Origin of the sequence: Delftia sp. WSY_16, assembly GCF_043104415.1 — a bacterium.
Classification (GTDB): domain Bacteria; phylum Pseudomonadota; class Gammaproteobacteria; order Burkholderiales; family Burkholderiaceae_C; genus Comamonas; species Comamonas tsuruhatensis.
The window spans coordinates 1-56,636 of the sequence record NZ_JBICKS010000027.1; the positions used below are offsets into that span (position 1 = coordinate 1).

Below are 56,636 nucleotides of genomic sequence, written 5' to 3' on the forward strand. Positions count from 1 at the left end.
GGTGTTTGATGCACTCGAAGAAGAGCTTGAACTTACTCGTGACAGCTACCACAGCCCCATCCCCGAAGACATGCGCTGGCGCAACTGGGCGGCAGACCCCGAGGGCATGACCGGCGATGCGCTGCTCGACTTTGTGGACAACCAGCTCTTTGCCACCCTCAAGAGCCTGAGCGCCGACCCCGTGCGCAATCCGCGCGGCTACGTGGTGCGGGGCGTGTTCGAAGACGCTTACAACTACATGAAAAGTGGGCAGCTTCTGCGCCAGGTAGTCAACAAGCTCAATGGCATCGATTTCAACCGCCAAGCCGAGCGCCACCAGTTCAACGACCTGTACGAAAAGATTCTCAAAGACCTGCAAAGCGCCGGCAACGCGGGTGAGTTCTACACCCCGCGTGCAGTCACTCAGTTCATGGTGGACATGGTCAACCCGCAGCTGGGCGAAGTGGTGCTCGACCCCGCCACTGGTACCGGCGGTTTTCTGGTCTGCGCCATCGAGCACCTGCGTAAGCAGGTGCACAACGCCGCGCAGGAAGCGACGCTGCAAAACAGCATTCGCGGCGTTGAGAAAAAGCAGATGCCGCACATGCTCTGCGTCACTAATCTACTGCTGCATGGCATCGAAGTGCCCAGTCAAATCCGCCACGACAACACTCTGGTGCGCCCGCTGCGTGACTACACCCAGGCCGACCGTGTGGACGTGGTGCTCACCAATCCGCCGTTCGGCGGCATCGAGGAGCCCGGCATCGAGCAGGGCTACCCTGCCGACGTGCGCACCAAGGAAACCGCTGACCTGTTCCTAGTGCTGATCAAGCACATCCTTAAGGTGAACGGCCGTGCCGCCGTGGTGCTGCCCGATGGCACCTTGTTCGGTGAAGGTGTGAAGAGCCGCATCAAGGAACAGCTGCTGACCGAGTGCAACCTGCACACCATCGTGCGCCTGCCCAACGGAGTGTTTGCGCCTTACACCGGCATCAAGACCAACCTGCTGTTCTTCACGAAGGGCCAGCCTACGCAGCATGTCTGGTACTACGAGCATCCGTACCCATCGGGCGTGAAGAACTACAACAAAACCAAGCCCATCCGCATCGAAGAGTTCGACGCCGAGAAAACTTGGTGGGGTGCTGAAGCCGATGGCTTTGCCACCCGTGTGGAAAACGAGCGTGCCTGGAAGGTCAGCATCGACACACTTCGGGCCGCCAACTGGAACCTTGACCAGAAGAACCCGCATTTGAGAGAGCAAACTAGCCACGACCCCGAGGTGCTGCTGGCCGACTACGCACGCCTGCAGGCTGAGGCTCAGGCGCTGCGCGATGAACTCAAATGCATCCTGGCGCAGTCTTTCTCTGCCCAATCAACCGCCGACGCTTGAGGAATAGCACATGCTGCTATTAAATTTGGATTTACTGGCCACAGCCTCCGGCGGCGTGGCGCGCCTTCGTGAACTGATCCTGACCTTGGCCGTGCAAGGCAAGTTGGTGTCGCAAGACCCTGCCGAGGAATCGGCCAGCGCGCTGCTGCAGAAAATTCGGGCGAAGAAAGATCGGTTGATTGGGGAAGGCAAGATTAAGCGGGACAAGCCGGTTGCAGAGATCTCGGATGAGGAAAAGCCGTTTCGATTGCCTGCTGGCTGGGTATGGGTGCGGTTTGGCGATGCCTCGATCAATCGTGATGCCGAACGCATTCCGGTTTCGTCGAGCGACCGTGAAACTCGTGCGAAAACCTACGACTACTACGGTGCTTCCGGCGTTATCGATAAGATCGATGGATTCTTGTTCGATAAGACACTGCTGTTGATTGGCGAGGATGGCGCTAACCTAATTAATCGTTCGACCCCTATTGCGTTTCTTGCACACGGTAAGTACTGGGTTAACAATCATGCGCATGTCATCGACACGACGCATCCAGAGTTAATGACCTATCTGGCATTGTCTATTAACGCGATATCTTTGGAGCCGTATGTCACGGGTACAGCCCAGCCGAAAATGAATCAGGCGAAGCTCAACGGCATCGTGATTGCATTGCCACCTCTGGCCGAACAATGCCGCATCGTCGCCCGCGTCGAGGAACTCATGCGCCTGTGCGATGCGCTGGAGGCCAAGGTGCAGTTGGAGACCACGCAACACGCCCAACTGGTCAACACCCTGCTGGGTAGGCTCACTGTCAGCACCACGCCCGAGGAACTGGCCGACAACTGGCAGCGCGTATCCCAACACTTCGACCTGCTGCTCGACCGCCCCGAAGCCATCGACGCTCTAGAGCAAACCCTGTTGCAACTGGCCGTGCGCGGCCTGCTCGTACACCAAGACGCCAGCGACGAACCCGCCAGCACCCTACTGGCCCGCATTCGATTCGAAAAAGACCTTCTAATCGCCGAAGGCAAGATCAAGCGCGACAAACCCCTGCCGCCTATCACCGAACAGGAACAGCCGTTTGAGCTGCCGGTAGGGTGGGAGTGGGCACGACTGGGTGAAATCATGCTGATCTCCAGCGGTGTGACACTGGGTAGAAAGACTGCAATACCCTCGCCCGTTACATTGCCATATCTGCGCGTGGCCAACGTGCAGCGTTGGCACTTGAATCTGTCCTCCATGAAGGAAGTCGTCATTGACCAAAGCGAGTTAGAACGATTTCAGCTTCTCAGTGGTGATTTGCTTATTACGGAAGGCGGCGACTGGGACAAGGTGGGCCGTACCGCTATATGGCGCAATGAGTTGGAATTTTGCCTGCACCAGAACCACGTTTTCAAAGCGCGAGGGATTTCTCCTGACTGGAACTCGGTTTGGGCCGAGCTGTATTTGAATTCTGGGGATGCGCGCGTCTACTTTGCATCATCGGCTAAGCAAACCACAAATTTGGCTTCCATCAACATGACGCAATTGAAAAATTGCGCGTTTCCCGTGCCCCCCATCGCCGAGCAATCCCGCATAGTCACCCGCGTCACCGCCCTGCGCCGCCTGTGCGCCGACCTGCGCCAGCGTCTGAAGGCCGCGCAAGCCACTCAATCCCACCTGGCCCAGGCCCTGGTGGAGTCTTCCAACGCCCTGTGAAAGAGTCTGTCTGTGTCGAGCTTTGAAACCAACCCCAAGGACATGAAAGACCTGCTGGTCGATATCCAGGCAGGCAAGATCCAGTTGCCCGACTTCCAGCGCGGCTGGGTGTGGGAGGACATGCGCATTCGCGAGCTGCTGGTGAGTGTGGCGCAGTCCTTTCCGGTGGGCGCCGTGATGATGCTGGAGACGGGTGGCGAGGTGACGTTTGAGCAGCGCGGTGTGGAGGGCGTGGAGCCGCGCCCTAAGGCGGAGGACGCCAAATGGTTGATCCTCGATGGCCAGCAGCGCCTGACGACGCTGACCCAAGTGCTGCAGCTCAAGACGCCGGTGCAAACGCACAATGGGCGCGGCAAGAAGATGAAGCTCTTCTACTACTGGGACATTGAAAAGGCGCTGCAACCAGGCACCGATTTGCTGGATGCCATCGTAGCGGTAGACGAGTGCCGCCAGCAGTATGGCCAGTTCCACCGCGACGTAACGCTGGACCTGAGTACCCGGGAGCGTGAATGCGTGGCGATGCACTTTCCGTGCAATGCCATGTTTGACGCGATGGCCTGGATGGTGGACCTGAGCAAGCTCAACCCCATCAAGATTCAGCAGTTCCTCGAATTCCAGCAGGCGGTGATTGGCCGGTTCACCGGGTACAAGGTGCCGGTCATTCAACTGCTCAAAGACACCTCGAAGGAGGCAGTGTGCACGGTCTTTGAGAAGGTCAATACGGGCGGCGTGGCGCTGAATGTGTTTGAACTGATCACGGCCACCTTTGCGGCTGAAAAATTCAACCTGCGTGACGACTGGCTGGGTAGCGTGGAACGCAACATGCAAGGCCGGCAGACGCGTCTGTACGCTCACGACCTGCTGCGCAATGTGGAGGCCAGTGATTTCATTCAAAGTATTACTTTGCTGGTTACCCGTGCCAAGCGCCACGAGCGGCTGGCCGAGCTCACAAAAGCCAATGCCGGGGTAGTGCCCGATGAGGATAAGCAACAGCTGCCTCCAGTTAGCGCCAAGCGCAAGACCATGCTGACCCTGAGCCGCGCGGCTTATGAGGCCTGGGCCGGCAAGGTTGAGCAGGGGTATCTGCAGGTTCCTAGCTTCTTGCGTAAACAGTCCATCATGCGGCTGCGCGAGCTGCCCTACCAGACGCAACTGGTGCCCCTGGCCGCGATCCTCGCCGAGCTGGAAGACAGAGCATGGTTGACGCCAGTGGTGTTCGACAAGCTCTCACTCTGGTTCTGGTGTGGCGTTTTGGGCGAGCTGTATGGCGGCGCGGTGGAGACACGTATCGCCAAGGATGTGGAGGAAGTGCTGGACTGGGTGAAGAACGACGGGCCCGTGCCTGCCACGGTGTCAGACGCGAGCTTTGATGCGCAGCGCCTGGACCGGCTCTACACCCGCAACAGCGCGGCCTACAAGGGTGTGAACGTGTTGGTACTGCGCCAGGGTGCGCAAGACTGGTACTTCAAATCCACGGTGGACAAGCTCGACAACGACGACATGATGAGCCTGGATATCCACCACATCTTCCCGGAAGATTGGTGCAAGAAGCGAGGCATAAAGCCCGCTGTCTTCAATAGCATCGTCAACAAGACCCCCATTTCCTACAAGGCCAACCGCAAGATCGGGGGCACTGCGCCGTCTGCTTACCTGGCCAAATTACAGGCAGACAAGCTTGTGGCGTTGGACACGGCTGCAATGGATGCACTGCTGGAAACCCATCAGGTTCCAGCTCAGTTCCTGCGCGCGGATGACTTCGAAGGGTTTTACGCAGCCCGTAAGGCGAATCTGCTGGCGTTGATTGAGCAGGCCATGGGCAAGGCACCGTTGTCGCATGCCGAAGCTGCCGATCACGACGATGGCGCAGTCGAGGAGGCTTTGGCCGCTGCGCAAGAAGCCTAGGCCGAAGCAACAACAAGAGCGCTTTAAATTGGCCGTAGCAAGGAGCCTCTTCTTCAGTCAACCGGTCGATTCTCTGGGGAGAATTGACCGGTTGAACCCACTGTCCGGAGTTGTCGTTCGCGGCCCGTGACGTACTACTGCTTCCGGTCGGCTGCTGACTTTGAGTGCATGCCTGGGTGCTAGCGAACGTTCGACAATTTCAAGACTGGCTACCCAAGAGCACCCGTTCTACGCGCCCCGACCGATACGCCCGAGCAAAGTCAACCGCCGTTTCACCCCTCTCAGTCTTTGCGGACACGTCAGCCCCATGCGTGAGCAGCCAGAAGATGGCATCAAGCGGCTCATCCCCAGGAGCCCCTCCGCGCTGAATAGTCGAGTCGATTGAAAAATCGACGGCCATGTGAAGCGCAGTCCACCCGTCCGCATAGGCCCGCCTCACATCGGCGCCGTACTGCAGCAGCAAGTCCAGGACCTTCAAGCCGTTTGCACAAGCCGCTGCCATCAGAGGTGACTGGCCTTCCTCATCCATTGCGTTGGCATCGACGCCAGCCTCAAGCAGCCGTCGCACTTCGGTGATTTGCCCATCGTCAATGGCTTTCATGAGCGCACTGATGTCATCCATGCCCAACCTCCGGTTTCGGCCGTTCTTTTGGAAGTCTCGAAGCTCAGCGAGTCTCGGCTGCTAGTCCGCAGTCCCACCCCGCAGCTCCTCCTCAGCCCTCCCCATTACCTCCGCCGCGCCACACCCCAGCCCCCGCGCAATCTTGAACACGATGACCAGCGTGGGCATGTGCTCCCCACGCTCCACTTTGCCCATGTGAGAACGCTCGATATCGGCGAGGTTGGCCAGTGATTCCTGGGAGATGCCGCGCTCGTTGCGAAGGGAGCGCACCGCCGCGCCGAAAGCCCGGGCAATGTCTGCATCAAATGAAGTGGCGCCGACTGGACGGCCGCGTTTGACAGGACGCTTTTGCATGGGCAAGAGCGTCAGTTTTTGATGCAATTTAAACCACGTTATATTTAACTCTTTTGTTGATCTTGGGCTGCTGCTGCCTTGCATCCGGCACAGCTCGGTACGAGGCCGAGACGCAGGCTTCAATCATCAGAGGAGGCTTCGATGGATCAAGACATCTGCACCATTTCCCAACCCAACCTCGACGACCTGGCCATCGACGCCGTCCTGCACCTGGGCGCTGCCCTCGAAGTGCTGGAGCTGCACGCCAGCCACAAGGTCACGGCCATCAATTGCGTCTGCCGCGACCTGCTGCGCATCTACTACGCCAAGGCCGATCAGGCGCAGTCGCTGGAGCCGCAGGACAAGGAGCTGTTGGGCTTGCTGCACGACACGGCGGTGGATTTAGGCTATGCCGTCGAGGTGGTGGACCATCTGAATGGCGACGAGGCCGATGACCCCATCCTCTATGCCGTGAGCTATCTGCTCAAGGCGGCCAAGCGGTTTGCGGATGAGGGCGTGGCTGTGGCGCTTGCCGTGAAGGGGTAGGGCGCAGGCCTGCCGCCTGCGTTGCAGGGGTGGGGCTTCAAGGGCAGGGTTTGAGGTGGGCGGCCGTGGCCTGTTCGGTGAGCGGGTCTTCGGCCAGGGCCTGCAGCAGCGCGTCCAGCAGGCCGGGAAAGCGCGCATCCAGGTCTTCGCGGCGCAGGGAGAGCAGGTTTTCGCGGCCGTCGGGGCGCTGCCAGATCACGCCGCTGTCGCGCAGCACGCGCCAGTGATGGGTCATGGTGGATTTGGACTGGCCCTGCAAGAGCGAGCCGCAGGCGCGCTCATGGCCTGCGGCCAGCGCGCGCACCACGGCCAGGCGCAGGGGATTGCCCAGGGCGTTGAGCAGGTTTTCCAGGCGTATCTGTTCGCGGTCGGGGTGGTTGGCAAGCATGAATCGTCCAGTCGATGGGGCGCCACTGTGCCATGGAAGCAATGCCGCACGTCGCTGATGCGGCGTGGCGCGGGCAGTTATCTGGCAGACACGCCCCTTGCGTGGTGAAAACATGAATCGTTCTGCAAGAAGTTGCGGAAGATAGTACGATTGTCTTCGTACATTCCAATTGTCATCAACCCTCATTCAACCCCCGCGAGAATCCGACCCTTCGAACCGGCAGATCACGCACTTACGCTTTCGTAGCACCCAGGAGTCCTTTCATGGCCCGCCATACCCCCATAGAACGCTATCGCAACATTGGTATCTCCGCGCACATCGATGCCGGCAAGACGACCACGACCGAGCGCATCCTGTTCTACACCGGGGTGAGCCACAAGCTGGGCGAGGTGCACGAGGGCGCCGCCATCATGGACTGGATGGAGCAGGAGCAGGAGCGCGGCATCACCATCACCTCGGCGGCGACTACCTGCTTCTGGAAGGGCATGGACGGCCGCTTTGACCAGCACCGCATCAACATCATCGACACCCCGGGCCACGTGGACTTCACCATCGAGGTGGAGCGTTCCATGCGCGTGCTCGACGGCGCCGTCATGGTCTATGACGCCGTGGGCGGCGTGCAGCCGCAGTCCGAGACGGTCTGGCGCCAGGCCAACAAGTACAAGGTGCCGCGCCTGGCCTTCGTCAACAAGATGGACCGCACGGGCGCGGATTTTCTGCGCGTGCGGCAGATGATGGTGGACCGCCTCAAGGCCAACCCCGTGCCCATCGTGCTGCCCATTGGCGCAGAGCAGCAGTTCACCGGCGTGGTGGACCTGCTCAAGATGAAGGCCATCATCTGGGACGAGGCCACGCAGGGCATGAAATTCGAGTACCAGGACATTCCCGCAGCCATGGTGGCCGACGCCAGGAAGTGGCGCGAGTCCATGGTGGAGGCGGCTGCCGAGGCCAGCGAAGACCTGATGAACCGCTACCTGGAAGAGGGCGACCTGCCCGAGGCCGACATCCTGCGCGGCCTGCGCCTGCGCACCATTGCGGGCGAGATCCAGCCCATGCTGTGCGGCTCGGCCTTCAAGAACAAGGGTGTGCAGCGCCTGCTGGACGCCGTGGTCGAGCTCATGCCTTCCCCGCTGGAAGTGCCGCCCGTGGAGGGCCACGCCGAAGACGGCTCCATCATCGTGCGCCACGCCGATGACAGCGAGAAGTTCTCTGCCCTGGCCTTCAAGCTGATGACCGACCCCTTCGTGGGCCAGCTCACCTTTGTGCGCGTGTACTCGGGCGTGCTCAACAAGGGCGACAGCGTGCTCAACTCCGTCAAGGACAAGAAGGAGCGCATCGGTCGCATCGTGCAGATGCATGCCAATGAACGCCTGGAGGTCGATGAAATCCACGCCGGCGACATCGCTGCCTGCGTGGGCCTGAAGGACGTGACCACGGGCGAGACCCTGTGCGACCCGTCCGCGCCCATCGTGCTGGAGAAGATGGTCTTCCCCGAGCCCGTGATCGCCCAGGCCGTGGAACCCAAGTCCAAGGCCGACCAGGAAAAGATGGGCATTGCCCTGTCGCGCCTGGCGGCCGAAGACCCGTCCTTCCGCGTGCGCACGGATGAGGAATCGGGCCAGACCATCATCGCCGGCATGGGCGAGCTGCACCTGGAAATCATCGTGGACCGCATGAAGCGCGAGTTCAACGTGGAAGCCAACGTGGGCAAGCCCCAGGTGGCCTACCGCGAAACCATTCGCCAGAAGGTTACCGATGTGGACGGCAAGTTCGTTCGCCAGTCCGGCGGCAAGGGCCAGTACGGCCATGTGGTCTTCACGGTGGAGCCGCAGGAACCCGGCAAGGGCTTCGAGTTTGTCGACGCCATCAAGGGCGGCGTGGTGCCGCGCGAGTACATCCCTGCGGTGGAAAAGGGCGTGGTCGAGGCCCTGACCAGCGGCGTGCTGGCCGGCTACCCCGTGGTGGACGTCAAGGTCACGCTGACCTTCGGCTCTTACCACGACGTGGACTCCAACGAAATGGCGTTCAAGATGGCGGCCATCTTCGGCTTCAAGGAAGCTGCCAAGAAGGCCAGCCCCGTCATCCTGGAACCCATGATGGCCGTGGAAGTCGAGACGCCCGAAGACTACGCCGGCACCGTCATGGGCGACCTGTCCTCGCGTCGCGGCATGGTGCAGGGCATGGACGACATGGCCGGCGGCGGCAAGTCCATCAAGGCCGAAGTGCCCCTGTCCGAAATGTTCGGCTACGCCACCTCCCTGCGCTCGCAAACGCAAGGCCGTGCCACCTACTCCATGGAGTTCAAGCACTACGCCGAAGCACCGCGCAACGTGGCCGAGGCGGTGATCAACGCACGGGTCAAGTAAGAGGTGGGAGGGTTGCGGGCAGCTTGCTGCCCCTGACCCCCTCTCACCCCTCCCGTATGCCCACGCCTGCGCCGGGCCGCCTGCGGGGTTGCAGTCCTGCCGAAGGACAGGACTGCTTCGTCAACTGAATCGCCGTGATTGTCTGAACGTAGCGCGCAGCGCGAAGTGAGTTTCACGGCGAACCCCGCAGGCGGCCCGGCGCAGGTTGCCCGCAGCGAAGCGAAGGGACGTGGACATTCGGGTCGCCTTCTTTGATCTGACCTTTCTTGGCGAATCAAGAAAGGGCAGTCGGCCGCCGGGCCGAGACCCGGCCCCGAAAAGCAACCCCCCGGCAGGGGCAAAAAGCGCACCGAACCCACGCCCAACGAAAAACAGCTCCTTGAAGGAGCTGTTTTTCATAAGAGAGGAGAAGCCGGAATCAAGCCTCAGGCTGCTGCTCAGACTCAGCAGTTTCAGCATCAGCGACGGGAGCCGCCTCTCCAGAATCAGACAGCGCCTGCCGCACACCCGCCTTCTCACCAGCAGAAGCAAACTTGCTGTACTTGCCAACGATGCCGACCAGGGCGCCATAAATGCGCGGATTGCCCGCCAGGCATTCCTTCTGCTCCAGGAAATCGGCTTCGCCCGTGAAGTTGCCGACCAGGCCACCTGCCTCGGTCACCAGCAGGCTGCCGGCGGCCACGTCCCAGATCTGCAGGCCGCTTTCAAAGAAGCCATCGGCAAAGCCGGCTGCCACGTAGGCCAGGTCCAGCGCGGCGGCGCCGGGGCGGCGCACGCCTGCGGTTTCCTGCATCACGTCGCCCAGCATGTTCATGTACTGCTTGAAGTTGTCGCCACGGCGGAAGGGGAAGCCGGTGGAGATCAGGCTGTCCTTGAGCTGGATGCGCTTGGACACGCGGATGCGGCGGTCATTCAGGTAGGCGCCGCGGCCGCGCGTGGCCGTGAACAGGTCGTTGCGCGAGGGGTCGTACACCACGGCGTGCTCCACCTTGCCCTTGAAGGACAGGGCAATGCTCACGCAGTACACGGGGAAGCCGTGGATGAAGTTGGTGGTGCCGTCCAGCGGATCGATGATCCAGACGTAGTCGGAGTTCTTGGCGCCGAACTCGTTGCCCGATTCCTCGGCCAGGATGCCGTGGCCCGGGTAGGCGCCCAGCAAGGTTTCGATGATGGCCTGCTCGGCCGCCTTGTCCACCTCGGTCACAAAGTCGTTGACCTGCTTTTGTGCGACACGCACGGATTCCACGTCAAGAGCCGCGCGGTTGATGATGGCGCCGGCGGCGCGTGCGGCCTTGATGGCCACGTTGAGCATGGGATGCAGGTTGGTCGACATAGATTGTGAGGCGTTGGCGGAGCAGCGGCTGTGCAAGGAGAGGACGGTTCTCTCTGGCAAAAGCAGGCTGTTTGACGCGGGTAAGAACGGAAAAAGCCGCGTCCGGCGATGCGGGGCGGCGACAATAGCGCGCAATTTTACCCGCCTTGTCCGTTTTGTGCTGCGCAACCTGTCCCGTCTTGGGGGCTCTGCCGGCGCCGGCAGGCCAGCGACGCAATGAAAACCCGATTCGTACTGATAGAAACCAGCCACGCCGGCAATGTGGGTGCCGCCGCCCGCGCCTTGAAGACCATGGGCTTTGACGACCTGGTGCTGGTGCGCCCGCGCTGGCCCAACGTGCTGCGCAAGGAAGAGACCATCCAGCGGGCCAGCGGCGCGCTGGACGTGCTGGGCAATGCGCGCGTGGTCGAGACGCTGGAGGAGGCGCTGGACGGCATCAGCCACCTGTGCGCCACGGCCATGACGCCGCGCGACTTCGGCCCGCCCACGCGCACGCCGCGCCAGCATTTCGAGCTGCTGCTCAGCGGGGCGCTGGATGTGCTGGCTGCGCCCGATGAGGCCGATGCGCCCGATGAAGCGGCGGCGCCTGCCGATGCATCCGTGTCGGCACAGGCTCCCACGCCGCGCTGCAACCAGTCGGGCGTGGCCTTCCTGTTCGGCTGCGAGCGCTTCGGCATGAGCAACGACGATGTCTACCGCAGCGATGTGGCGCTGTCGATTCCGTCCAATCCGCAGTTCGGCTCGCTGAACCTGGGGGCGGCCATCCAGGTGGTGGCCTACGAGTGGCGCCAGGCGCTGGGCGGCTTTCCCGTGGTGGAGCACACGCCCGCGCCGCAGCGCGCCGACGCGGCCCAGGTGGCCGGCATGCTGGGCCATTGGGAGCAGGCGCTGGCGCATATCGGCTTTCTCGATCCGGCTGCGCCCAAGAAGCTCATGCCGCGCCTCAACCAGCTTTTCAACCGCTCGCAACTGACCGCCGAGGAAATCCACATCCTGCGCGGTGTTGCGAAGGCCATGCTGCAGAGCACCCCACCGAAACGCTAGACTGAGCGGTCTTGTCAACAATAACCAGCCCCTAGATGCTTGACCGCCTGCGCTCCGATATCCAGTGCATCCTCGACCGCGACCCTGCGGCACGCAGCACCTGGGAGGTCATCACCTGTTACCCGGGTCTTCATGCGATCTGGCTGCAGCGTCCGGCGCACTGGTGCTGGAACCATGGCCTCAAGTGGCTGGGGCGCTTCATCTCGCACATCGGCCGCTGGCTCACCGGCATCGAGATCCATCCGGGCGCCGTCATCGGCGAGCGCGTCTTCATCGACCACGGCATGGGCGTCGTCATCGGCGAGACGGCCGTGGTCGGCGACGGCTGCACCATCTACCACGGCGTGACCCTGGGCGGCACCTCTCTGTACAAGGGCGCCAAGCGTCATCCCACGCTGGGCCGCGACGTGGTGGTCAGCGCGGGCGCCAAGGTGCTGGGCGGCTTCGAGGTGGGCGACGGTGCCAAGATCGGCAGCAATGCCGTGGTCATCAAGCCCGTGCCCGCAGGCGCCACGGCCGTGGGCATTCCGGCGCGCATCATCGCCAGCAAGAACGGCCACAGCGCCGATGTGACCGAGCACGACCCGGCATCTGCCAAGGCCGAGTCCATCAAGGTCCCGGCCTCTGCCGCGCCCCAGCCGTTCACGGCCTACGGCATCACCCAGGAAATGGACCCCGTGGCCCAGGCCATGCGCGGCCTGAGCGATGGCGCGGCCGCGCACGAGCAGCAGATCGCGCTGCTTTGGGAGGCCATTGCCAAGCTCTCGGCCGGCAGCAAGGTGGGCGACTGCGTGCCCTGCGAATCCGAGCGCCCGCAGGCCTTCCAGAAGGACAAGATCGACCAGATCATGGGCAAGTAGGCCTGCACAAGATCACCAAAGATCCCCAAGATCCCCAAGATCCCCAAGATCCCCCAAGAAGACCGGAGACTCCGACCAGCATGAACGTTGAACAGGCCTTGCATGCGCGCCGCTCCGTGCGCGCCTTCCTGCCCCAGTCGCCCGATGCGGCGCTGGTGCGCACCCTGATGGAACAGTCGGCCAATGCGGCCTCGGGCGGCAACCTGCAGCCCTGGCGCGTGCTGGCGCTGACGGGCGATCCGCTGCAGCAGTTGCTCACCGCCGTTGCCGAAGCCGAGCCCCAGGACGCCCAGCCCGGCCTGTCCTACCCGCCCAATCTCTGGGAGCCCTACCGCAGTCGGCGCTTTGCCAATGGCGAAGAGCTGTACCAGTCGCTGGGCATTCCGCGCGACGACAAGCCCGCGCGGCTGGAGCAGCTGGCGCGCAACGGCCAGTTCTTCGGCGCGCCCGTGGGCCTGATCGTGGCGGTGGACGAGCGCATGGGCCTGCCGCAATGGGTGGACCTGGGCATCTACCTGCAGTCCTTCATGCTGCTGGCCTGCGCCAATGGCCTGGCCACCTGCGCCCAGGGCTTCTGGCGCCGCTACAACGACGCCGTGACCCAGGCGCTGGCGCTGCCCGAGGGCTACCACGTGGCCTTCGGCATTGCGCTGGGCTACGAGGACAAGAACGCCCCCATCAACGGCTGGCGCGCCACGCGCGCTCCGCTGGCCGAATGGGGTGCGCTGCGCGGCTTCGACTGACGGCGGCGCATGGCCCCTGGGCAAACCCGCAGGCGATGGGCCGCCAACCATCCCCTATACTTGCCGCTGCTCCGGGGTGTGCTGATGCACTGAGATGCCAACCGGTCCATGCGCTGCATGGGCCAGGCGGCGAACCCGACGAACTTGATCCGGTTGATACCGGCGGAAGAAGAGCGGGACCCTGAAGCGGGGCCGAAGTCAGAGGATGGAAGTCCGCCACGGCGGATACACGCAGGGCCGCAACGGCCAGGCAGGCCACCATCCGATGCGCATCGACCCTTGCCAACCAAGGCTGCTCGTGCGCCTTGGCGTGCGTGGCAACCAGGGGCCAAGGCCATACGGCCCTGGCAGGCCCACACTGGCATAGCCCGGTGCGCGGCCTTTGGCGCAGCCCAAGGAGTGTCCGGTTCCCGGAGCGTTGTTGATCGACGCTTTGAACGCAAGGAACCCGACATGAACGCTCCCGATTCCATCTTCACCCCCGCAGCCGGCGAAGCTCCCGACGCACAGCGTTTTTCCGACCTGCTGGCGCAGTCGCGCAAGCCGTTCCCGGCCTCCACCAAGAGCTATCTGCAAGGCAGCCTGCACAGCGGCCTCAACGTGCCCGTGCGCGATATCCAGCTGACCAATGGCGAGCAGGTCAGCGTCTATGACACCTCGGGCCCCTACACCGACCCGGCCGTGGCCATCGACGTCCGCAGCGGCCTGCCCGGCGTGCGCAATGCCTGGATCGAGTCGCGCGGCGACAGCGAGTACTACGCCGGCCGCCTGCGCCAGGCCCTGGACGACGGCGGCAAGCGCGGCGAGGAAGACGAGCGCGTGGCCCGCCTGCGGGCCGAGGCCGCATCGCTGCAGCGCCAGCCGCGCCGCGCCAAGAGCGGTGGCAACGTCACCCAGATGCACTACGCGCGCAAGGGCATCATCACGCCCGAGATGGAGTACGTGGCCCTGCGCGAGAACGGCCGCCGCGAATGGATGGCCGAGTACCAGCAGGACGCCGCGCGCGAGGCGCGCCTGGCCGGCAACGGCCTGGGCGCCGCCATCCCCAAGATCATCACGCCCGAATTCGTGCGCGACGAAGTGGCGCGCGGCCGCGCCATCATCCCGGCCAACATCAACCACCCCGAGATCGAGCCCATGGCCATCGGGCGCAACTTCAAGGTCAAGATCAACGCCAACATCGGCAACTCGGCCGTCACCTCCAGCATCGAGGAAGAGGTCGAGAAGCTGGTCTGGGCCATCCGCTGGGGCGCGGACAACGTGATGGACCTGTCCACCGGCAAGAACATCCACACCACGCGCGACTGGATCATCCGCAACTCGCCCGTGCCCATCGGTACCGTGCCCATCTACCAGGCGCTGGAGAAAGTGGGCGGCATTGCCGAGGACCTGACCTGGCCCATCTTCCGCGACACCCTGATCGAGCAGGCCGAGCAGGGCGTGGACTACTTCACCATCCACGCCGGCGTGCGCCTGGCCTACATCCACCTCACGGCCCAGCGCCGCACGGGCATCGTCTCGCGCGGCGGATCCATCATGGCCAAGTGGTGCATGGCCCACCACCGCGAGAGCTTCCTGTACGAGCACTTCGAGGACATCTGCGACATCATGAAGCAGTACGACGTCAGCTTCTCGCTGGGCGACGGCCTGCGCCCCGGCAGCGCCTCGGACGCCAATGACGAGGCCCAGTTCGCCGAACTGCAGACCCTGGGCGAGCTGACCCAGCTGGCCTGGAAGCACGACGTGCAGACCATGATCGAAGGCCCCGGCCACGTGCCCATGCACATGATCCAGGCCAACATGACCGAGCAGCTCAAGCACTGCCACGAGGCGCCGTTCTACACCCTGGGCCCGCTGACCATCGACATCGCCCCCGGCTACGACCACATCGCCAGCGCGATCGGCGCGGCCATGATCGGCTGGTTCGGCACCGCCATGCTGTGCTACGTCACGCCCAAGGAACACCTGGGCCTGCCCGACCGCGACGACGTCAAGCAGGGCATCATCGCGTACAAGATCGCAGCCCACGCGGCCGACGTCGCCAAGGGCCACCCCGGCGCCCGCGCCCGCGACGACGCGCTGAGCCAGGCCCGCTTCGACTTCCGCTGGCAGGACCAGTTCAACCTGGGCCTGGACCCCGACACCGCCCAGGCCTACCACGACGAAACCCTGCCCAAGGACAGCGCCAAGGTGGCGCACTTCTGCTCCATGTGCGGCCCCAAGTTCTGCTCCATGAAGATCACCCAGGAAGTGCGCGAATTCGCCGCTGCCAAGGGCGTGGCCGAGCAGGAAGGCATTGCCGCCGGAATGCAGGCCAAGGCCGAGGAATTCAACCGTGCCGGCGGAGAGTTCTATATCCCCATCGTGGCGGCCAGCAGCGATACGACGGCGCGTTGATCGCGCGGCATTGAGCCGATCCGGGCTGCGTGCAATGCGCGGCCCGTGGCCGCCGTGGATGGCGCGGCGGCCTTTCCTTGGGAAAACACCTAGCGGTCCGTGATGGCTGAGGATCAGTCCGTCGCCGAATCGTTTATCTCCAGCCACCTTCTCCCGCCGAGAATTCCATGACCAGCCGTTACCGGCGTTGCCCCGCAGGCTTCGCAGGCACAAGAACAAGAACGCGCTGACTGCACGGCCGCAGTTTTCACGCATGGCCGGCAAGGATTTCAGTACGCCTTGGCCTTAGTGGCGAGGGCTTTCGCCAACTGGCAATCGGGAGGAGAGGGAGATGAATAAACGCATGATCCGCAGCGCTGGCCTGGCCGCGCTTGCATTGGGCACGGCCCTGGCGGCCCAGGCCCAGAGTTCGGTCACGCTCTATGGGCGTGTGGTCGCGGGGGTGGACTACCAGAACAATGTGTACGACCCGGCCACGGGGGGCTCCGGCAGCCTGTGGCGGGCCGTGGGCAACCAGTGGGGCACGAGCATGCTGGGTTTCAAGGGGGAGGAGGACCTGGGCGGCGGGCTGCATGTGCTGTTCACGCTGGAGTCGGGCTTCAGCATCGACGATGCCAGGTTCAACGGCGCAGGTTTCTTCAACCGCCGCACCTTCGTGGGCCTGCGCAGCGGCTGGGGCACGCTGAAGCTGGGCAAGGACCTGTCGATCTCGGATGCGCACTGGGCGCTGGACCCCACGGGCCAGCAGTTCATCGGCTCGGCCACGCTGGTGCGGGGGCGCAACTGGGGCGGGCATGACAACATGGTCTCGTACGAAACGCCCAGCTGGGGCGGCCTGCGCGTGCTGGCGCTGACCGGCCTGGGCGAGCAGCCGCAGGGCGCATCGCGGCTGCGCAAGGATGCGCTGTCCGTGTCCTATACCGCGCCCACGTTCGAGTTGCGCGCCATCTACGACGTGGCCCGCGATGCCAATGGCCGCTTCAGCGATCTGTACACCACATCCCGCAACCTGACGCTGGGCGGCACGGTGACGCTGTCCGCGCTCAAGCTGTTCGCGGGCTATGAGCAGCTGTCCGCGCCCGACAGCGCGGCTGGCGTGCCCAACAAGGCGCGGCAGTACTGGATGGGCGCGCGCTACAAGGTGTCAGGCCCGCTGACGCTGATCGGGGCGGGCTACCGCACCACGGTCAACAACGGCGGCGGCAGCGCCAACCTGTTCATGGCGGGCGCCGACTACGCGCTGTCCAGGCGCACGCTGCTGTACGCCAGCGTGGGCAATGTGCGCAATGGCGGCAATGCGAACTTCTCGGTGGAGACCACCAACAACAACCCGGCGCCGGGCGGCAGCCAGACCGGCCTGTACCTGGGCATGGCGCATTCGTTCTGACCGGGGCGGGGCACTTTGGCGGAGGTTGCCGGCCCTTGCTCAAGGGGCTTGCCATCCGCCGCCCAGCACCTTGTTGATCGTCACCTGGTTTTGCAGTTGCGCCAGGTGCAGGGCCGACAGGGCCAGCTGTGCGTTGCGGCTGCGCTCCTGCGCATCCAGCCAGGTGCGCAGGGGTACCTGGCCTGCGCGGTAGCGTGCCTCGTACAGGCGGGTGATTTCTGCCGATTCCTGCATGACGCGCTGCTGTGCCTGTTCCTGGCTGGCCAGCTCGGTGCGGGCGGACAGGGCTTTTTCCGTTTCCGCCAGCGCGGCGTACAGCGACTTGCGGAAGTTGACCACGGCCTCTTCATGCTGGTTGCGCGCAATGGCGGTGTTCAGCCGCATCTCGCCCACGTTCAGAAAGGGCAGGGTCATGCTGGCGCCCAGGGCCGCCACGGGGTTGGCCAGCAGGTCGAGCAGCGAGTTGCTGGAGCCCCCCAGGCTGCCGGTCAGCGACAGCGTGGGGTAGTAGCGCGCGGCGGCCGCATCGCTGCTGGCCAGGGAGGCGCGCAGCCGCAGTTCGGCGGCGCGCAGGTCGGGGCGGCGGCCCAGCAGTTCGGCGGGCAGTCCTGCGGCAATGGCAGGCAGCGCGCCCGTGGGCAGGGCCTGCGGCTCGCCACCGGGTGCCTCGGCGCCCAGGAGCAGCTCGTTGAGCGCCTGCCGCAGTTCGGCGCGGGCCTGCGTGTACTGGCTGAGCAGCGCCTGCTGCTCGGCCAGCGCCTGCCGGGCCTCGCGCCGTTCCAGGCTGGATACGGCGCCGCTGCGGTACTGCGCCTCCACCAGCTCGCCGGTGCGGCGTGTGTACTCCAGGCTTTGCCGCGCAAATTCCAGGCGCTCGTTGGCCAGGGCCAGTTGCCAGTACAGGCTGGCGGTGGTGGCCGCCAGGGACAGGGCCACGGCCTGCCTGTCCTGCTCGCTGGCCTGGGCCTCGAAGACGGCCGCATCGCGCTGGGCACCCAGGCGGTCGAACAGGTCCAGCTCCCAGCCCACGCTCAGCGTGGCGCTGGACGTCTCCAGCGTGCTGCGCGGGCTGCCGGACAGCGGCCGGCTGGCCCCGGTGCTGAGCGTGCCGCCGGGTTGCGGCAGCAGGGCGCGGCCCGCCAGCTGCGCCTGCAGCGCGGCGCGGCGCACGCGGATGCCTGCCGTTGCCAGGTCGGGGTTGCGCGCAAGGGCCATGTCGATCCATGCATCCAGGCGCGGATCGCCGAAGGCGCGCCACCATGCCTCGGGCGCAGGCGTGGCCGCCGAGGGCTGCGCATGCTCGAACTGTGCGGGCAGCGCCACCTGCGGCGCCTCGTAGGTTGTGCGCGTGATGGCGCCGCAGCCGGCCAGGGCCACTGCGCATGCCAGCACGCCGGTCTTCAGCATATGCATGTCAATCTCTTGATAGAGCCTGTACGGGGTCGAGGCGCGCAGCACTGCGCGCCGGCAGGAAGCCGAAGCCGATCCCGATGAGGGAGGAGCAGGCCACGGCCAGCACGATGGAGGCGGCCGAGAACGACAGCTGGAAGCTGCTGCCGGACAGGCTGACGGCCAGCCCCAGGCCCAGCGCCAGCGACACACCCAGGATGCCGCCCACGATGCAGACCAGCACGGCCTCGATCAGGAACTGCTGAAGGATGTCCGACTGGCGCGCGCCGATGGCCATGCGCACGCCGATCTCGCGCGTGCGCTCGGTCACCGACACCAGCATGATGTTCATCACGCCGATGCCGCCCACCAGCAGCGCGATCATGGCGATGGCCGAGACCAGCAGCGTCAGCGTGGTGCTGGTGCGCGTGATGGCCTGGCGGATCTGGTCGGAGTTCCAGATGAAGAAGTCCTTGGTGCCATGGCGCTCGGTCAGCAGGCTGGTGGCGGCCTTTTGCGCGATCTCGGCCGGCACCGCGTCCTTGATGCGCAGCGTGATGCTGTCCAGGTGGTACTTGCCGACCAGGCGCGTGGCGGCTGCGGTGTAGGGCACGAAGAAGGTGGGCGTGGAGCCGCCGAAGCTGTTTTGCGCAGGCCGGAGCACGCCGACGATTTCCACGGGCATCTGGCCCAGCAGCACGACCTCGCCCAGCGGGCTGGGGTTGGTGGGGAACAGGGCGGTGGCGGTCTTCTGGTCGATCACCGCCACCTGGGCGTGCAGGTCCACGTCGCGCTGGTCGAAGAAGCGGCCCGATGCCAGGCGCAGGCCGCGCACGCGAAAGTGCTCGAAGCCCACGCCCGTCACCTGGGCCGTGGCCGCGTTCTCGCGGTACAGCGCCGTGACGCCGACCGACACATTGGGCGTGGCGCTGTCCACGTAGGGCTGCTCGGCCAGGGCCTGGGCGTCGGCGGCGACCAGGGTCTCGATGGCGGCCGCGCGCGTGTCGCCGAAGTCCTTGCCGGGGAAGATGTCCAGCGTGTTCGTGCCCAGCTCGCTGATCTGGTTCATCACCTGCTGCTGCGCACCGCGCCCCAGCGCCACCACCGAGACCACGGCCGAGATGCCGATGATGATGCCCAGCATGGTCAGGAAGGTGCGCAGGCGGTGGGCGTTCATGGCGCGCAGGGCCATGCGCAGGGCCTCGCCAAAGCGGTCCGACAGTCCGCGCCAGGAGGCCCGGCGCGCGCCGGATGCCGGCTCCACGGGCGGCCTGGCTTCGTGCGGGGTGCTGCGCCGGTCGGCAATGATGGCGCCGTCGCTGATCTCGATCACGCGCGTGGCGTGGGCGGCGACGGCCATGTCGTGCGTGACCAGGATGATGGTGTGGCCGTCGGCATGCAGCTCCTGCAGGATGCGCATGACCTGCTCGCCGCTGGCCTTGTCCAGCGCGCCCGTGGGCTCGTCGGCCAGGATGACGGCGCCGCCGTTCATCAGCGCACGCGCAATGGACACGCGCTGCTGCTGCCCGCCCGACAGCTGGCTTGGCCGGTGCTGCATGCGGTCGGCCAGGCCCAGGCGTTCGAGCAGGGCGGCCGAGCGCGCATGCCGCTCGCCGGCCGGTGTGGCCGCGTAGACGGCGGGCAGCTCCACATTGCCCTGGGCCGTGAGGTCGGGCAGCAGGTGGTAGCGCTGGAAGATGAAGCCGAAGTGCTCGCGCCGCAGCGCGGCCAGCGCGTCGGGCCCCAGCTCGCCGGTCTCGCGGCCGGCGATGCGGTAGCTGCCCGAGGTCGGATGATCCAGGCAGCCGAGGATGTTCATCAGCGTGGACTTGCCCGAGCCCGAGGCACCGACGATGGCCACCATCTCGCCCGCTTCTATGCGCAGGTCTATGTCCTTGAGTACCGCCACCGTGGTGTCGCCCGCAGGAAACTCCCGGCGCAGGCCCTGCATCTGCAGCAATGCATGGTCCATGCTTACATTCCCATCGGGTCGCTGCCGGCCGGCTTGCCGCCGGGGCTGGCCTCGCCGATCACCACCTGCTCGCCGGGCTCCAGCCCCGACAGCACCTGGGCCTGGGCGTTGGTGCGCAGGCCCACGCGCACCTTGCGCTCGGTGACCTGGCCCTGGGCATCGCGCACGCGCACGCTGTAGTTGTCGTCGGCATCGCGGCTGCCCAGCGCGGCGGCCGGCATGAGCACGGCCTTGTCGGCCTGGGCCACGCGCACGGTGACCTGGGCGGTCATGGAGGGGCGCAGCTTGCCTTCCGGGTTGGGCACGTCGAACTGGGCGTTGTAGTAGATGGCCTTGGCGGCCTGGGCGCCGGTGGCGGTCGCTGCGCCAGCGGTGGCGTCCGTGGCGATGGAGGCGGGCGCAGGCTCTATGCGCTCGATCGTGGCGGTGTGGCGCTGGCGGCCGCTGCCCAGCGTGGTGAACCAGACCGTCTGGCCCAGCTGGATCTTGTCCACGTCGGCCTCGGCAATCTCGGCGCGCACGGTCATCACGTCGAGCTTGGCCAGCATGACGATGGTGGGCGTGGTCTGGAAGGAGTTCAGGGTCTGGCCCTGCTTGGTGACCACGGCCACGATCACGCCGTCCATGGGCGCGACGATGCGGGTGTAGCCCAGGTTGATGCGCTCGGTCTCCACCTGGGTGCGTGCCTGCTCGATCTGTGCCTGAAGGGCGCCGACATCGGCCAGCGCGGTGTCCAGCGCAGCCTTGGCGGCTTCATGGTCGGCGCGCGAGGTGGCGTCGGCCTGCAGCAGCTCCTGCTGGCGCTGGAAGGTCAGCCGGGCCTGCACCAGCGCCGCGCGCCGCGCGGCCAGCTGGGCCTGCAAGGCGGTGACGGATGCCTCGGCATTGCGCAGCTTGATGCGCTGCGGCTGGGCATCGACTTCGGCGATCAGCTCGCCGGCCTTGACCTTCTGGCCCAGCTCCACGTGCAGGCGCCGGACCTGGCCCGAGACCTGGGCGCCCACGGCCACCAGTTCCTTGGGGTGCAGCCGGCCCACGGCCAGCACGGTCTGCTCCAGGTCGCCGACGGTGACGGGTGCGGTTGCGAATTGGGTGGAGGGCTTGGCACTGGCCTTCCACCACACCAGGCCTGCGACCATGCATGCGCCTGCGACGGCGACCATGGCCCATTTGCGATTGAACTTCATTCTTCCCCTGCCGCGCGGTCGGCCGCAGGGGAGACAGTCCCTGCCCGGCGCCGCGCCAGATGCTCGAACTTACCAGTCTGGCGCGGTTCGATGTCCCGGCATTGACCAAGGCATGGAGATTCAGTGGAGAAAAGCGAGGAGAGGGAGCGGCCGGGCTGCCCCCTCGGCTCACCGCAAGTTCAGCGCAAGTTCAGCGCCAATATTGGCACTTGCTCTCGGCCTTGGTGGTCCAGACCTGCTCGGCCGGCAGCTTCTTGACCAGCTTGTAGTAGTCCCAGGTGCCCTTGGATTCGGCCGGGGATTTCACTTCCATCAGGTACATGTCGTGCACGTAGCGGCCGTCCTCGCGCAGGTAGCCGCTGCCGAAGAAGTCGTCCATCTTCATGCCGCGCCAGGTGGCCATGACCTTGTCGGCATCCAGCGTGCCGGCCTTTTCCACGGCCTTGAGCCAGTTCATGGTGGCCGAGTAGTCGGCCGCATGGATTTCGCTGGGGCGGCGCTGGGTCTTGGCCATGAAGGCGTCGGCGAACTTGCGCGAGGCATCGTTCATGTCCCAGTACCAACTGGTGGTGAACTGCATGCCCTGCGTGTTCTTCAGGCCCAGGCTGTGCACGTCGGTGAAGAACACCAGCAGGCCGGCCAGCTTCATGTCCTTGGTCACGCCGAACTCGCGCGCGGCCTTGATGGAGTTGATGGTGTCGCCACCCGCGTTGGCCAGGCCCAGGATCTGGGCCTTGGAGTTCTGCGCCTGCAGCATGAAGCTGGAGAAGTCGCTGGCGTTCAGCGGCGTCTTGACCGAGCCCAGCACCTTGCCGCCGCGCGCCTCGATGATCTTGGTGGTATCGGCCTCCAGCGCATGGCCGAAGGCATAGTCGGCGGTCACGAAGTACCAGCTCTTGCCTCCGGCCTCCACTACGGCCGCGCCCGTGCCCTTGGCCAGGGCCACGGTGTCGAAGGCGTAGTGCACGGTGTAGGGACTGCACTGCTCGTTGGTCAGCGCCGAGCTGCCTGCGCCGTTGTCGATGAAGACCCGCTTTTTCTCCTGCGCCACCTTGGCCATGGACAGGGCCGTGGCCGAGTTCGTGCCGCCAAACACCAGGCTGATGCCCTGCGTGTCTATCCACTCGCGCGCCTTGCTGGCGGCAATGTCGGCCTTGTTCTGGTGGTCGGCCGTCAGCAGCTCGATGGGTTTGCCCAGCAGCTTGCCGCCGTAGTCGTCAATGGCCATCTGTATCGCCACGGCGCCGTTCTTGCCCTCGACATCGGCATAGAGACTGGACATGTCGGTGATGAAGCCGATCCGAACCTTGTCCTGCTGCGCCAGGGCCGGCGTTGCCAGTGCGGCGGCGCACAGTGCCAGGGCCAGCGGTGTCATCAGCGATGTCTTGGGGCGTTGCTGCATGAAGTCTCCTTGCTTTGGATGGAAAAAGCCCGCTGCTGTTGCGCAGGGGCCGGGGTGATTCCATGCTGGCAGGGACAGGGGCCTGCCGCATTGGGGCAAGCACGGGCTTGGTGGCCCCGGTGCGACAGTACAGCCGCTCATCCTTGCAACGTGGCCGGCCCGTTGATTGATCGCCGTGCGCTGCGCATCCCGGCCGTGGCTTGTGCGCGCGTCAGGACCTGCTTTTCCGTTCCTTGACCTGGGAATGCGAAAGCACTGGACTTGAATTAATTTGTCTAGAAAAACAATCAAAAATTCAGGTTTTGCTTAGAATAATGGACAAATGAAAACGCCAGAAAAGTCCACCCTTCTTCAGCGCCAACTGCTTTTGCAGTTCGGTGACCGGCTCAAGCGTCTGCGCAAGGAGCAGGGGCTGGGCACGGTCGAGATGGCCTCGCGCGTAGGTATATCCCGCAGCACGCTCGCTGCAGTCGAGTCCGGCGATCCCGGGCCATCCATGGGCACGTACCTGCGAGTCATGTTGGAACTGGGCATAGGGGGAGAATTGGCATTGCTGGCGGGCGACGCCCTGCAGCCCGCGCCCGCAGGAACTGCCGCAGCCCGTTCGCGCCATGCCAGGCCCGTCGTACAGGTTCTGGTGCGTGCGCAGGATGCGCGCCATGAAGTGCAGGATCTGCAAAGCCTCGCATTGCATGAAGAAGCCGTGCGCCTTGTGCGATCTGACCCGGCATTGCTGCAGCAGGCACAGGACACGTTGGAGAGGTGGTTGAGCCAGGGGGATTCGCATTCCGCCAGCCTGTGGAGGCAGTGGCAGGATGTCTTGCAAAATGGCCGCTGGCGCACCATCCTGGCCCGCACGCGAAGGGCCCAGGAACTGCGCCAGGCCTCGCCCCTGACATCGGTGCTGCCCGAACAGGTGCGCCAGCAGATACGGGCGCAGGTGGGGGATCTCAAGCGGGGCGTTGCATTGGGAGATACAGGGCGGGCCTATGAACCGAGAGGATCTTGAGCACATCATTCGTGCGAGCGGGGATGTGACGAATGAGTATGAATTCGTCATCGTGGGAAGCCAGGCAATCCTGGGCTCCATCCCGTATCCCGAGCCGGTTTTCAAGATGTCCGCAGAGGCGGACATCTATCCGCTCAACGCTCCGGATCTGGCGGACCGGATCGACGGATCCATTGGCGAAGGCTCTCGCTTCCACGAGTCCAATGGCTACTACGCGCAGGGCGTGGGCCCGGACACGGCAGTGCTTGCCTCAGGCTGGCAAAACCGGCTGCACCGTATCCAGAACGGCAATACCAACGATCGCGTCGGCTATTGCCTTGATGTGCTGGATCTCTTTCTCTCCAAGGCCCAGGCGGGGCGCGACAAGGACCGGGTGTTTTGCATGGCACTGATGGAGCATGGCCATGTACAGGTCGATGCGGCACTGAAACTGGCAAGCAGCATGCCGTTGGGTGATGACGGCAAACGGCAATTGCGGGCCCGGATTCAGCGCTGGTTCAAGGGGCTGAAAAAATAAAAAGCAGCCCGCAGGCTGCTTGTCGATTGCCGTGTCCGCGCGATCAGGCCGCAGGTCGCGCGGTGCGCACTGCGCTCTTGGGGCGGAACGCCTTGCAGACGCTGTCGTCCGTTTCCAGATAGGGCCCGCCGATCAGGTCAACGCAATAGGGCACGGCCGCAAAGATGCCGTTGACCTTTTGCGTGCCATCGGGGTTCTTCAGGCCTTCCAGGGTTTCGGCAATGGCCTTGGGCTGGCCCGGCAGGTTGATGATCAGGCTCTTGCCACGGATCACCGCCACCTGGCGCGACAGGATCGCCGTGGGCACAAAGGCCAGGCTGATCTGGCGCATCTGCTCGCCAAAGCCCGGCATTTCCTTGTCGGCCACGGCCAGCGTGGCTTCGGGCGTGACATCGCGCGGGGCGGGGCCGGTGCCGCCCGTGGTCAGCACCAGGCAGCAGCCGGCATCGACCAGCTCGATCAGCGCGGCGCTGATGCCGGCCTGCTCGTCGGGGATCAGGCGCGGCTCGAACGTGATGGGGTTCCTGAGCGCGCGGGTGAGCCAGTCCTGCAGGGCCGGCAGGCCCTTGTCCTCATAGACGCCGCTGCTGGCACGGTCGCTGATCGAGACGATGCCGATGCGCACGGCGTCATGGACGGGCTCACTCATCGTCAGCTTCCTCGCCAGCGCCGTCACCGTCCTCGGCTGTCTCGCGGCCCGTGCCGCCCAACTGCTGGCGCACCAACTGGAACAGATCGCGGTAGGCGCGGCCCTTGCGCTGGGCCAGGCCGGTGGATTCCTGCACATTGGCCTCATGGGCGCCCGGCATGTCCTTGCGGGCCTGGCGGATCAGGGCGCGCAGCTGCTGGGTGTCTGTGTCGGGGAAATGGTCCAGCCAGATGGACAGGGCCGATTCCTCGGCAATCAGGCGGTCGCGCCATTGCTCGGCCGCATGCAGGGCCATCTTCTCGGCGGCCGATCCGTTGTGCTGCTCGTCCAGTGCGGCGCGCACGGCGGCGATCTCGGTCTCGTCCAGCTTGCGCATGAGCTTGCCGACGTACTGCATCTGGCGGCGCTTGCCTTCGAAATTGGTGATGCGCTTGGCCTCGGCCAGGGCATCGGCCAGCTGGTCGGGCAATTGCAGGCGCTTGAACAGGTCGGAGCGCAGCGTCAGCAAATCCTTGCCGAGGTCCTGCAAGGCGTCGGACTCGCGCTTGAGATCCGTCTTGCTGGAGTCGGAGGTGCCTTTGAGTTCGGCCTTGAGCTGCAGGTCGAGTTCGCTGCCTTCGGCAACGAAGTGACCTTTGACGTAGTAGCCTTTTTTGGGTTTGCGTGACATGGGGTAGGGGACAAATACAGTGGCGGCGCGGAGGGCGCTGCAGTGGCGGCTATCATAGCCGCCGCTATGAAAAAACCCCGTCCCCGCGCGGCAAGCACCGCCAAACCGCAGGCTGATTCCGGCTTCAGCTACAGCCAACCGTTTTTTGAAGATCTGGTGGACCGTGCCCTGGTCCACGCCAAGAAGCTCGGCGCCACCGACGCCGGAGCCGAGGCTTCCGAGGGCTGCGGCCTGAGCGTGAGTGTGCGCAAGGGGGCGCTGGAGACCGTGGAGCGCAACCGCGACAAGTCGCTGGGCGTGACCGTCTACCTGGGCAACCGCCGTGGCAACGCCAGCACCTCCGACTTCTCGGATGCCGCCATCCAGCAGACCGTGCAGGCCGCCTACGACATCGCGCGCTTCACCGCCGAGGACCCCATGGCCGGCCTGCCCGATGCGGCCGACATCGCCCCGCCCGGCACCCACCGTGACCTGCAACTGTTCCACCCCTGGGAGCTGACCAGCGAGGCTGCGGCGCAGCTGGCGCTGCAGTGCGAAGAAGCTGCCCTGGGCACGCACAAGCGCATCACCAACAGCGAAGGCGCTGGCGTCTCGGCCCAGCAAAGCCATTTCTTCAGCGCCCATACCAATGGTTTCCGTGGCGGCTACGCCAGCTCGCGCCACAGCCTGTCGGTGGCGCCCATCGCATCGCTGCCCGGCCGCAATGGCGAGATGCAGCGCGATGCCTGGTACAGCTCCATGCGCAACGCGGCCGACCTGGCCTCGCCCGAAGCCGTGGGCCGCTACGCCGCCCAGCGCGCCCTGAGCCGCCTGGGCAGCCGCAAGATCCCGACCACCGAATGCCCGGTGCTGTTCGAGTCCACGCTGGCCGCCGGCCTGCTGGGCAGCTTCGTGCAGGCCGTCAGCGGCGGCGCGCTGTACCGCCGCAGCACCTTCCTGCTCGACTCGCTGGGCAAGCCCGTCTTCCCCAAGCACATCGACATCACGGAAGATCCCTTCATCCTCGGCGGCAAGGGCAGCTCGCCCTTCGACGAGGAAGGCGTGCGCGTGCAGGCCCGCAAGGTGGTGGATGCCGGCCGCGTCGAGGGCTACTTCCTGTCCAGCTACTCGGCACGCAAGCTGGGCATGAAGACCACCGGCAATGCCGGCGGATCGCACAACCTGGTCATGACCTCGCGCCGCACCAAGGCCGGCGACGACCTGCCCGCCATGCTCAAGAAGCTGGGCACGGGCCTGTTCGTGATCGAACTCATGGGCCAGGGCGTGAACTACGTGACCGGCGACTACTCGCGCGGCGTCAGCGGCTTCTGGGTGGAAAAAGGCGAAATCGCCTTCCCCGTGCATGAGATCACCATCGCCGGCAACCTCAAGGACATGCTCAAGGGCATCGAGGCCGTGGGCGCAGATGCCTACAACTACGGCGCCAAGACCGTGGGCTCTATCCTGATCAACCGCATGAAGGTGGCGGGCAGCTGATCGGCTTGCGGCTGCGCATGCTGATGAAGAGCGGCCTTAAAGGCCGCTTTTTTGTGGGCACCCAGTCACCGCGTGCCCCGGCTGCAGTTGGCCGCACCAGCTCGCGTCCCGCGAACCCCAAGTGACCTTTGTCCTCCCCTGAGGTTCGCATTTCTGCAAGCCGTTGTTTTTGTTGAGGCATCACTGCGTCTGTCGTGGTCCTTGCCGTTTTTCCGTGACAGAGCGCGCAGGTTCGCGATGGCGAAGCTTTTTTTGCAGTGGTGCGGCTGGGTTATAAGCATGCCGTCGCGCCCCGTGCGGGCGCGTGGATTGAAACTCGCCGGCCCGGTAGGCGCGGTCTGCAGACTCGGTCGCGCCCCGTGCGGGCGCGTGGATTGAAACTGGCCCGCTACATGGCCCCCGCCGGCGATGACGTCGCGCCCCGTGCGGGCGCGTGGATTGAAACTCCCCATGCGAAGCAGTCGGTCATCATTTGTGATCGTCGCGCCCCGTGCGGGCGCGTGGATTGAAACCAGACTGCGCCCGAGGGCTTGGCCACGCCGCCTCCGTCGCGCCCCATGCGGGCATGTGGATTGAAACATGGCCATCAAGCGCGAAATGACGGTTCGTGCAATCGCTGACAGCCCGATGCCTGCATGCCGGCAAGGCGCTGTCCTACTGGATGTGCAGGGTTTGGGAAGGCGACACGACTGATTCAAATTGTCAAATTTGTTCCTGAATGTGTTTCCTCCGTGCCAGCAGTCTGGCCGGTTTGCGTAGGTGGTTCGAGGGAGAGCGACGTGGGTTTTCTGAGGCGTATGAAGTTGGGAACCATGCTGGGCATGGGTTTCCTTGCGGTGATCGTGGTCTGCGTGTGCGTGGCCGGCTTCGGCTGGATGAAGCTGCACGATCAGGGGGAGCAGTTGCGTGTTTTGGCCGAGGACCGCATGGGCAATCTGGCCCGGCTGCAATCGCTCAAGGACAACGCCAATGTGTCGGCGCGGGTGGTGCGCAATCTGGCGCTGATCACCGATCCGGCGCAGATGGCCGAGGAGAGCCGCCGGCTGGATGAGGTGGTCGCCAGGAACGGCCTGGTCATGAAGGAGCTGGACCAGCGCCTGCAGACCGAGCAGGCGCGCCGGCTCTTTGCCGACATACGGCAGGCGCGCCAGCCTTTCGTGGAGACCATGCGCCAGGCCGGTGACCTGGGCCTGGCCAACCAGGGCGATGCCGCCAGGGATCTGATCATGGGGCGCCTGCGCTCCTTGCAGACGACCTATTTCGATGCGGTCGAGGCACTGGTCGATTACCAGAAGGCACAGACGCAGGCCACGGTGGACGGCTCCCTGCGCAGCGTGGCCGAAGACGGCGTGGCCATGCTGGTGCTGACGCTGCTGGCCGCCGCGCTGGGCTCGCTGGTGGCCTGGATGATCACCAGGACGGTCAAGCAGCAGCTGGGCGGAGAGCCCTCCTATGCCGCCGGGGTGGCGCGCCAGATCGCGCAGGGCGATTTGTCCGTGCGGGTGCAATTGACGCCCTGCGACACCTCCAGCCTGCTGCACGCCATGGAGGACATGCGTGCCGGCCTGGCGCGCGTGGTCGCCGATGTGCGGCAAAGCAGCGAATCCATCGCGACCGGCGCCAGCCAGATCGCATCGGGCAATGCCGACCTGAGCCAGCGCACGGAGGAGCAGGCCAGCAATCTGGAGCAGACCGCCGCCTCCATGGAGGAGATGAACGCCACCGTCAAGCTCAATGCCGATACGGTGCGTACCGCCACCCAGCTGGCCGCTTCGTCGAGCCAGGCCGCCACTGGCGGCGGCAAGATCGTGGACCGCGTTGTGGCCACCATGGAGCAGATCACCGCGAGTTCCCGGAAGATCGAGGACATCATCGGCGTGATCGACTCCATTGCCTTCCAGACCAACATCCTGGCGCTCAATGCCGCCGTGGAGGCGGCGCGGGCGGGCGAGCAGGGGCGCGGCTTTGCCGTGGTGGCATCCGAAGTGCGCAGCCTGGCCCAGCGCAGCGCTGGGGCAGCCAAGGAGATCAAGGCCCTGATAGGCGAGAGCGTGTCCAAGGTGGATGAAGGCTCCGGTCTGGTGGGCGAGGCAGGTTCCGCGATGCAGGACATCGTCCGCCAGGCGCAGCAGGTGGCCGACCTGATCGGCGAGATAGGCGCAGCCACGGCCGAGCAGGCCGATGGTGTGGCGCAGGTGGGCGATGCCGTCGTACAGCTGGACCAGGTCACGCAGCAGAACGCCGCCCTGGTCGAAGAGTCGGCGGCGGCTGCTGCCAGCCTGAACGCGCAGGCTGCCAGGTTGGTCGATCTGGTCAGTCTGTTCAAGCTGGATGGGCTGTCCTCGTCCGTGTCCCTGCCCGCGACATCACCGGCCCAGGCGCCAGCGCCAGCCGCCTCAGGCAGCAAGGGCGGCCAGCGGACGAAGGCGTCCCCAGCGGCACCCAGGGTTGCTGCAGCGCCTGCCAAGGTCACCCCGCTGCGCAATGCGGGCGAGCGTGTGGACGAGAACTGGGAAGTGTTCTGACCGCGAGCGCGGCAATGCCGCGCTTTGCGCATAGAACCGGGGGGGGCTTGTCGGCCTCATGCCGTCGGATGGGGTGGGGTCTGCCCAGGCGCATGCCCCGGTGCATGGGCCGGTGCATGGGCCGGCATGTTGCGCACATGCAGGTCCAGCTGCGGGAAGGCCACGGCAATGCCAGCGTCCTTGAGCCGGTCGTTGACGCGGCGGTTGAGGTCGTGGCGCACGGGCAGGCGGTCTTCGACCTTGCCCACGTAGGCGCGCAGCTCGAAGCGCTGGCCGTTGCCTTCCAGCGCCATGAACCAGCAGTTGGGCTCGGGCTCGCGCAGCACCTGGGGGTGCTCCCTGGCAATGTCCAGCAGCATGTCGCGCACCTGCTCGGGGTCGTTGCCGTGGGCCACGGGCACGTCGATCACCAGGCGGGTCACGTCGTCGCTCAAGGTCCAGTTCGTCACCTGGCCGGTGATGAAGGTCTTGTTGGGGATGACGATTTCCTTGTTGTCGAAGTCCAGCACCGTGGTGGCCCGCGTGCGGATGCGCGTGACGGTGCCGGTGAGGGTGTCGATGGTGATGACATCGCCCACGCGGAAGGGCCGCTCCACCAGCAGGATCAGGCCCGAGACGAAGTTGGCGAAGATCTCCTGCAGGCCGAAGCCCAGGCCCACTGTGAGCGCCGCCACCATCCACTGCAGCTGGCCCCAGCGCAGGCCCAGCAGCGTGAAGGCGCTGACCGTGCCCGCGATGGTGATGGCGTAGCGCGCCAGCGTGGCCAGGGTGTAGCGCGCGGAGCTGCTGATGCGGTTGGAGGCCGACAGCGTCACTTCCAGCAGGCCCGGCAGGTTGCGTGCAAAGCTGAAGGTCAGCAGCAGGATCATCACGCCCAGCAGCGCATCCATCAGGCTCACGGGGGCGGCATGCGCGATGCCGTCGGCGCCGGTGTTGGTGGTGTACCAGAGCACCACGCCTTCGGAGCGCAGCAGCGCAGGCAGCACGGGCAGCCAGGCGTAGACCAGGGTCAGCACGACCAGCACCTGCTGCAGCAGGCCCAGCAGCCGGTGCGCCTGGGCGCCCACGGTGACCAGGGCCATCTGGGTGGCTTCGTCGGTGGGGGCCTTGCCGGTGTCCACGCCCGAGCCGCTCTGGGCCAGCCTGGCGGCTTCGCGCAGCCGGTTCAGCGCCAGGCGCCGCTCGCCCAGCAGCAGCCAGCGCCGCAGCAGGTTGACCACGACCTCGACCGCGCCCAGGAACACGAAGCTGGCCATCAGGGCCTGGATGACTTCGGTGGCCGTGTAGACATAGCCGAGCACGATGCCCACGGCCAGCGCGCTGAGCATGAGCATCAGCACCACGCTGACGATCTGGCCCCAGTGGATGCCGGGCCGCTTTTGCTGCATGACACGGCGAAAGTACAGCCAGGCCATCCAGGCCAGCCCCAGCGACAGCATGAGGATGGAGATGCGCCCCCAGGTGCTGATGGCGTGGTTGTCATGGCTGTAGAAGGCCAGGCCGCCCAGCAGTTCGGCAGGCACGATCAGCCAGGCGGCGCGGCGCACCATCTGGCGCAGCATCTGCACGCGAGCAGCCGGCCAGCCGAAGTGGGCCAGTGCCAGCCCGCCCGGGCAGAACAGGGCGTTGAGCAAGGTGGCCACGAATATGAAATCGCTGAGCTGGACCAGGGTGGCGCCCAGCGGCTCCAGCGCCGTGCCCACGGTTTCCGGGCCTTGCAGCAGGCTGCCCAGCGCCGCGGCCGCAAAGCTCCAGGGCAGGGTGTAGAGCAGGCTCCAGCCCAGCGCCAGCAGGCTCAGCCCGAAGTGGTCGCGCATGAAGTCGCCCACGCGCACGGCGATGGACTGCAACTGGCGCAGCGCGTAGCGGCGCAGGCCCAGCAGCAGGGCCACGATCAGGCCGACGGCGCCAAAGGCCCAGGGATCGTTCCAGATGCTGGCGGCCAGCGCCCGCGCGGTTTTCCAGGGCGAGCTGCTGCCTTCGATGTCCTGCTCCAGCGCCTGCCACTCGCTGAGCCAGGTACGGTCCATGGGGCGGTGGCTGGGGAACCACAGCAGCTCCTTGTCCAGCACCTGGCGCAACTCATTGCCGCTGCGCAGGGCCGCGCGCAGCGCGTCGTCGGTCTGCTCCAGCACGGCGATGCGGCGCAGCAACACCGGTTGCAGCTGATCGGTGAGCGCCACCTGCCGGGCCAGCAAAGCGGTCTGCTGGGCCGATACCGTGGCGTTGGCGGCCGGCTCCGGTGCCGCCACGCCGCCTGCATCCGCAGCGTCGGCCGGGGCCTGCGCCGCCGTGTCCGCGCCGGGGTTCTGGCGCCATTTGCTGGAGTTGAACAGTGTCAGGCGCAGCTCGGCCAGCTGGCGCTGCACGGCCCGGTGCCTGGCCTGCAGGGTGCTGCCGGAGGACAGCTCCACGCGCTGCTGCCACAGCCACTGGCCCACGGCCGCGCTGCCACCGCCCAGCCGCAGGCGTGCCTGGGTGTCGCGCAGCGTGGCGCTCAACTGGTCACGCACATATTCGTCATTGGCCAGGGTCTTGCGCTCCTGCGCCAGTTCATTGGAGTTCTTGAGGATCTGCGCGGCCAGCGCCGCATTGCGCTGGGCCAGGTCGCGTATGGCGGGATCGGCGGCGGAAGCGTGCTGGGCGGCCAGCTCCATCTCCTGCACCTGCTGCTCCAGTTGCTGGCGGCTGCGCTCGGCAATGCGCTGGGTCAGCCAGGCGGCGCGCGGCATGCGCTCCAGCAGCTCGCGGCGCTGGGCCTGCAGCTGGGCGGCCAGCAGGCGCTGGCGGGCTTCGATGGTGGACTGCTCTTCCTGGCGCAGCGCCAGCTCCAGCAGGGCGCGGCGGTGCTCTGCGCTGCGCCTTGCCTGCCGGGCCTGGGTGAGGTCGGGGGCTTCGCCGGGCTCGGCCGTCACGGGCTCGGCGTTTTCCTGGGCGCGCTGCTGCAGTATGGACAGGTCGATCCGTCCCGGGCCGGGCTGCGAGACCAGGTTGGCCTGGTCGGCCGCGGATTTCTCGATGCCGGCCTTGAGGGCGGCAATGGCATCGCGCTCATCGGCCAGCAGGCGTTCCAGCACTTCCTGGCTGGCGTTGGCGGGAACGCGTTCCTTCCAGCGATCGAACAGGCTGCCCAGCTGCTCGTCGCTCAGCGGCGCGGGCAGGGGCGGCACGGGCGTGCGTGCCCTGGCGCGCATGCGGTCCAGTTCCTGGGCCAGCGCATCGGCTTCCTTTGTGGCCGAGGCTGCGGCATCGAGCTGGGTCTGAATGGCGTTGCTTCGTTCCTTGTCGGACGCGGAGCCACCGCCCAGGGTGCCCTGCAAGGCACCCAAAGGGCCTGCTGCCGGTGCGGCCTTGGCCAGGCCCGGTGCCAGCAGGGCGAGCAGCAGGCCGAGCACCAGGCACATGGCCCACAGCAGGTGCATCGGCGTGACGGCAGCCAGTTTGCGCGATGGGCGACCGGCGGCAAGTAGGGGGTTGTCGGCAGGAGACATCGGTTCTGAATTCGGGCCTGTGCGGCTGTGTGAGTGCGGACTATCATTTGTCAAAAGTGGGAGCGTGAGGCGCTGTATTCACGGGCCTTGCTGCAGGCCCGGCTGGCTCAAGCCCCTGTCCCGGCACCGCAAAAAGCGGGGTAGTCCAGGAACCTGACATTGTGACCTCGCGCGCAATGCAGACATGTGGGACGTATGAGCTATTCAAAGCGGATGCAAGGTGCTACAACAGTTCCACACGGTAGCGAATGCCTTGCAACTTCGCGGCACTGTTCGCCCTCGGGTGCCGCCGGGAGAGGTCGTATGGATGTCATCAGCAACTCGGCTGCACGTTACGTTCGTTTTCGCGAAGAAGAGATGTCGCTGGACGAATTTCTCGCCCTGTGCCAGCGCGATCCCATGGCCTACGAGGGCGCCGCCCAGCGCATGCTGGCGGCCATAGGCGAACCCGAAATGGTGGACACGCGCAATGATCCGCGCCTGTCGCGGCTGTTTGCCAACAAGGTCATCCGGCGCTATCCGGCCTTCGCCGAGTTCTACGGCATGGAAGACTCCATCGAGCAGGTGGTGAGCTTCTTCCGCCATGCGGCCCAGGGCCTGGAAGAGCGCAAGCAGATCCTCTATCTGCTGGGCCCCGTGGGCGGCGGCAAGAGCTCCATCGCCGAGCGCCTCAAATACCTGATGCAGAAGGTGCCGTTCTACGCGCTCAAGGGCTCGCCCGTGAACGAGTCGCCGCTGGGCCTGTTCGACCCCGTGGAGGACGGGCCGCTGCTGGAGGAGCAGTTTGGCATTCCCCGGCGCTGCCTCAACCATGTGCTGTCGCCCTGGGCCGTCAAGCGCCTGGAGGAGTTGGGCGGCGACATCCGCCAGTTCCGCGTGGTCAAGCGCTATCCCAGCATCTCCAGGCAGGTGGGCATTGCCAAGACCGAGCCGGGCGACGAGAACAACCAGGACATCTCCAGCCTGGTGGGCAAGGTGGACATCCGCAAGCTGGAAAACTTTGCCCAGGACGACACCGACGCCTACAGCTACTCGGGCGGCCTGTGCCTGGCCAACCAGGGCCTGCTGGAGTTCGTGGAAATGTTCAAGGCGCCCATCAAGGTGCTGCACCCGCTGCTGACGGCCACGCAGGAGAGCAACTACAAGGGAACGGAGGGCTTTGGCGCCATTCCCTTCGACGGCATGGTGCTGGCCCACAGCAACGAGAGCGAGTGGAAGGCCTTCCGCAACAACCGCAACAACGAGGCCTTCCTGGACCGCGTCTACATCGTCAAGGTGCCTTACTGCCTGCGCGTGTCGGAGGAGGTGCGCATCTACGAGAAGCTGATCCGCGAGTCGTCCCTGGCCAGCGCCGTGTGCGCGCCCGGCACGCTCAAGATGATGGCCCAGTTCGCCGTGCTCACGCGGCTGAAGGAGCCCGAGAACTCCAGCATCTTCAGCAAGATGCAGGTCTATGACGGCGAGAGCCTCAAGGACACGGACCCGCGCGCCAAGAGCTTCCAGGAGTATCGCGACTATGCGGGCGTGGACGAGGGCATGTCGGGCATCTCCACGCGCTTCGCGTTCAAGATCCTGTCCAAGGTCTTCAACTACGACAGCACCGAGGTGGCGGCCAACCCGGTGCACCTGATGTATGTGCTGGAGCAGCAGATCGAGCGCGAGCAGTTCCCTGCCGAGCTGGAGACCAAGTACACCAGCTACATCAAGGAATACCTGTCGCCGCACTATGCCGAGTTCATCGGCAAGGAAATCCAGACGGCCTATCTGGAGAGCTACAGCGAGTACGGCCAGAACATCTTCGACCGCTACGTCACCTACGCCGACTACTGGATACAGGACAGCGAGTACCGCGACAACGATACCGGCGAGGCCTTCGACCGCAACGCGCTCAACGCCGAGATGGAGAAGGTCGAGAAGCCCGCGGGCATCGCCAATGCCAAGGACTTCCGCAACGAGATCGTCAACTTCGTGCTGCGCGCGCGGGCCAACAACCAGGGCAAGAACCCCAGCTGGACCAGCTACGAGAAGTTGCGCGTGGTGATCGAGAAGAAGATGTTCTCCAATACCGAGGAGCTGCTGCCCGTGATCAGCTTCAACGCCAAGGCCAGTGCCGAGGATGCCCGCAAGCACGAGGACTTTGTCACCCGCATGGAGGCCAAGGGCTATACGTCCAAGCAGGTGCGCCTGCTGTGCGAGTGGTATCTGCGCGTTCGCAAGAGCAACTGACGGGTGGGTGCGCCGCCCTTCGGCGCGCCCGGGCTGGGGGGAACAGATGGCATTGCAAATCATCGATCGCAGGCTGGCCGGCAAGAACAAGTCGGTGGGCAACCGCGAGCGCTTCGTGCGCCGCTACAAGGCGCAGATCGCCGAGGCGGTGCGCCGCGCGGTGGACAAGCGCGGCATCCGCCACATGGAGGAGTCCGAGAGCGTCTCCATCCCGCGCAAGGACATCCGCGAGCCCGTGTTCCACCATGGGCAGGGCGGCGTCCATGACACGGTGCACCCGGGCAACACCGAGCATGTGCGCGGCGACCGCATTGCCCGGCCGCAGGGCGGCGCAGGCGGCGGCGGCTCCCAGGCCAGCGACAGCGGCGAGGGCGAGGACGACTTCACCTTCACCCTGACCAAGGAAGAGTTCATGGAACTGTTCTTTGAAGACCTGGCCCTGCCGCGCCTGCTGCGCACCCACATCGGCAACACCATGCAGTACAAGACGCGCCGCGCCGGCTACAGCCACGACGGCACGCCGCACAACCTGGCGCTGCTGCGCACCATGCGCGGCGCCCTGGGCCGGCGCATTGCGCTGACCAAGGCGCCGCACCGCGAACTCAAGGCACTGGAGGAGCAGCTGCAAGCGCTGCTGGCGCAGGACGATGGCACCAGCGAGGCGGCGGCCGAGCTGCAGCAGCGCATCGATGCGCTGAAGCTGCGCATGGGCACGGTGGCCTTTCTCGACCCCATCGACCTGCGGTTTCGCAACCGCACGCGCGTGCCTGCGCCCATCAGCCAGGCCGTGATGTTCTGCGTGATGGATGTGTCCGGCTCCATGGACCAGGACCGCAAGGACCTGGCCAAGCGCTTCTTCATCCTGCTGTACCTGTTCCTGACGCGGCACTACGAGAAGATCGACATCGTCTTCATCCGCCACCACACGCAGGCGGCCGAGGTCAGCGAGGACGAGTTCTTCCACTCCCAGGAAAGCGGCGGCACGGTGGTCAGCAGTGCGCTGGTGCTGCTGGACCAGATCATCCGCGCGCGCTACCCGTCCGGGGACTGGAACATCTACGTGGCCCAGGCCAGCGATGGCGACAACTTCGGCGACGACGGCTCCAACTGCCGCAACCTGCTGGTCGACAAGATCCTGCCGCTGGTGCGCTACTTCGCCTATGTGCAGGTGGTGCAGGAAGAGCAGAGCCTGTGGCAGGAGTACAGCCAGGTGCTGCCGCTGTTCTCGCATTTCGCCATGCGCAAGGTGTCGGACGCCAGCGAGATCTACCCCGTGTTCCGCGACCTGTTCAAGAAAGAGGGGGTATCGGTATGAACCTCTCTCACTATCCCGTGCTGGCGCCCCGCCATGCCACGCCGCAGTGGAAATCCCATCTGGCCAGCGAACGGGCCCAGCGCATCGTGCCCTCCGCGCCGCTGCCGGCGGGGGAGCGGCCGGCCGAGCCTCTGCCAGATCCCAGCGACTGGACCTTCGAGCTCATCGAACGCTATCACGCAGCGATTGCGGCCGCCGCCGAACGCTACGGCCTGGACACCTATCCCAACCAGCTGGAAGTGATCTCGGCCGAGCAGATGATGGACGCCTACGCCAGCGTGGGCATGCCCGTGGGCTACCGCCACTGGAGCTACGGCAAGGAATACATGGCGACCGAGCGGCGCTACCGGCGCGGCCACATGGGCCTGGCCTACGAAATCGTCATCAACTCCAATCCCTGCATCAGCTATCTGATGGAGGAGAACACCACGGCCATGCAGGCCCTGGTGATCGCCCATGCGGCGTACGGCCACAACAGCTTCTTCAAGAACAACTACCTGTTCGGCATGTGGACGGATGCCGGCAGCATCATCGACTACCTGGTCTATGCGCGCGACTTCATCACCCAGTGCGAGGAGCGCCACGGCCTGACGACGGTGGAGCAATGGCTGGACTCCTGCCATGCCCTGTCCAATCTGGGCGTGGACCGCTACCGCCGCCCCTCCAAGAAAAGCCTGGCGCGCGAGCGGGCCGAGCGCGAGCAGCGCGAGGCCTATGCCCAGCAGCAGGTCAACGAGCTGTGGCGCACCCTGCCGGCCCGCCCGGGCAAGGACAGCGCGGCGCAGCACAGCGAGCGCTTTCCCAAGGAGCCCGAGGAAAACCTGCTGTACTTCATCGAGAAGAACGCCCCGCTGCTGGAGCCCTGGCAGCGCGAGATCGTGCGCATCGTGCGCAAGATCGCCCAGTACTTCTACCCGCAGCGCCAGACCCAGGTGATGAACGAGGGCTGGGCCACGTTCTGGCACTACACCCTGCTCAACACCCTGTACGACGAAGGCTGGCTGACCGACGGCGTGATGATCGAATGGCTGTCCTCCCACACCAATGTCATCTACCAGCCCCCGGCCGGTCACCGCGCCTACAGCGGCATCAATCCCTATGCGCTGGGCTTTGCCATGTACCGCGACATCCGCCGCATCTGCCAGGACCCCACCGAGGAAGACCGCCGCTGGTTCCCCGACCTGGCCGGCACGCCCTGGCTGCCGGCGCTGCACCATGCCATGCAGAACTTCAAGGACGAGAGCTTTGTCGGCCAGTACCTGAGCCCACAGCTGATGCGCGACATGCGCCTGTTCGCCATCCATGACGACGCCAGCGAACGCGAGCTGCTGGTCAGCGCCATCCATGACGACGACGGCTACCGCACCCTGCGCCAGACGCTGTCGCAGCAATACGACCTGGGCGCGCGCGAGCCCAATATCCAGGTCTGGAACGTCAATCTGCGCGGCGACCGCTGCCTCACCCTGCGCCACACCCGCTACCAGGGCCGGCCGCTGTCCGACGATGCGCTGGAAGTGCTCAAGCACGCAGCGCGCCTGTGGGGTTTTGGCGTGCAGCTGGAAAGCGTCAACGGCGATGGCGACGCGCCCGTGCTGCTGCACTCGGTGCCCGCTCCACCGGCCTGATCCTCCTGCCTGAGCCAGCCAGGCCCTAGCGCAGCGTGCCCACGTACTTGCGGTTTTCCGCACGCTGGCGCATCAGCTCGCCGGCGCGCTGCATGAGCGGCGAGCGCTCGGCGGGCCCGGCCAGCGCGGCATTCCAGGCCGCTTCGAAGCGATGGGTCCATTCCACCAGTTCGGGCGTGCTGCGCGCCCCTTCCTGCTCCCGTGCGAAGCGGATGATTTCGGCGGCGTACTCGGCATTGGCCGCCAGCCATTCGGTATCGGTCACGCGGCCGCAGCTTCTGCGCAGCAGCACATGCAGGTGCGCGGCGATGGCCAGGAGTTCGCTTTCGGGCATGTAGTGGCACTCCTTCGGTTTGACGATCATCGGGCGCCGGGCCGCTTCGCGGCTCGGCCGTTCATCCACTCAGGCGTTCGCGGTGCAGCGCCAGGTCCAGGCCCTGCAGTTCGCTTTCCTCATCCACGCGCAGGCCGATCAGCATGTCCAGCAGCCACAGCAGCGCCGCCGTGGCCACCAGCGTGAACAAGGCCACGGCCAGCACGCTCACGGCCTGGGTGAGCACGCTGGCCTGCACGCCGCCGATCTGCGGGCTGGCAAACACGCCGGTCAGCAGCGATCCCACGATGCCGCCCACGCCATGCACGCCAAACACATCCAGCGAATCGTCCGCGCCCAGCAGCCGCTTGAGCCCCGTTGCGCCCCAATAGCAGGCGACACCGGCCATCGAGCCGATGCACAGCGCCGACAGCGGCGTCACGAAACCGGCTGCCGGCGTGATCGCCACCAGGCCGCCGACCAGCCCCGAGCACAGCCCCAGCAGCGTGGCCTTGCCGCGCACCACATACTCGGCCAGCGACCAGGCCAGGGCGCCCGCGCTGGCGGCAATGTGGGTGACGGCCAGCGCCAGCGCCGCCCGGCTGTCCCCGGCCAGCGATGAGCCGGCGTTGAAGCCGAACCAGCCCATCCACAGCAGGGCCGCGCCCATCATGGTCAGGGCCAGGTTGTAGGGCTCGAAGGGCTCGTGCCCGTAGCCGCGGCGCGGCCGCAGGAACCAGGCGCAGACCAGCCCGGCCACGCCCGCGTTCACATGCACCACGGTGCCCCCGGCAAAGTCCAGCGCGCCCATGCGCGCCAGCCAGCCGCCCGGCTCCCACACCCAGTGCGCCACCGGTGCATAGACCAGCAGGCTCCACAGGCCCACGAAGATCAGCATGGCACCGAAGCGCATGCGCTCCACCCAGGCGCCCACCAGCAAGGCGGCGGTGATCACGGCAAAGGCCAGCTGGAACATCGCATAGGCTGCTTCGGGCACGTGCGGCGCCAGGTGGCTCACGGCCACCAGGCCCTTGGCGGCGTTGAAATCCAGCCCCGCGAACCAGGCGCGCGAATCACCGCCTATCCACGCATTGCCGGGCGTGAAGGCCAGCGAATAGCCCAGTGCGAACCACAGAATGCTGACCAGGCAGGCAATCGCCACCACGCTGGCCATGGTGTTGAGCACGTTCTTGCGGCGCACCATGCCCGCATAGAACAGCGCAATGCCGGGCAGCGTCATCAGCAGCACCAGCACCGTGGCCGTCATCAGCCAGACCGTGTCCACGGCGCTGAGGGATTCCACCGCCACCAGCGAAGGCCGCGTGATCGCCTGCTCGGCCGCCTGCGCCGCACCCAGGACCGCAACCCATCCTCCCGCCACCAATGTTCTCAATGCCCGTGCGTACCTGTGCATGCAATGACTCCCTTGTTTGTTGTGGTCATGGGGCCGTCTGCCGTTGCCGCCATGGCTGCATTGGCCGGCCTGCAGCGGCCTTGCACAAGTCGTGCCAGCGCAGACGGGGCCCTTGGGGGCCGTGCGATGCAGCCGGAACACCAAAACGGGAAAACCGCGAGTCAAAACAGGGCAGCCGGGCGGGCGGTGCACCATCGCCGTGCGGTGGTGCAGCTCTTAAACTGCCGGCATGAATCGAAGAAATCTGATGTGCGCCGCGCTGCTCGCCTGTCTGTCACAGGCGGCGCTGGCGGCTGCCGAACTGCAGGACAGGCCCGAGTGGGCCCGCTTTTTTGCCGATGCCAAGGTCGATGGCAGCATCGCCGTGGTCGATGCCAGAGGCCCGGCCGAAGCCGTCTACGTCCACAACCGTGAACGCGCGGCGCGGCGCTACTCGCCCGCTTCCACCTTCAAGATCCCGCACAGCCTGTTCGCGCTGGACGCCGGCCTGCTGCGCGACGAGTTCCAGCGCATTGCCTGGGATGGCGTGAAGCGCCAGTTGCCGGCCTGGAATGCCGATCAGGACCTGCGCTCGGCCATGCGCAACTCCACCGTCTGGGTGTACGAAGGCTTTGCCAGGGAGCTTGGCAGTGCGCGTGAGGCTGCCTACATGCGCAAGATCGACTACGGCAATGCGCTGGCCACGGGCGAGCAGCCGTTCTGGGTGGAAGGCGATCTGGCCATCTCGGCGCTGGAGCAGGTGGCCTTCCTGCAGCGGCTGTACCGCAATCGGCTGCCATTGCCGGTGGAGCACCAGCGGCTGGTGAAGGACGTGATGGTCAACGAGGCCGGCGCCGACTGGATACTGCGCGCCAAAACCGGCTGGACGGGCCGTATCGGCTGGTGGGTGGGCTGGGTGGAATGGCCTGCCGGCCCCGTGTTCTTCGCCATGAACATGGACACGCCCCACCGGCTGGCCGACCTGCCCAAGCGCCAGGCCATCACGCGCGACATCCTGCGCTCCATCAACGCGTTGCCCAAGGCGCCGTAGCGCGCGGGACAAGCCCCATGCGTCAGCCCATCAGCCCATCAGCCCATCAGCCCATCAGCCCATCAGGCCTGGAGGCCGCTTGTCGGCCTTGCGCTCCACGGGGTTGGCGGTGAGCCAGTTGGAGGGGTACTGGCGCATGAACTCGCGCGCCTTTTCCACGCGCGCGTTGAGCCAGGCGTCGTAGGCGCCTTCGTTGAGAATCGCCGGCATGCGCTTTTCCGCGCCGGGCTGCTGGTAGCGGTGCAGCAGCGCATGGCTGTTGGCGTTGACCGTGAGCAGGGCGTAGCTCAGCAGCACCTCGCCATCCGGGCCCGTCCACTGCGCCCACACGCCGGCCACGCCCATGGGCTTGCCGTCGATGCGCGAGATGCGCGTGGGCAGGGCCTTGCCGTTGCGGTAGTCATCCTCGAAAAAGGCGGCCATGGGCACGATGCAGCGCTGGCCATTGAGCCAGGCATCGCGGAAGGCCTGTGCCGTGGAGACGGTCTCCGAACGCGCATTCACCAGCTTGAGCGCGCGCAGCCGTCCATCGGAGGCTGACTTCACCCAGTGCGGCACCAGGCCCCATTGGGCGGCAACCAGCTCGCGTGCGGGCGGTGCCGCAGGCGCGGGCGGTGTGTCGGAAGCGGAGGGTTCTTGCTGTCCGGTGGCGGCATCCGCGGCCACGGCGACGCTGCGGATGAAAAAGCCGGACTTGCGCGGTGTCATGTTGCGCTCGCTGGCGGCAGGCGCCTCCACGCCGAAGGCGTCGCGGTAGGCGTCGGCTTGCGACAGTGATTCGTAGTGGGTACTCATGCGCGGATGGTACCTGCGTGCCAGCGCAAAGTCGGGCGTCAGACGGTAATGGTCCCGGTCAGATAACGCGCGCAATGGCCCGCCACCTCGACGCTGGTATCGGTCACCTCGCAAAACAGCGTGCCCGTGCGGCGAGAGGCCTGGTGGCCGATCAGACGGTTCTTGCCCAGCCTGCCCGCCCAGTAGGGCGCAAGCGCCGCATGGATGGAGCCCGTGACGGGATCTTCCTCGCCGCCATTGGCGGGCCAGAAGTAGCGGCTGACGAAGTCATGGGAGGCGCCCGCATCCGCAGGCGCCGTCACTACCACATCCAGCGGTCCCAGTGATTTGAGGCGCTCCAGGTCCGGCTTGACGGCTCGCACCTGGTCTTCGGTTGCGTAGACGGCCACGTAGGCCTGCTGGTTCACGAGATAGGCCGTGGGTGCGGGCGTCAGGCCTTCGCGCAGTGCGGCGGGCACCTCATCCAGCGGCTTGGCATCGCGGCGCGGGAAGGTCATGACGATGCGTCCGCCATCCTCCTGCGCGGCCGTGACCTTGCCCACGGCGGCGGCCCAGAACGTGATGCTGCGCAGCGCCGGGTCGGCCTCGAAGAGCACGAAGGCGCTCGCCAGCGTGGCGTGGCCGCAGAACGCGATCTCGGTCAGGGGGGAGAACCAGCGGATCTCGAAGGCGGCGCGCTCGGCACTCCAGACCAGGAACGAGGTTTCCGAAAGATTGTTCTCGGCGGCAATGGCCTGCAGCGTGGAATCGGCAAGCCATGCATCCAGGGGAATGACGGCGGCCTGATTGCCCTTGAATCGTTCCGATGTGAATGCGTCGATGACGTGGATGGGGAGTTGCATTTGCAAAAGGCCTTTGGGTCGGATTCGTGTGCAGCCCGTCATTGTTGTCTCTGTCTCCAATGGCTGCGCGCGGATTCTACGGTCCGGCAGGACGGAGCTGAGGCATGCATGCCCGGCATGCCGGCCCACGCGGCTGCGGGGCGCCGCGTGGGATGCCTCGCCCCATTCCTTGCTTGAAATGCCCGCTCCCGGCTGCAAGGCTCACTCAATGCCCAGAACCGTTTTCATGGCAGCCCAGGCCACGCCGTTCAGCCGGGTGGAATAGCTGAGCGCCTGGTCTTCGCTGGCAATGGCGGCAGGCAGGCGATAGCCGAATACGCTGCCGTCGAATTCCGTATAGCCCCGCGTCACGCCTTGCATGAAGGTCTTGCCAGGGAAGTCGGCAAAGCTCAGCAGGCGCACGCCCTGGGAGGTGGAGAGGGTGTAGGCGCTTTGCGAATGCACGGTGCAGGCGCCCAGATCGCTGTAGGCCGGAGGGGTGGACTCACAGCTGTAGAACTGGGCGTTGGCCGCATCGATGAAGGCCACGCGCAACACATGGTTGGCATCGACCGGCCCCGCCGCCCCGACTGTCGAGGCGCGCACGGTGGCTGGAGTCGACAGGTTCACCGCGCTGGCCGGGCGGCCGGCAATCATGGCTTCCAGCGTGGCGAAGCCGAAGCGGTCCGTGGCCGTGTTGTTGATGAAGGCCGGCGACCGGTTCAACTGCACCGACAGTGCAGTGCGCATCTGTGCGCCCTGCGGGAAGACGGCCGAGCCCAGCGTGGCAGGGTCCATTTCGATGGAGCGGTCATGGCGGATGCCCTCGGCCTGCAGCGTTGTGTCTCCGGCACGCAATTGCGTGATGACTTCGGCCATGGGCTTGCCGCTGACGTCCTGCGAAGCGGTGGTAAAGCCCAGGTAGGCGGTGGACTGGTTGCACAGCAGTGTGCGCGAGGGAACCCCCTGTGTCGTCAGGCGCGCAACGGAACTGTCGCAGCGCGTCCATCCGGTGCTGGTGAGCGTGACGGACGGGAACAGCGCTTCCTGCGTACTGGGTGCACCGTTGGTTTTTCCGCTGCGTGTCTCGAACTGGTGGGCAAAGCCGTCTGCCTGGACGACGCCGTCGGACCTGCGTTCACGCACGGAGTAGTTCTGCGCGTTGCCATAGTTCAGAAACGCCAGTTGGTTCGATGCCACGGCCGCTGCGCCAGGTGCCGTCACCTGAATAGGCACGCCCAACTCAAGCGCGTAGGCGGTGACCTTGGCGGCTGTGCGCGCGGTATCCGCAAGCACGGCGGCACTGGAGGCCGCGTCGCTCTGGTAGTCGTAGATCCTGGCGGCGTCGATGCCGAGCTGGCGGGCCACTGCAGCCTCGGCCACTTCCCTGGCCGTGCCGGCCGCGATGGCCTTTTGCACCAGGCTGGTCAGTGGATTGATCTGCGCGGATTTGCCAGCCGGTGCAGACAGCACGAACGCCTTGGCTGTGGCGGTGCTGGTGGGGTCCGCAGCGTCCACGGATTCGGGTGTGATGCGAGCCAGCACGGGAGCCTGGTTGAAGGCAGCGGTGGCTGCCGCATCGCCGGGTTGATAGGTCAGGCTGAACTTGCCGTCACTGCCGGTGGCCGCTGCGCTGGGCTCGCCCGTGTCGCAGGCTGCATTGGCGTTCAGATCCACGCAGACTGCAGCGTTGCGCACGGCCTGGTCGATGGCGACGGTGCCTGACAGCGTGATGGCCGGCTGTGTCACGGTGCCGCCGCCGGTGCCCCCGCCGCTGTCGGTGCCGCCGCTGCCTCCTCCACAGGCATAGAGGCTTGCAACAAGGCCGCACAGCAGCACAGGGCGCACGGCGGGAAAGGAAGTGGATGCACTGGGGTGGATTTGCATGGTGTCGGTACAGGAATGTGGGTGGCAAGCCAACTCTATGTGTGACACGCAACAAACAAAATGATGCAATTGCACTATCCTGAAGCGCTGCCGGGGTGGGGCAAGAGGGCACGGCTCGCGCAACACCCGCCCGTGCAGTCGATCTCAACGTATCGAAGAGAGGCAGGCAAGCCGCCATGGACGCTGCATACAACCACCTGCTGCTGAACCTCTACCGGCTATCGCACGAGCAGCCTGTCGAACATTTCCAGGACCAGGCGCTGGACCTGCTCAAACCCGTGCTGCCCTTCGACTCGGCCATGTGGGGCTCGGCCACCATGACGGCGGCCGGCATCGATATCCACACCATCCACCTTCACCGGCAGCCGCCCGAAATGCTGCAGGCCTATGAAGAGGTCAAGCACCTGGACACGGCGGCGCAGGCCGTCACCATGCATCCCAGCGAGACGCTGGCCTTCGAAGCGAGGACCTGGTTCAGTGGCCGGCATCAGGGGGCGCTGCGCGACTACGGCAGGCGCTTCGAGCAGTCGCACTTCTTCATCGGCGGGATGCTGAACCCGAGCACTCTTTACACGCGCTGGCTCACGCTGTTTCGCGCCCGCACGGATGCGCATTGCACCGAGGGCGAGCGCCAACTGCTGGCCGCTCTGCTGCCCCATGTGCAGCAGGCGCTGGAACTCAACCGCCTCACGCATCTGGGGCAGCTTCGGCAGGGCCTGGCCCGTGATCGGTTGGGCTCGGCACTGGCAGACCCGCGCGGCATCATCCACCACATGGACGTCGTCTTCGAGCACGCCTTGCGCGCCGAATGGCCGGGCTGGCAAGGTCCTCGCCTGCCTGCGGCCGTGCAGACTGCGGCACAGGGCGGCGCCCATCGTCTGGTGGCCCACACCCTGGTCATCACGCTGTTCACGCAGCACGGTCTGCTGTGGTTGCGAGCGCGCCCCCGGTGCGCAGCCGACGGGCTGTCCCCCCGCGAAGCCACGGTTGCCCGGCTTGTGGTCCGGGGCCTGACCCACAAGCAGATTGCAGTCCAACTCCAGCGTGCTCCTGCCACGGTGCGCAATCAGATCCGCTCCATCTACGAAAAGCTGGGCATCGCCAACGTGGCATCGCTTGCCGAGGCACTCCGGCTGATGGATTGAGGCCAAGGTCCAGGAAAACCCTGGTGTAGTTTGCACGTGCTTGTGAAAATAGAATGAAGATTCGTTCTACGATCATTTCCCATGCAAGACGAGGCCTGGACCTTCTTCCCGCATGCGGGTTCGCGCCATGTGCAGACGCTGCGCGTGGCGCTCAGGCTGTTCGTGGAGCGGGGCTTCTTCAATACCTCGATACAGGACCTGTGCGCCGAGGCCGGCGTGTCCATCGGTTTCTTCTACAACCACTTTGCCGACAAGGAAGGCATTGCGCGCGAGCTGTACCGGCATTTGCTGGCGCGCATGAATGTGCTGCTCGACGATATCGAGGAGCGGCACGCGGGCAGCGCCCAGCGCTGCCGCGAGGTGCTGCGCATGCTGTTCGGGCTGGCCGAGGCCGAGCCCGAGGCCATGGGCTTCGTGGTCAATGCGCGCCACCGCGAGTTTCTGCCCGACGAGCAGGCCATCTGCTCGGCCTCGGCCTTCGTGCGCATGCGCGGCTTCGTGTTCGCCGGCATGACCGATGGCGAGATCCGCCAGATGGAGCCCATGGTGGCGGCCAGCCTGATGTATGGCAGCGCGATCCGCATGATCTGCCTGCGGCTGGACGGCATCATCGACACGCCCATAGAGCCCCTGTTCGACGCGCTCTGGGACGGGGTGTGGCGATCGCTCAAGCCTGACTGAGCGGCGCATTTTCCGGCGCTGGCGCCGTGCGGCGCCAGCGGTTGTTCCACTGAGGCGAAAGCACAAGGAGTAGCAGGGATGGCGCATCACATCTTGATCATCGGAGGGGGCATTGGCGGCACCATGACCGCCAACCACCTGGTCAGCAAGCTGTATCCGGAGGTGGTCACGGGCAAGGTGCGCATCACCATGCTGTCGAATTCGCCCTGGCACTACTACAAGCCTGCCTTCATGTACGTGGCCTTCAATGCCTTCTTCCGCGACGAGTTGCGGCGCAGGCAGCGCGGCCTGCTGCGGCCCGAGATCGACTTCCAGGTGGAAGAGGTGGAGCGTTTCGACTTTGCGCTGCAGGCCGTGCACTGCAGGAGCGGCAAGCGCTTCGGCTACGACCATCTGGTGATCTCCACGGGCTGCGTGCCCTCGCCCGAGCGCATCGAAGGCCTTGCCGAGGCCGGCGACCACTTCTACCAGCACGCGCCCGCGCGGCAGCTGGCCGACAAGCTGTCGCGCATAGAAAAGGGCCGCATCTTCGTCACCGTCACCTTTCCCAAGACGCCCAATGTGCCGCACCAGTGCGGCATCGCGCCCATAGAGACCACGCTGATGCTGGACGACCTGCTGCGCCGGCGCGGCGTGCGCGACAAGGTGGAGATCGTCTACACCTATCCCACGGTCTCGCAGCTGCTGCGCAACTGCCTGTTCCTGCAGAAGGACACCTGCGAGATCCTGCCCACGGTGTTCGAGCAGCGCGGCATTCGCCACCAGCGCGGCTTCACGCTGGCGCGCGTGGACCCCGAGGCCAAGGTGGCCCACTCGGAAGAGGGCCAGGCCGAGGACTTCGACATCCTCATGGCCACGCCGCCCATACGCGCCGTGCAGGCCGTGCGCGACTGCGGCCTGTCGCAGGCGCAGGACGGCGAGGGCTGGCTGCCCACCGACCACGAGACCATGCAGGTGCTGGGCCAGAGCCATGTCTATGTGCTGGGCGATACGGTGGACCTGCCGGTGAGCAAGGCCGGCGGCGCCTGCCACAACCAGTCGCCCGTGGTGGTGAACAACATCGCCTCGCAGATCCGCTTCGGCCGCACCAGCGATGCCTACGACGGGCGCGTGGTAGCCATCGCCCAGATGGGCCTGGACGGCGGCATGCCGCTTTGGTACGACTACCAGGTCGACGTCAAGCCCACGCCGCCGACCAAGGTCGGCTCGATGATGCGCAAGGGCTTCAACCGCGGCATGTACTGGGCCGTGGCCCGCGCCCTGGTCTGAGGCCAGGGCCTTTGCATTGTCATTCCAAGCACGAAGACAAGGAGCACCGAGATGAACATCGCTTCCGACATTCCCGTGGCGCAGCCCGCCGCCGGCGGCCTGCTGCAGGACGACGCCGCGCTGCAGGGGCTGGCCGAACTGATGGGCAAGCTGGAGCCGCTGCTGGCGGGCCGGCGCCTGAACCGCGTGGTCGATCTGCTGTCGGCCACGGCGGACCTGGTGGACATGGCAGACGACTACATGGTCGAGAAGGTCGCCAAGGCCTTCGAGGATGGCGTGGGCGGGGCCTGGGCCGCGGGCAATGCCGCGCGCATGGCGGCGGCCCAGGTGCAGGCCATGGAGGAAACGCCCACCCTGATCGGCCTGATGCGCATGGCACGCGAGCCCGATGTGCGGCGCGGCCTGGCCTTCATGCTGGCCATGGCCGGCGCGCTGGGGCGCCAGCATGCCCACGATCCCATCGACTACGCGGCGGACTGAAACGCAGGGCCGAGCCACGGCCGCCCGGCAGCGCACGGGCTGCGGTGGTACAAACGCCGGGGGCGGATGTGATCCGCCCCTTTCTTTTTGCCCATTGCCCGCCATGCCTTCTTCCTGTTCCTTGCCGGTGCTGCCGGCCGCTGTCCCTGACCATTGCAGGCCCCGCCGCACCGAGGGCAGGGCATGACCGCGCAGCACCTGAGCCGTGGCGACTGGGCGCGTGCGCTGCTGGTCATCCTGATCTGGGGCACCAACTTCGTGGCCATGAAGTTCGGTTTGCTGACGCTGTCGCCCATGCTGCTGAGCGCGCTGCGCTTCGTGGTGGCGTCGCTGCCCTTTTTGCTGTTCGTGCGCCCGCCCAAGTCGGTGGGCTGGCGCTATCTGGCCGCCTATGGGCTGGTGCAGGGCGTGGGCCAGTTCGGCATGCTGTTCCTGGGCCTGAAGTTGGGCATGCCGGCCGGCATGGCCTCGGTGGTGCTGCAGACGCAGGCCTTCGTCACGCTGCTGCTGGCCGCCTTCCTGCTGGGCGAGCCCGCGCGCCTGTGGCATTGGCTGGGCCTGGTGGTGTCGCTGGGCGGGCTGGTTGCCATTGGCAGCGCCCATGGCGAGGGCGACAACGCCATGACGCTGGCCGGCTTTTTGCTGACCGTGGGCGCAGCCTCCATGTGGGCCGTGTCCAACATGATCACGCGCTATGCGGCGCGCAGCGGCCCCTACGAGCCCTTCCCCTTCATCGTCTGGAGCAGCATCTTCCCCATCGCGCCGCTGATGGCCCTGGCTGTCTGGACCGATGGCGCGGATACGGTCGTGCAGCAACTGGCGGGGATCGACCTGACCGCCGTGGCCTCCATCCTGTACCTGGCGCTGCTGGCCACGCTGCTGGGCTACGGCCTGTGGACGCGCCTGCTGCAGCGCTATGCGGCCGGCACGGTGGCGCCGCTGTCGCTGATGGTGCCCGTGGTGGGCCTGGTCTCGGCCATGCTGCTGCTGGGCGAGCGGCCCACCTTCATGCAGTGGATGGGCACGCTGGCCGTGCTGGCGGGCATGGTGATCAACCAGTTCGGCGGGCGCTGGCTGGCGGGGCGGGCGCGATAGGGGAACAGGCGCCAGGGGGATGGTCGGGGCCGGTGGCAGCAGGCCGGCTTTGCATTTCTTTAAATGACTCGGGTAATAAAAATCATTATCATTCCCGCTCTTTGAAAGGCGGCGTGCTCCAGGCGCGCGGCCAACGCCCGGCGCCGCACAGACCTTGAACTGTTGTGGCGCCTTTGTCCGTCCGGGCCTGCGCGCGGTGTCTGCAGCGGCCGCGGCGTCCATGACGGGCAACGATCCGCAAGAAAGGTCATCCCCATGCAAGCCTCGACCCCGGGAGGGTCCTCTCCATCCTTGCTGCGCTACCGCGTGGCCGTGGCCTCGCGCGCCTTGGCGGCGATCGGCGGCGGCTATCTGCTGTCGGCCGCCTGCGCCGCCACGGGCGCGCGCGCCATGGTCTGGCTGGGCGTGGAACGGGCCGATGCGGCGCTGGGCTCGACGCTGCTGGCCTTCATCATCTACGCCGTGGCGGCCATGTGGGCCTTTGGCTGCGCCAGCGCCTGGCGCGCCTGGGCCGTGATCGGCCTGCCGGGCGCGGGCCTGGGACTTCTGGCCTGGGTGCTGTCGAACGGAGCCGCCGCATGAGGGCAGACGGCAAACCCGAGGGACTGCGCCAGTCCATGTCCTGGCTGCACACCTGGAGCGGCCTGCTGCTGGGCTGGCTGCTCTACGCGGTGTTCTTCACGGGCACCCTGAGCTATTTCCGCGACGAGATCAACGACTGGATGCGGCCCGAGCTGCACGGCTCGGTGCAGGATGCCGATACCGCGCAGCGCGCACTGAACGCCATGCAGCGCATCGCGCCGGAGGCCACGACCTGGACGCTGGGCCTGCCCGGCCCGCGCCAGGTGGCGGTGGCCGCATCCTGGCGCGAGCCCGGCGCCGCCACGGGCCGCGCAGGCACCAAACGCGCCGAGATCGACGCCGCCACGGGCGAGAAGCTGGAGCCGCGCGAGACACGCGCCGGCAACTTCTTCTACCGCTTCCACTTCGAACTGCACGCCATGCCGCGCATCTGGGGCCGATGGATCGTGGGCTTCGCCACCATGCTGATGTTCGTGGCCATCATCACGGGCGTGATCACGCACAAGAAGATCTTCACGGACTTCTTCACCTTCCGCCCGCGCAAGGGCCAGCGCTCCTGGCTGGACGCGCACAACGCCACGGCCGTGCTGGCATTGCCGTTTCACATCGTCATCACCTTCAGCGGCCTGGTGCTGCTGATGTTCATGCTCATGCCCTGGGGCATACAGGCGGCCTACAACGGCGACACCAATGCCTACTTCGCCGATGTGCGCGGTGCACGCGGGCAGGCGGCCAACCAGGGCCCTGGCGCGCGTGGTGCCGGGCCGGAGCGGCAGGCCGCCGCGCTGGCCGACATCGCGCCCATGCTGGCCGAGGGCGCGCGCCGCTGGCCCGAGCACGGCGTGGGCAGCATCACCGTCAACGCGCCCGGCACCTCGCGCGCGGTGGTCGAGCTGCGCGAAGGCGGCGGCATGAGCCTCATCAACCGGGGCCAGTCCGAGACCCTGCGCTTCGACGGCGTGACCGGCCAGTTGCAGGCCAGCCCCGAGGCGCCCGCCATCTCCTGGGTGCGCGCCACCAGCAACGTGATCACCGGCGTGCACCTGGGCCGCTTTGCCGAGCCCGCCACGCGCTGGCTGCTGCTGCTCAGCGGTGTGATCGGCACCTTCATGGCCGCGTCGGGCATGGTGCTGTGGGTGGTCAAGCGCATGCCCGAGCGCCGCAAGCTGGGCCGCACGCCCTTCGGCCACCGTCTGGTGGAGGTGCTCAACGTGGGCTCCATCGCGGGCCTGTCGGTGGCCGTGGCCGGCTTCTTCTGGCTCAACCGCCTGCTGCCCGTGCCCATGCAGGCACGCAGTGATTGGGAGATCAACGGCTTCTTCATCATCTGGCTGCTGTGCCTGCTGCATCCGCTGCTGGTCTCGCACCGCAATGCCTGGCTGCAGCAGATGGCGCTGGCCGCCGTGCTGTATGCGCTGCTGCCCCTGCTCAACCTGCTGACGGGCGGCGCATCGCTGGTGCAGACCCTGGCCAACGGGCAGTGGAGCATCGCCAGCTTCGAGCTGCTGATGCTGGGCCTGGCCGCCATCCACGGCGTGGTGGCCTGGTGGCTGCTGCGCGGCAAGCCGGCAGCGGCTGCATTGCCTGCAGCCGCCCGCACGCAAACCCGCACCACCAGCCATGCCCCCACGCTGGAGCGCGCGTCATGATGATTCTTGCCGCCTTTTTTCTGGCCTTTGCAGGCTTTGCCGTCGTCGCCGCTTCCATGGACCGGCACCAGGACCAACTGCGCACCGAAGGCCTGGAACCCGCGCGCCTGAAGGCCTGGCGGCTGGCCGGCTACGCGCTGCTGGCCCTATCGCTGGCGCCTTGCCTGCTGCGCTGGAATGCCTCGGTCGCCTTGGCCGCCTGGCTGGGCCTGCTCACCTTTGCGGCCCTGGCCCTGGGCCTGCTGCTGACCTATGCGCCGCAGTTCGCGCGGCGTGTGGCGGCCGCTGCAGCGGCGGCGGGGCTGCTGGCCTGGCTGGTGGCTGGCTGATTCAATAGGCGGCAGCTGCCTGCTGTGCAGGCGCGGCCACCGGCGAATCATCGAACTGCCCCCGCAGCCTGCGCGCCGCATTCGCAAACAGCAGCACATCCACGCCCACGGCCACGAAGCTGCAGCCCAGGTCCAGGTAGCGGCGGGCCAGGGCGGGGTCCGAGGTCAGGGTGCCGGCCGCCTTGCCGCTGGCGATGATGGTCTTCATGGCGGCTTCGATGGCGGCCTGCACTTCGGGGTGGCCGGGGTTGCCGCGGTGGCCCATGGAGGCGGCCAGGTCGGCGGGGCCGATGAAGATGCCGTGCACGCCGTCCACCGCGCAAATGGCTTCAAGGTTGTGCAGGGCGGCCACGGTCTCGGCCTGCACCAGCAGGCAGACCTCGTCGTCGGCCACCTGCAGGTAGTCGCCGCGTGCGCTCCACTGCGATGCGCGGCCCACGGCGCTGCCCACGCCGCGCACGCCCAGCGGCGGGTAGCGCGTGGCGGACACCACGGCGCGCGCCTGTTCGGCCGTGTCCACCATGGGCACTAGCAAGGTGGTGGCGCCTATGTCCAGCATCTGCTTGATCAGGGCCGTGCTGCCTTCGACCACGCGCACCACGGCCTGGGCCGGGTGCGGGGCCACGGCCTGCAGCGCGGCCAGGGTGCTGCGCACGTCGTTGGGCGCGTGCTCGCCGTCGATCAGCAGCCAGTCATAGCCGCAGGTGGCGGCCGCCTCGGCCAGGTAGGGGTCGGCCATGGACAGCCACAGGCCGATGCGAGGCTGGCCTGCGGCCAGGGCGGTCTTGAAGGGGTTATGGGCTGGCATGGTGTCCGGTGATTTCGTGGAGGGAAAGATTCAGTCCAGCAGGCCCTGGCAGACGTACTTGGTGTGCAGGTAGTCGTCCAGGCCGTGGGTGGAGCCCTCGCGGCCGTAGCCCGATTCCTTGACGCCGCCGAAGGGCGCTGCCTCGGCGGCCAGCGCGCCTTCGTTGATGCCGACGATGCCGGTCTCCAACGCATCGGCCATGCGCCAGATGCGGCGTGCGTCATTGCTGTAGAAGTAGGCGGCCAGGCCGAAGGGCGTGTCGTTGGCGGCGGCGATGACCTCGTCCTCGCTGTCGAAGACGGTGAGCGGCGCCACGGGGCCGAAGGTTTCCTCGCAGGCGCAGGCCATGGAGGCATCGGCGCCCGTGAGCACGGTGGGCGCGTAGTAGTTGGCGCCCAGGGCATCCAGGCGCCTGCCGCCCGTGAGCACCCTGGCGCCGCGCGCCACGGCGTCCTGCACATGGCGCTCTATCTTTTCCACGGCGCGCGCATTGATCATGGGGCCGATCTGCGAGGCCGGGTCGCTGGCCGGGCCCACGTGCAGCGCGGCCACGCGCGCGGCCAGCTTCTGTGCAAACACGTCGTGCACGCTGCGGTGCACGAAGACGCGGTTGGGGCAGACGCAGGTCTGGCCGCCATTGCGGAACTTGGCGGCCATGAAGCCGTCGACGGCGGCATCGATGTCGGCGTCCCCGAAGACGATGAAGGGCGCATTGCCGCCCAGCTCCAGCGAGAGCTTCTTGAGCGTGTCGGCGCTGCGCCGCGCCAGGTGCTTGCCCACGGGCGTGGAGCCCGTGAAGGTGATCTTGCGCACGCGCGCATCGTCCAGCCAGACATCCACCACCTCGGGCGTCTTCTCGCGCGAGGCCGTGACGATGTTGAGTACGCCCGCAGGCACGCCTGCCTCCTGGGCCAGCAGCACCAGGGCCAGCGAGGTCAGCGGCGTGTCTTCCGCGGGCTTGCAGACCACGGTGCAGCCGGCGGCCAGCGCGGGCGCGATCTTGCGGGCGATCATGGCGGCAGGAAAGTTCCAGGGCGTGATGGCGGCCACCACGCCCACGGGCTCGCGCAGCGCAAGCATGCGCCGGCCCGGCACGGGTGCGGGAATGATCTCGCCGTTCATGCGCGTGGCCTCTTCGGCAAACCATTCGATGTAGCTGGCCGCGTAGGCGACCTCGCCCTTGCCCTCGGCCAGGGGCTTGCCCTGCTCGCGGCTGATGAGGCGGCCCAGGTCATCCTGGTGGGCCAGCACCAGGTCGTTCCAGCGCTTGATGATGGCGGCGCGCTGTTTGGCGGGCGTCCTGCGCCAGGCGGGGAAGGCGGCATGCGCGGCGTCCAGCGCGGCGCGGGCCTCGGCGGCGCCGGAGTCGGGCACCTCGGTGATCGGTGCGCCCGTGGCGGGGTCGGTCACGGCCAGGCGCGGGGCGGGAGCGGCGGGCGTGGCCGTCGCGGTCGTCCATTGGCCGGCGATGAAGTTGGCGCTGCGCAGCAGCTCGGGGCGGGTCAGGGTCAGTGGCATGGAATCGGTGGATGCAGGTGTTGTAAGGGGCGGCTCAGCTCACGATGCCCAGGTGCCAGGGCACGAACTCATGGTCGCCTAGGCCCAGGGCCTCGCTCTTGGTGGGCTCGCCGCTGGCGTGGCGCAGGATCTGCGCGAAGATGCGCTGCCCCATCTCGGGCACGCCGCATTCGCCGTCCACGATCAGGCCGCAGTTGATGTCCATGTCCTCTTCCAGACGGCGGTACATGGGCGTGTTGCTGGCCAGCTTGATGGTGGGCGCGGGCTTGCTGCCGAACATGGAGCCGCGCCCCGTGGTGAAGCAGATCAGGTGCGCGCCGCTGGCAATCTGGCCCGTGGAGGCCACGGGGTCGTAGCCCGGCGAGTCCATGAACACAAAGCCAGGCTCGGTGATGGGCTCGGCATATTCGTAGACGGCGCGCAGCGGCGTGGTGCCGCCCTTCATGGCCGATCCCAGCGATTTCTCGAAGATGTTGGCCAGGCCGCCGGCCTGGTTGCCGTGGCCGACCATGCCGTTGAACTGGGCGTTCTGCCCGGCCGCGTAGCGCTCCCACCAGGCCAGGCGGTCCAGCAGCTTCTGCCCTACGGCTGGCGTGATGGCGCGGCGCGTGAGCATGAATTCCACGCCATGGATCTCGGGCGTTTCCGACAGGATGGCCGTGCCGCCGTGGCGCACCAGGATGTCCATGGCCGCGCCCAGTGCCGGGTTGGCCGTGATGCCCGAAAAGCCGTCCGAGCCGCCGCACTCCAGCCCGATCTTCAGGTGGCTGGCACTGACCGTGCTGCGCCGCGCGGCATCGGCTTCGGGCAGCATCTCTTCGATGGCGCGGATGCCTGCCTCTATGGTCACGCGCGTGCCGCCGACCTCCTGCATCACCAGGGTGCGCATGAGCCGGCCTTCGCACAGGCCCTGCGACTCCACGAGGGCATCGACCTGGTTGCGCTCGCAGCCCAGGCCCACGATGAGCACGCCGGCCAGGTTCGGGTGGCGCGCATAGCCGGCCAGCGTGCGGCGCAGCACGTCGAAATGCTCGCTGGGCGAGGACATGCCGCAGCCGCTGGTCTGGGCGAAGGCCACCACGCCGTCCACGTTGGGGAAGGCTGCCATGCGCTCGGCCGTGAAATGCGCGGCAATGCGCTTGATCACCGTAGCCGAGCAGTTCACCGACGACAGGATGCCGATGAAATTGCGCGTGCCCACGCCGCCGCCGGCGCGCACAAAGCCCTGGAAGCTGGCGCGCTGCGCCTCGGGCACATAGTCCACGGGCCGCACATCGGCGCCGAAGGCCGGGTCGCGGTAGTAGTCCACGATGCGCAGGTTGTGGCTGTGCACATAGTCGCCGGCCTCCAGCTCACGCGTGGCCACGCCGATCACGGTGTCGTACTTCTTCACCTGCTCGCCCTCTGCGATGCGGCGCGCGGCGATCTTGTGGCCCGCAGGCACCTGGGCGCGGGCGCGCACGCCCAGTTCGGGAATCTCCTGGCCCAGCGACAGAGCGGTCCTGGCGACCAGCACGTTGTCGTTGGGATGCAGGTGCAGCAGGGGGCTATCGGTGCGGGACATGCGGGGCTTTCATCGGTGTGGGTTCGCGGGCGGTCAGCCCTTCATCAATTCGCGCAGCTTGAGCTTGTCGATGAGCACGGTCTCCTTCTGGTAGACCGTGTTCACGTACTTCTCGTAGTCCGGGCCGTCCAGGTACAGCAGCGGCGCATCCAGCTTCTCGGCCACGGACTTGAACTCGGGGCTGGCCACGGCGGCGCGAAAGGCCTCGCGCAGCCTGGCCGCCACGGCCGGGTCCAGGCCACGCGGCGCGCCAATGCCGTTGGGCGCATCGACCACCACGTCGTAGCCGCATTCGCGCAGCGTGGGCACGTCCTTGAAGCGCGCCGTGCGCTGCTCGCCCCAGGTGGCCAGCAGGCGCAGCTTGCCGGCTTCCACATGGGGGGCCCAGGAGCTGGAGTCGGCCAGCGCATCCACATGGCCGCCCAGCACACCCTGCAGTGCCTCGGCGCCGCCCTTGTAGGGCACATGGTTGAGCTGTATGCCGGCCACGCCCGCAAACTCCTCCATGCCCACATGCGTGGCACCGCCCACGCCTGCATGGGCATAGGTCACCTGGCCGGGCCTCGCCTTGGCGGCGGCCACGAAGTCCTTGAGCGTCTTGAACGGCGAATGGGCGGGCACGGCAATGCCGAAGGTCTGGCCCGAGGTGCGCGCGATGTAGGTGTAGTCCTTGCGCGGATCGGCCTGCAGGCTGCCCAGTTGCGAAAAGCGCGTGACCGAGATGGGAATCTGGCCGATGGTGTAGCCGTCCGCCCTGGCCGAGGCCAGCGCCTTGGCGCCGATCATTCCCGAGGCGCCCGCGCGGTTCTCCACCGCGATCGGCTGGCCCAGCAGC

46 protein-coding genes, 1 CRISPR repeat array and 1 riboswitch (1 of these 48 running past the window's edge) are annotated in these 56,636 nt (G+C 66.3%); of the genes, 26 read left to right on the forward strand and 20 right to left on the reverse strand.

The window, feature by feature from the left end; genetic code table 11:
• From ACF8O7_RS14495 to ACF8O7_RS14505, 3 genes are all read left to right on the forward strand, one after another.
• Positions 1-1,369, forward strand: a 1,369-nt coding sequence (locus ACF8O7_RS14495; RefSeq protein WP_392443594.1) for an N-6 DNA methylase, incomplete at its 5' end; no start/stop codon positions are given.
• Between the two features lie 10 nt (positions 1,370-1,379).
• Positions 1,380-3,047 carry a restriction endonuclease subunit S gene (locus tag ACF8O7_RS14500; RefSeq protein ID WP_392443597.1) on the forward strand — a complete coding sequence of 556 codons (1,668 nt, stop codon included), beginning with the start codon at positions 1,380-1,382 and terminating at the stop codon, positions 3,045-3,047.
• A gap of 42 nt (positions 3,048-3,089) precedes the next feature.
• Positions 3,090-4,949 (forward strand): DUF262 domain-containing protein, encoded by a 1,860-nt coding sequence (locus ACF8O7_RS14505; RefSeq protein ID WP_392443600.1) that lies wholly within the window; start codon positions 3,090-3,092, stop codon positions 4,947-4,949.
• 199 nt (positions 4,950-5,148) lie between these two features.
• Here ACF8O7_RS14505 and ACF8O7_RS14510 read toward each other — a convergent pair whose 3' ends face one another.
• On the reverse strand, positions 5,149-5,571 hold the full coding sequence (locus tag ACF8O7_RS14510) for an ankyrin repeat domain-containing protein (RefSeq protein WP_392443603.1): 423 nt from the start codon (positions 5,569-5,571) through the stop codon (positions 5,149-5,151).
• A 60-nt stretch (positions 5,572-5,631) separates the two neighbouring features.
• Entirely contained in the window at positions 5,632-5,925 is a 294-nt protein-coding gene (locus tag ACF8O7_RS14515) for a helix-turn-helix domain-containing protein (RefSeq protein WP_016453859.1), read from the reverse strand.
• 141 nt (positions 5,926-6,066) lie between these two features.
• On the opposite strand from ACF8O7_RS14515, the gene ACF8O7_RS14520 reads away from it, so the two are divergent.
• Entirely contained in the window at positions 6,067-6,450 is a 384-nt protein-coding gene (locus ACF8O7_RS14520; protein WP_310037853.1) for a hypothetical protein, read from the forward strand.
• A 37-nt stretch (positions 6,451-6,487) separates the two neighbouring features.
• Here the strand turns inward: ACF8O7_RS14520 and ACF8O7_RS14525 are convergent, their stop codons facing one another.
• Positions 6,488-6,838, reverse strand: coding sequence for a helix-turn-helix transcriptional regulator (locus ACF8O7_RS14525; protein ID WP_012204227.1), 351 nt, complete (start codon positions 6,836-6,838; stop codon positions 6,488-6,490).
• Between the two features lie 263 nt (positions 6,839-7,101).
• Between ACF8O7_RS14525 and fusA the strand changes: the two genes are divergently transcribed.
• Positions 7,102-9,204, forward strand: coding sequence for an elongation factor G (gene fusA / locus ACF8O7_RS14530; RefSeq protein WP_392443607.1), 2,103 nt, complete (start codon positions 7,102-7,104; stop codon positions 9,202-9,204).
• A gap of 418 nt (positions 9,205-9,622) precedes the next feature.
• On the opposite strand, the gene ACF8O7_RS14535 is transcribed toward fusA, so the two are convergent.
• The gene (locus ACF8O7_RS14535; RefSeq protein ID WP_016449664.1) at positions 9,623-10,537 is read right to left on the reverse strand and encodes an inositol monophosphatase family protein; all 915 of its coding nucleotides are present in this window, start codon (positions 10,535-10,537) and stop codon (positions 9,623-9,625) included.
• Between the two features lie 216 nt (positions 10,538-10,753).
• Between ACF8O7_RS14535 and ACF8O7_RS14540 the strand changes: the two genes are divergently transcribed.
• The 5 genes from ACF8O7_RS14540 to ACF8O7_RS14560 all read left to right on the forward strand — a co-directional run bounded on the left by ACF8O7_RS14540 (position 10,754) and on the right by ACF8O7_RS14560 (position 16,968).
• Positions 10,754-11,581 (forward strand): RNA methyltransferase, encoded by an 828-nt coding sequence (locus ACF8O7_RS14540; RefSeq protein ID WP_312841073.1) that lies wholly within the window; start codon positions 10,754-10,756, stop codon positions 11,579-11,581.
• Between the two features lie 35 nt (positions 11,582-11,616).
• A complete protein-coding gene (cysE, locus tag ACF8O7_RS14545; RefSeq protein WP_016449662.1) occupies positions 11,617-12,441 on the forward strand; it encodes a serine O-acetyltransferase in 825 nt (274 codons plus the stop codon).
• An 80-nt stretch (positions 12,442-12,521) separates the two neighbouring features.
• Positions 12,522-13,184, forward strand: a complete 663-nt coding sequence (locus tag ACF8O7_RS14550) for a nitroreductase (protein WP_313283625.1) — start codon at positions 12,522-12,524, stop codon at positions 13,182-13,184.
• A 62-nt stretch (positions 13,185-13,246) separates the two neighbouring features.
• Positions 13,247-13,372: riboswitch (TPP riboswitch) on the forward strand.
• A 265-nt stretch (positions 13,373-13,637) separates the two neighbouring features.
• Complete coding sequence (gene thiC, locus ACF8O7_RS14555) at positions 13,638-15,581, forward strand: phosphomethylpyrimidine synthase ThiC (protein ID WP_017407427.1); 1,944 nt, start codon at positions 13,638-13,640, stop codon at positions 15,579-15,581.
• A 331-nt stretch (positions 15,582-15,912) separates the two neighbouring features.
• Positions 15,913-16,968, forward strand: a complete 1,056-nt coding sequence (locus tag ACF8O7_RS14560) for a porin (RefSeq protein WP_392443612.1) — start codon at positions 15,913-15,915, stop codon at positions 16,966-16,968.
• A gap of 39 nt (positions 16,969-17,007) precedes the next feature.
• Here ACF8O7_RS14560 and ACF8O7_RS14565 read toward each other — a convergent pair whose 3' ends face one another.
• The 4 genes from ACF8O7_RS14565 to ACF8O7_RS14580 all read right to left on the reverse strand — a co-directional run bounded on the left by ACF8O7_RS14565 (position 17,008) and on the right by ACF8O7_RS14580 (position 22,918).
• Entirely contained in the window at positions 17,008-18,381 is a 1,374-nt protein-coding gene (locus tag ACF8O7_RS14565; RefSeq protein WP_392443615.1) for an efflux transporter outer membrane subunit, read from the reverse strand.
• Between the two features lies 1 nt (position 18,382).
• Positions 18,383-20,329: a MacB family efflux pump subunit gene (locus tag ACF8O7_RS14570; protein WP_151019979.1), complete on the reverse strand. Its 1,947-nt coding sequence runs from the start codon at positions 20,327-20,329 to the stop codon at positions 18,383-18,385.
• A 2-nt stretch (positions 20,330-20,331) separates the two neighbouring features.
• The gene (locus tag ACF8O7_RS14575; protein WP_016449657.1) at positions 20,332-21,516 is read right to left on the reverse strand and encodes an efflux RND transporter periplasmic adaptor subunit; all 1,185 of its coding nucleotides are present in this window, start codon (positions 21,514-21,516) and stop codon (positions 20,332-20,334) included.
• Between the two features lie 190 nt (positions 21,517-21,706).
• Positions 21,707-22,918 carry an ABC transporter substrate-binding protein gene (locus ACF8O7_RS14580; RefSeq protein WP_016449656.1) on the reverse strand — a complete coding sequence of 404 codons (1,212 nt, stop codon included), beginning with the start codon at positions 22,916-22,918 and terminating at the stop codon, positions 21,707-21,709.
• Between the two features lie 322 nt (positions 22,919-23,240).
• On the opposite strand from ACF8O7_RS14580, the gene ACF8O7_RS14585 reads away from it, so the two are divergent.
• The gene (locus ACF8O7_RS14585; RefSeq protein ID WP_151019981.1) at positions 23,241-23,927 is read left to right on the forward strand and encodes a helix-turn-helix transcriptional regulator; all 687 of its coding nucleotides are present in this window, start codon (positions 23,241-23,243) and stop codon (positions 23,925-23,927) included.
• Positions 23,908-24,444, forward strand: a complete 537-nt coding sequence (locus tag ACF8O7_RS14590; RefSeq protein WP_012204240.1) for a DUF6036 family nucleotidyltransferase — start codon at positions 23,908-23,910, stop codon at positions 24,442-24,444. Before ACF8O7_RS14585 ends, ACF8O7_RS14590 begins: the two co-directional genes overlap by 20 nt.
• A 43-nt stretch (positions 24,445-24,487) precedes the next feature.
• Here the strand turns inward: ACF8O7_RS14590 and mog are convergent, their stop codons facing one another.
• Together mog and yjgA are read right to left on the reverse strand one after the other, a co-directional pair.
• Positions 24,488-25,093 (reverse strand): molybdopterin adenylyltransferase, encoded by a 606-nt coding sequence (gene mog, locus ACF8O7_RS14595; RefSeq protein ID WP_047325804.1) that lies wholly within the window; start codon positions 25,091-25,093, stop codon positions 24,488-24,490.
• On the reverse strand, positions 25,086-25,763 hold the full coding sequence (gene yjgA, locus ACF8O7_RS14600; RefSeq protein ID WP_392443619.1) for a ribosome biogenesis factor YjgA: 678 nt from the start codon (positions 25,761-25,763) through the stop codon (positions 25,086-25,088). The genes mog and yjgA overlap by 8 nt, the downstream gene beginning before the upstream one ends.
• Before the next feature lie 66 nt (positions 25,764-25,829).
• Between yjgA and pmbA the strand changes: the two genes are divergently transcribed.
• Positions 25,830-27,239 (forward strand): metalloprotease PmbA, encoded by a 1,410-nt coding sequence (gene pmbA / locus ACF8O7_RS14605; protein ID WP_151019983.1) that lies wholly within the window; start codon positions 25,830-25,832, stop codon positions 27,237-27,239.
• 283 nt (positions 27,240-27,522) lie between these two features.
• A CRISPR array of direct repeats spans positions 27,523-27,818; the repeat unit is 33 nt; unit sequence CGTCGCGCCCCGTGCGGGCGCGTGGATTGAAAC.
• A 218-nt stretch (positions 27,819-28,036) separates the two neighbouring features.
• Positions 28,037-29,764: a methyl-accepting chemotaxis protein gene (locus ACF8O7_RS14610; RefSeq protein ID WP_392443628.1), complete on the forward strand. Its 1,728-nt coding sequence runs from the start codon at positions 28,037-28,039 to the stop codon at positions 29,762-29,764.
• Between the two features lie 56 nt (positions 29,765-29,820).
• On the opposite strand, the gene ACF8O7_RS14615 is transcribed toward ACF8O7_RS14610, so the two are convergent.
• Entirely contained in the window at positions 29,821-33,186 is a 3,366-nt protein-coding gene (locus ACF8O7_RS14615; RefSeq protein ID WP_392443631.1) for a mechanosensitive ion channel domain-containing protein, read from the reverse strand.
• Between the two features lie 372 nt (positions 33,187-33,558).
• On the opposite strand from ACF8O7_RS14615, the gene ACF8O7_RS14620 reads away from it, so the two are divergent.
• From ACF8O7_RS14620 to ACF8O7_RS14630, 3 genes are read left to right on the forward strand one after another with little or no spacing between them, the layout of a single operon-like run.
• On the forward strand, positions 33,559-35,481 hold the full coding sequence (locus ACF8O7_RS14620) for a PrkA family serine protein kinase (protein WP_392443632.1): 1,923 nt from the start codon (positions 33,559-33,561) through the stop codon (positions 35,479-35,481).
• A 46-nt stretch (positions 35,482-35,527) separates the two neighbouring features.
• Positions 35,528-36,796 (forward strand): YeaH/YhbH family protein, encoded by a 1,269-nt coding sequence (locus ACF8O7_RS14625; RefSeq protein ID WP_016449755.1) that lies wholly within the window; start codon positions 35,528-35,530, stop codon positions 36,794-36,796.
• Positions 36,793-38,421, forward strand: a complete 1,629-nt coding sequence (locus ACF8O7_RS14630; RefSeq protein ID WP_016449754.1) for a SpoVR family protein — start codon at positions 36,793-36,795, stop codon at positions 38,419-38,421. Before ACF8O7_RS14625 ends, ACF8O7_RS14630 begins: the two co-directional genes overlap by 4 nt.
• 25 nt (positions 38,422-38,446) lie before the next feature.
• On the opposite strand, the gene ACF8O7_RS14635 is transcribed toward ACF8O7_RS14630, so the two are convergent.
• Both ACF8O7_RS14635 and ACF8O7_RS14640 read right to left on the reverse strand, forming a co-directional pair.
• Positions 38,447-38,755 carry a hypothetical protein gene (locus tag ACF8O7_RS14635; protein WP_016449753.1) on the reverse strand — a complete coding sequence of 103 codons (309 nt, stop codon included), beginning with the start codon at positions 38,753-38,755 and terminating at the stop codon, positions 38,447-38,449.
• A 61-nt stretch (positions 38,756-38,816) separates the two neighbouring features.
• Positions 38,817-40,148, reverse strand: a complete 1,332-nt coding sequence (locus ACF8O7_RS14640; RefSeq protein WP_392443635.1) for an ammonium transporter — start codon at positions 40,146-40,148, stop codon at positions 38,817-38,819.
• A 229-nt stretch (positions 40,149-40,377) separates the two neighbouring features.
• Here ACF8O7_RS14640 and blaOXA point away from each other — a divergent pair, with 229 nt between their 5' ends.
• A complete protein-coding gene (gene blaOXA, locus ACF8O7_RS14645) occupies positions 40,378-41,178 on the forward strand; it encodes a class D beta-lactamase (protein WP_241150390.1) in 801 nt (266 codons plus the stop codon).
• A 54-nt stretch (positions 41,179-41,232) separates the two neighbouring features.
• Here blaOXA and ACF8O7_RS14650 read toward each other — a convergent pair whose 3' ends face one another.
• From ACF8O7_RS14650 to ACF8O7_RS14660, 3 genes are all read right to left on the reverse strand, one after another.
• Positions 41,233-41,973: an SOS response-associated peptidase gene (locus tag ACF8O7_RS14650; protein ID WP_017406928.1), complete on the reverse strand. Its 741-nt coding sequence runs from the start codon at positions 41,971-41,973 to the stop codon at positions 41,233-41,235.
• 38 nt (positions 41,974-42,011) lie between these two features.
• Positions 42,012-42,815: a PhzF family phenazine biosynthesis protein gene (locus ACF8O7_RS14655; RefSeq protein ID WP_047218721.1), complete on the reverse strand. Its 804-nt coding sequence runs from the start codon at positions 42,813-42,815 to the stop codon at positions 42,012-42,014.
• Between the two features lie 201 nt (positions 42,816-43,016).
• Positions 43,017-44,681, reverse strand: a complete 1,665-nt coding sequence (locus tag ACF8O7_RS14660; protein ID WP_392443640.1) for a hypothetical protein — start codon at positions 44,679-44,681, stop codon at positions 43,017-43,019.
• Positions 44,682-44,857: 176 nt separating this feature from the next.
• Here ACF8O7_RS14660 and ACF8O7_RS14665 point away from each other — a divergent pair, with 176 nt between their 5' ends.
• From ACF8O7_RS14665 to ACF8O7_RS14700, 8 genes are all read left to right on the forward strand, one after another.
• Entirely contained in the window at positions 44,858-45,826 is a 969-nt protein-coding gene (locus tag ACF8O7_RS14665) for a LuxR C-terminal-related transcriptional regulator (protein ID WP_016449747.1), read from the forward strand.
• An 81-nt stretch (positions 45,827-45,907) separates the two neighbouring features.
• Positions 45,908-46,507, forward strand: a complete 600-nt coding sequence (locus ACF8O7_RS14670; protein WP_012204257.1) for a TetR/AcrR family transcriptional regulator — start codon at positions 45,908-45,910, stop codon at positions 46,505-46,507.
• A 78-nt stretch (positions 46,508-46,585) separates the two neighbouring features.
• Positions 46,586-47,776, forward strand: a complete 1,191-nt coding sequence (locus tag ACF8O7_RS14675; RefSeq protein WP_043791050.1) for an FAD/NAD(P)-binding oxidoreductase — start codon at positions 46,586-46,588, stop codon at positions 47,774-47,776.
• Positions 47,777-47,827: 51 nt separating this feature from the next.
• On the forward strand, positions 47,828-48,256 hold the full coding sequence (locus tag ACF8O7_RS14680) for a DUF1641 domain-containing protein (protein ID WP_012204259.1): 429 nt from the start codon (positions 47,828-47,830) through the stop codon (positions 48,254-48,256).
• Positions 48,257-48,439: 183 nt separating this feature from the next.
• The gene (locus ACF8O7_RS14685) at positions 48,440-49,351 is read left to right on the forward strand and encodes an EamA family transporter (protein ID WP_392443643.1); all 912 of its coding nucleotides are present in this window, start codon (positions 48,440-48,442) and stop codon (positions 49,349-49,351) included.
• Between the two features lie 255 nt (positions 49,352-49,606).
• Positions 49,607-49,933 carry a DUF3649 domain-containing protein gene (locus tag ACF8O7_RS14690; RefSeq protein WP_016449744.1) on the forward strand — a complete coding sequence of 109 codons (327 nt, stop codon included), beginning with the start codon at positions 49,607-49,609 and terminating at the stop codon, positions 49,931-49,933.
• Positions 49,930-51,582: a PepSY-associated TM helix domain-containing protein gene (locus ACF8O7_RS14695; RefSeq protein ID WP_392443645.1), complete on the forward strand. Its 1,653-nt coding sequence runs from the start codon at positions 49,930-49,932 to the stop codon at positions 51,580-51,582. Before ACF8O7_RS14690 ends, ACF8O7_RS14695 begins: the two co-directional genes overlap by 4 nt.
• Positions 51,579-51,911 carry a DUF3325 family protein gene (locus ACF8O7_RS14700; protein ID WP_392443647.1) on the forward strand — a complete coding sequence of 111 codons (333 nt, stop codon included), beginning with the start codon at positions 51,579-51,581 and terminating at the stop codon, positions 51,909-51,911. Before ACF8O7_RS14695 ends, ACF8O7_RS14700 begins: the two co-directional genes overlap by 4 nt.
• A gap of 1 nt (position 51,912) precedes the next feature.
• On the opposite strand, the gene hpaI is transcribed toward ACF8O7_RS14700, so the two are convergent.
• The 4 genes in view from hpaI to ACF8O7_RS14720 are tightly spaced (at most 34 nt apart) and all read right to left on the reverse strand, a layout consistent with a single transcriptional unit that may run on beyond the window.
• Positions 51,913-52,719 (reverse strand): 4-hydroxy-2-oxoheptanedioate aldolase, encoded by an 807-nt coding sequence (hpaI, locus tag ACF8O7_RS14705; protein ID WP_392443648.1) that lies wholly within the window; start codon positions 52,717-52,719, stop codon positions 51,913-51,915.
• Positions 52,720-52,749: 30 nt separating this feature from the next.
• A complete protein-coding gene (locus ACF8O7_RS14710; protein WP_392443650.1) occupies positions 52,750-54,237 on the reverse strand; it encodes an NAD-dependent succinate-semialdehyde dehydrogenase in 1,488 nt (495 codons plus the stop codon).
• 34 nt (positions 54,238-54,271) lie between these two features.
• Positions 54,272-55,801 carry a UxaA family hydrolase gene (locus ACF8O7_RS14715; RefSeq protein ID WP_126311731.1) on the reverse strand — a complete coding sequence of 510 codons (1,530 nt, stop codon included), beginning with the start codon at positions 55,799-55,801 and terminating at the stop codon, positions 54,272-54,274.
• 33 nt (positions 55,802-55,834) lie between these two features.
• Positions 55,835-56,636: the 3' portion of a tripartite tricarboxylate transporter substrate binding protein gene (locus ACF8O7_RS14720; RefSeq protein ID WP_046239777.1), read on the reverse strand. 194 nt of this gene lie beyond the right edge of the window; only the last 802 of its 996 coding nucleotides appear in the window; its start codon lies beyond the right edge, outside the window; the stop codon is at positions 55,835-55,837.

Bases quoted from the DNA above. Each gene is read 5' to 3' on its own strand.
- ACF8O7_RS14500 (WP_392443597.1), top strand. From the start codon at position 1,380: ATGCTGCTATTAAATTTGGATTTACTGGCCACAGCCTCCGGCGGCGTG.
- ACF8O7_RS14505 (WP_392443600.1), top strand. From the start codon at position 3,090: ATGAAAGACCTGCTGGTCGATATCCAGGCAGGCAAGATCCAGTTGCCC.
- ACF8O7_RS14510 (WP_392443603.1), bottom strand. From the start codon at position 5,571: ATGGATGACATCAGTGCGCTCATGAAAGCCATTGACGATGGGCAAATC.
- ACF8O7_RS14515 (WP_016453859.1), bottom strand. From the start codon at position 5,925: ATGCAAAAGCGTCCTGTCAAACGCGGCCGTCCAGTCGGCGCCACTTCA.
- ACF8O7_RS14520 (WP_310037853.1), top strand. From the start codon at position 6,067: ATGGATCAAGACATCTGCACCATTTCCCAACCCAACCTCGACGACCTG.
- ACF8O7_RS14525 (WP_012204227.1), bottom strand. From the start codon at position 6,838: ATGCTTGCCAACCACCCCGACCGCGAACAGATACGCCTGGAAAACCTG.
- fusA (WP_392443607.1), top strand. From the start codon at position 7,102: ATGGCCCGCCATACCCCCATAGAACGCTATCGCAACATTGGTATCTCC.
- ACF8O7_RS14535 (WP_016449664.1), bottom strand. From the start codon at position 10,537: ATGTCGACCAACCTGCATCCCATGCTCAACGTGGCCATCAAGGCCGCA.
- ACF8O7_RS14540 (WP_312841073.1), top strand. From the start codon at position 10,754: ATGAAAACCCGATTCGTACTGATAGAAACCAGCCACGCCGGCAATGTG.
- cysE (WP_016449662.1), top strand. From the start codon at position 11,617: ATGCTTGACCGCCTGCGCTCCGATATCCAGTGCATCCTCGACCGCGAC.
- ACF8O7_RS14550 (WP_313283625.1), top strand. From the start codon at position 12,522: ATGAACGTTGAACAGGCCTTGCATGCGCGCCGCTCCGTGCGCGCCTTC.
- thiC (WP_017407427.1), top strand. From the start codon at position 13,638: ATGAACGCTCCCGATTCCATCTTCACCCCCGCAGCCGGCGAAGCTCCC.
- ACF8O7_RS14560 (WP_392443612.1), top strand. From the start codon at position 15,913: ATGAATAAACGCATGATCCGCAGCGCTGGCCTGGCCGCGCTTGCATTG.
- ACF8O7_RS14565 (WP_392443615.1), bottom strand. From the start codon at position 18,381: ATGCATATGCTGAAGACCGGCGTGCTGGCATGCGCAGTGGCCCTGGCC.
- ACF8O7_RS14570 (WP_151019979.1), bottom strand. From the start codon at position 20,329: ATGGACCATGCATTGCTGCAGATGCAGGGCCTGCGCCGGGAGTTTCCT.
- ACF8O7_RS14575 (WP_016449657.1), bottom strand. From the start codon at position 21,516: ATGAAGTTCAATCGCAAATGGGCCATGGTCGCCGTCGCAGGCGCATGC.
- ACF8O7_RS14580 (WP_016449656.1), bottom strand. From the start codon at position 22,918: ATGCAGCAACGCCCCAAGACATCGCTGATGACACCGCTGGCCCTGGCA.
- ACF8O7_RS14585 (WP_151019981.1), top strand. From the start codon at position 23,241: ATGAAAACGCCAGAAAAGTCCACCCTTCTTCAGCGCCAACTGCTTTTG.
- ACF8O7_RS14590 (WP_012204240.1), top strand. From the start codon at position 23,908: ATGAACCGAGAGGATCTTGAGCACATCATTCGTGCGAGCGGGGATGTG.
- mog (WP_047325804.1), bottom strand. From the start codon at position 25,093: ATGAGTGAGCCCGTCCATGACGCCGTGCGCATCGGCATCGTCTCGATC.
- yjgA (WP_392443619.1), bottom strand. From the start codon at position 25,763: ATGTCACGCAAACCCAAAAAAGGCTACTACGTCAAAGGTCACTTCGTT.
- pmbA (WP_151019983.1), top strand. From the start codon at position 25,830: ATGAAAAAACCCCGTCCCCGCGCGGCAAGCACCGCCAAACCGCAGGCT.
- ACF8O7_RS14610 (WP_392443628.1), top strand. From the start codon at position 28,037: ATGAAGTTGGGAACCATGCTGGGCATGGGTTTCCTTGCGGTGATCGTG.
- ACF8O7_RS14615 (WP_392443631.1), bottom strand. From the start codon at position 33,186: ATGCACCTGCTGTGGGCCATGTGCCTGGTGCTCGGCCTGCTGCTCGCC.
- ACF8O7_RS14620 (WP_392443632.1), top strand. From the start codon at position 33,559: ATGGATGTCATCAGCAACTCGGCTGCACGTTACGTTCGTTTTCGCGAA.
- ACF8O7_RS14625 (WP_016449755.1), top strand. From the start codon at position 35,528: ATGGCATTGCAAATCATCGATCGCAGGCTGGCCGGCAAGAACAAGTCG.
- ACF8O7_RS14630 (WP_016449754.1), top strand. From the start codon at position 36,793: ATGAACCTCTCTCACTATCCCGTGCTGGCGCCCCGCCATGCCACGCCG.
- ACF8O7_RS14635 (WP_016449753.1), bottom strand. From the start codon at position 38,755: ATGCCCGAAAGCGAACTCCTGGCCATCGCCGCGCACCTGCATGTGCTG.
- ACF8O7_RS14640 (WP_392443635.1), bottom strand. From the start codon at position 40,148: ATGCACAGGTACGCACGGGCATTGAGAACATTGGTGGCGGGAGGATGG.
- blaOXA (WP_241150390.1), top strand. From the start codon at position 40,378: ATGAATCGAAGAAATCTGATGTGCGCCGCGCTGCTCGCCTGTCTGTCA.
- ACF8O7_RS14650 (WP_017406928.1), bottom strand. From the start codon at position 41,973: ATGAGTACCCACTACGAATCACTGTCGCAAGCCGACGCCTACCGCGAC.
- ACF8O7_RS14655 (WP_047218721.1), bottom strand. From the start codon at position 42,815: ATGCAACTCCCCATCCACGTCATCGACGCATTCACATCGGAACGATTC.
- ACF8O7_RS14660 (WP_392443640.1), bottom strand. From the start codon at position 44,681: ATGCAAATCCACCCCAGTGCATCCACTTCCTTTCCCGCCGTGCGCCCT.
- ACF8O7_RS14665 (WP_016449747.1), top strand. From the start codon at position 44,858: ATGGACGCTGCATACAACCACCTGCTGCTGAACCTCTACCGGCTATCG.
- ACF8O7_RS14670 (WP_012204257.1), top strand. From the start codon at position 45,908: ATGCAAGACGAGGCCTGGACCTTCTTCCCGCATGCGGGTTCGCGCCAT.
- ACF8O7_RS14675 (WP_043791050.1), top strand. From the start codon at position 46,586: ATGGCGCATCACATCTTGATCATCGGAGGGGGCATTGGCGGCACCATG.
- ACF8O7_RS14680 (WP_012204259.1), top strand. From the start codon at position 47,828: ATGAACATCGCTTCCGACATTCCCGTGGCGCAGCCCGCCGCCGGCGGC.
- ACF8O7_RS14685 (WP_392443643.1), top strand. From the start codon at position 48,440: ATGACCGCGCAGCACCTGAGCCGTGGCGACTGGGCGCGTGCGCTGCTG.
- ACF8O7_RS14690 (WP_016449744.1), top strand. From the start codon at position 49,607: ATGCAAGCCTCGACCCCGGGAGGGTCCTCTCCATCCTTGCTGCGCTAC.
- ACF8O7_RS14695 (WP_392443645.1), top strand. From the start codon at position 49,930: ATGAGGGCAGACGGCAAACCCGAGGGACTGCGCCAGTCCATGTCCTGG.
- ACF8O7_RS14700 (WP_392443647.1), top strand. From the start codon at position 51,579: ATGATGATTCTTGCCGCCTTTTTTCTGGCCTTTGCAGGCTTTGCCGTC.
- hpaI (WP_392443648.1), bottom strand. From the start codon at position 52,719: ATGCCAGCCCATAACCCCTTCAAGACCGCCCTGGCCGCAGGCCAGCCT.
- ACF8O7_RS14710 (WP_392443650.1), bottom strand. From the start codon at position 54,237: ATGCCACTGACCCTGACCCGCCCCGAGCTGCTGCGCAGCGCCAACTTC.
- ACF8O7_RS14715 (WP_126311731.1), bottom strand. From the start codon at position 55,801: ATGTCCCGCACCGATAGCCCCCTGCTGCACCTGCATCCCAACGACAAC.